The organism is Shewanella glacialipiscicola (assembly GCF_023283485.1).
Taxonomy (GTDB): Bacteria; Pseudomonadota; Gammaproteobacteria; order Enterobacterales; family Shewanellaceae; genus Shewanella; species Shewanella glacialipiscicola.
On the sequence record NZ_JAKILU010000023.1, the window covers coordinates 1 to 57,671 of the forward strand.

50 protein-coding genes and 1 pseudogene (1 of these 51 running past the window's edge) are annotated in these 57,671 nt (G+C 40.9%); 36 read left to right on the forward strand and 15 right to left on the reverse strand.

Annotated elements, in window-relative coordinates; translation table 11 throughout:
- Positions 1-95 precede the first annotated feature (95 nt).
- From L2717_RS14780 to leuD, 8 genes and pseudogenes are all read left to right on the forward strand, one after another.
- Positions 96-1,133: pseudogene (locus tag L2717_RS14780) on the forward strand (acyl-CoA dehydrogenase); the annotation flags it as partial.
- Positions 1,133-1,426: a DUF1330 domain-containing protein gene (locus tag L2717_RS14785; protein WP_220774952.1), complete on the forward strand. Its 294-nt coding sequence runs from the start codon at positions 1,133-1,135 to the stop codon at positions 1,424-1,426. The pseudogene L2717_RS14780 and the gene L2717_RS14785, both read left to right, overlap by 1 nt.
- Before the next feature lie 2 nt (positions 1,427-1,428).
- Positions 1,429-2,508: a nitrilase-related carbon-nitrogen hydrolase gene (locus L2717_RS14790; protein ID WP_220774951.1), complete on the forward strand. Its 1,080-nt coding sequence runs from the start codon at positions 1,429-1,431 to the stop codon at positions 2,506-2,508.
- A gap of 2 nt (positions 2,509-2,510) precedes the next feature.
- Positions 2,511-3,908, forward strand: coding sequence for an aldehyde dehydrogenase family protein (locus tag L2717_RS14795; RefSeq protein ID WP_220774950.1), 1,398 nt, complete (start codon positions 2,511-2,513; stop codon positions 3,906-3,908).
- Positions 3,909-4,640: a GntR family transcriptional regulator gene (locus tag L2717_RS14800; RefSeq protein ID WP_248938080.1), complete on the forward strand. Its 732-nt coding sequence runs from the start codon at positions 3,909-3,911 to the stop codon at positions 4,638-4,640.
- Between the two features lie 188 nt (positions 4,641-4,828).
- Positions 4,829-6,640, forward strand: coding sequence for an FAD-dependent oxidoreductase (locus tag L2717_RS14805; RefSeq protein WP_220775053.1), 1,812 nt, complete (start codon positions 4,829-4,831; stop codon positions 6,638-6,640).
- 1,109 nt (positions 6,641-7,749) lie between these two features.
- Positions 7,750-9,153 (forward strand): 3-isopropylmalate dehydratase large subunit, encoded by a 1,404-nt coding sequence (leuC, locus tag L2717_RS14810; protein ID WP_248938081.1) that lies wholly within the window; start codon positions 7,750-7,752, stop codon positions 9,151-9,153.
- On the forward strand, positions 9,153-9,770 hold the full coding sequence (gene leuD, locus L2717_RS14815; protein WP_220775085.1) for a 3-isopropylmalate dehydratase small subunit: 618 nt from the start codon (positions 9,153-9,155) through the stop codon (positions 9,768-9,770). Before leuC ends, leuD begins: the two co-directional genes overlap by 1 nt.
- An 877-nt stretch (positions 9,771-10,647) precedes the next feature.
- Here the strand turns inward: leuD and L2717_RS14820 are convergent.
- Complete coding sequence (locus L2717_RS14820; protein WP_246611804.1) at positions 10,648-11,955, reverse strand: CaiB/BaiF CoA transferase family protein; 1,308 nt, start codon at positions 11,953-11,955, stop codon at positions 10,648-10,650.
- A 106-nt stretch (positions 11,956-12,061) separates the two neighbouring features.
- Here L2717_RS14820 and L2717_RS14825 point away from each other — a divergent pair, with 106 nt between their 5' ends.
- From L2717_RS14825 to L2717_RS14835, 3 genes are all read left to right on the forward strand, one after another.
- Positions 12,062-12,994, forward strand: a complete 933-nt coding sequence (locus L2717_RS14825; protein ID WP_220774966.1) for a hydroxymethylglutaryl-CoA lyase — start codon at positions 12,062-12,064, stop codon at positions 12,992-12,994.
- A 104-nt stretch (positions 12,995-13,098) separates the two neighbouring features.
- Positions 13,099-13,749, forward strand: a complete 651-nt coding sequence (locus tag L2717_RS14830) for a glutathione S-transferase family protein (RefSeq protein ID WP_220774965.1) — start codon at positions 13,099-13,101, stop codon at positions 13,747-13,749.
- Positions 13,746-14,741 carry an NADP-dependent oxidoreductase gene (locus L2717_RS14835; RefSeq protein WP_220774964.1) on the forward strand — a complete coding sequence of 332 codons (996 nt, stop codon included), beginning with the start codon at positions 13,746-13,748 and terminating at the stop codon, positions 14,739-14,741. The genes L2717_RS14830 and L2717_RS14835 overlap by 4 nt, the downstream gene beginning before the upstream one ends.
- Positions 14,742-14,765: 24 nt before the next feature.
- Here the strand turns inward: L2717_RS14835 and L2717_RS14840 are convergent, their stop codons facing one another.
- Together L2717_RS14840 and L2717_RS14845 are read right to left on the reverse strand one after the other, a co-directional pair.
- Positions 14,766-15,656: a hypothetical protein gene (locus L2717_RS14840; RefSeq protein ID WP_248938082.1), complete on the reverse strand. Its 891-nt coding sequence runs from the start codon at positions 15,654-15,656 to the stop codon at positions 14,766-14,768.
- Between the two features lie 550 nt (positions 15,657-16,206).
- The gene (locus L2717_RS14845; RefSeq protein ID WP_220775051.1) at positions 16,207-17,064 is read right to left on the reverse strand and encodes a cupin domain-containing protein; all 858 of its coding nucleotides are present in this window, start codon (positions 17,062-17,064) and stop codon (positions 16,207-16,209) included.
- Between the two features lie 345 nt (positions 17,065-17,409).
- Between L2717_RS14845 and L2717_RS14850 the strand changes: the two genes are divergently transcribed.
- On the forward strand, positions 17,410-18,102 hold the full coding sequence (locus L2717_RS14850; RefSeq protein ID WP_248938083.1) for a hypothetical protein: 693 nt from the start codon (positions 17,410-17,412) through the stop codon (positions 18,100-18,102).
- 115 nt (positions 18,103-18,217) lie between these two features.
- On the opposite strand, the gene L2717_RS14855 is transcribed toward L2717_RS14850, so the two are convergent.
- Genes L2717_RS14855 through L2717_RS14865 form a run of 3 tightly spaced genes read right to left on the reverse strand, consistent with a single transcriptional unit; the run spans position 18,218 to position 20,780 of the window.
- Positions 18,218-19,159, reverse strand: coding sequence for a polysaccharide deacetylase family protein (locus tag L2717_RS14855; protein WP_246611819.1), 942 nt, complete (start codon positions 19,157-19,159; stop codon positions 18,218-18,220).
- Positions 19,156-20,100: a polysaccharide deacetylase family protein gene (locus L2717_RS14860; RefSeq protein WP_220775097.1), complete on the reverse strand. Its 945-nt coding sequence runs from the start codon at positions 20,098-20,100 to the stop codon at positions 19,156-19,158. Before L2717_RS14860 ends, L2717_RS14855 begins: the two co-directional genes overlap by 4 nt.
- Positions 20,101-20,114: 14 nt before the next feature.
- A complete protein-coding gene (locus L2717_RS14865; protein ID WP_220775099.1) occupies positions 20,115-20,780 on the reverse strand; it encodes an isochorismatase family protein in 666 nt (221 codons plus the stop codon).
- A 371-nt stretch (positions 20,781-21,151) separates the two neighbouring features.
- On the opposite strand from L2717_RS14865, the gene L2717_RS14870 reads away from it, so the two are divergent.
- From L2717_RS14870 to L2717_RS14955, 18 genes are all read left to right on the forward strand, one after another.
- Positions 21,152-21,925, forward strand: a complete 774-nt coding sequence (locus L2717_RS14870; RefSeq protein WP_220775184.1) for an enoyl-CoA hydratase/isomerase family protein — start codon at positions 21,152-21,154, stop codon at positions 21,923-21,925.
- A complete protein-coding gene (locus L2717_RS14875) occupies positions 21,925-22,338 on the forward strand; it encodes a PaaI family thioesterase (protein WP_248938084.1) in 414 nt (137 codons plus the stop codon). The genes L2717_RS14870 and L2717_RS14875 overlap by 1 nt, the downstream gene beginning before the upstream one ends.
- Positions 22,339-22,458: 120 nt before the next feature.
- Entirely contained in the window at positions 22,459-23,394 is a 936-nt protein-coding gene (locus L2717_RS14880) for a DUF1838 family protein (protein WP_246611771.1), read from the forward strand.
- Between the two features lie 185 nt (positions 23,395-23,579).
- Entirely contained in the window at positions 23,580-24,311 is a 732-nt protein-coding gene (locus L2717_RS14885; protein ID WP_220773961.1) for a hypothetical protein, read from the forward strand.
- The gene (locus tag L2717_RS14890; protein ID WP_220773962.1) at positions 24,308-25,510 is read left to right on the forward strand and encodes a class I SAM-dependent methyltransferase; all 1,203 of its coding nucleotides are present in this window, start codon (positions 24,308-24,310) and stop codon (positions 25,508-25,510) included. Before L2717_RS14885 ends, L2717_RS14890 begins: the two co-directional genes overlap by 4 nt.
- A gap of 18 nt (positions 25,511-25,528) precedes the next feature.
- A complete protein-coding gene (locus L2717_RS14895) occupies positions 25,529-25,921 on the forward strand; it encodes a hypothetical protein (protein WP_220773963.1) in 393 nt (130 codons plus the stop codon).
- Positions 25,922-25,927: 6 nt separating this feature from the next.
- Positions 25,928-27,358 (forward strand): MmgE/PrpD family protein, encoded by a 1,431-nt coding sequence (locus L2717_RS14900; protein WP_220773964.1) that lies wholly within the window; start codon positions 25,928-25,930, stop codon positions 27,356-27,358.
- Positions 27,359-27,371: 13 nt separating this feature from the next.
- Complete coding sequence (locus tag L2717_RS14905; protein ID WP_220773965.1) at positions 27,372-28,748, forward strand: MmgE/PrpD family protein; 1,377 nt, start codon at positions 27,372-27,374, stop codon at positions 28,746-28,748.
- Positions 28,745-30,145 (forward strand): phenylacetate--CoA ligase family protein, encoded by a 1,401-nt coding sequence (locus L2717_RS14910; RefSeq protein WP_246611772.1) that lies wholly within the window; start codon positions 28,745-28,747, stop codon positions 30,143-30,145. Before L2717_RS14905 ends, L2717_RS14910 begins: the two co-directional genes overlap by 4 nt.
- A 27-nt stretch (positions 30,146-30,172) precedes the next feature.
- The gene (locus L2717_RS14915) at positions 30,173-31,549 is read left to right on the forward strand and encodes an amidase (RefSeq protein WP_246611773.1); all 1,377 of its coding nucleotides are present in this window, start codon (positions 30,173-30,175) and stop codon (positions 31,547-31,549) included.
- A gap of 248 nt (positions 31,550-31,797) precedes the next feature.
- A complete protein-coding gene (locus tag L2717_RS14920) occupies positions 31,798-32,106 on the forward strand; it encodes a RedY/HapK family protein (protein WP_220773966.1) in 309 nt (102 codons plus the stop codon).
- Positions 32,107-32,115: 9 nt separating this feature from the next.
- Entirely contained in the window at positions 32,116-32,958 is an 843-nt protein-coding gene (locus L2717_RS14925) for an SDR family NAD(P)-dependent oxidoreductase (protein ID WP_220773967.1), read from the forward strand.
- A gap of 27 nt (positions 32,959-32,985) precedes the next feature.
- Entirely contained in the window at positions 32,986-33,867 is an 882-nt protein-coding gene (locus L2717_RS14930) for a polysaccharide deacetylase family protein (protein ID WP_220773968.1), read from the forward strand.
- 23 nt (positions 33,868-33,890) lie between these two features.
- Positions 33,891-34,706, forward strand: a complete 816-nt coding sequence (locus L2717_RS14935) for an HpcH/HpaI aldolase/citrate lyase family protein (protein WP_220773969.1) — start codon at positions 33,891-33,893, stop codon at positions 34,704-34,706.
- 79 nt (positions 34,707-34,785) lie between these two features.
- Positions 34,786-35,304 carry a MaoC family dehydratase gene (locus L2717_RS14940; protein ID WP_220773970.1) on the forward strand — a complete coding sequence of 173 codons (519 nt, stop codon included), beginning with the start codon at positions 34,786-34,788 and terminating at the stop codon, positions 35,302-35,304.
- Between the two features lie 25 nt (positions 35,305-35,329).
- Positions 35,330-36,505 carry an acyl-CoA dehydrogenase family protein gene (locus L2717_RS14945; RefSeq protein ID WP_220773971.1) on the forward strand — a complete coding sequence of 392 codons (1,176 nt, stop codon included), beginning with the start codon at positions 35,330-35,332 and terminating at the stop codon, positions 36,503-36,505.
- Positions 36,506-36,515: 10 nt separating this feature from the next.
- On the forward strand, positions 36,516-37,706 hold the full coding sequence (locus tag L2717_RS14950) for a CaiB/BaiF CoA transferase family protein (protein WP_248938085.1): 1,191 nt from the start codon (positions 36,516-36,518) through the stop codon (positions 37,704-37,706).
- Positions 37,707-37,815: 109 nt separating this feature from the next.
- On the forward strand, positions 37,816-38,940 hold the full coding sequence (locus L2717_RS14955; RefSeq protein ID WP_220773973.1) for a CaiB/BaiF CoA transferase family protein: 1,125 nt from the start codon (positions 37,816-37,818) through the stop codon (positions 38,938-38,940).
- Between the two features lie 73 nt (positions 38,941-39,013).
- Here the strand turns inward: L2717_RS14955 and L2717_RS14960 are convergent, their stop codons facing one another.
- Positions 39,014-39,715, reverse strand: a complete 702-nt coding sequence (locus L2717_RS14960) for a Crp/Fnr family transcriptional regulator (RefSeq protein ID WP_220773974.1) — start codon at positions 39,713-39,715, stop codon at positions 39,014-39,016.
- Between the two features lie 1,126 nt (positions 39,716-40,841).
- Between L2717_RS14960 and L2717_RS14965 the strand changes: the two genes are divergently transcribed.
- The 6 genes from L2717_RS14965 (at position 40,842) to L2717_RS14990 (ending at position 48,414) form a co-directional block, all read left to right on the forward strand.
- On the forward strand, positions 40,842-41,591 hold the full coding sequence (locus L2717_RS14965) for an electron transfer flavoprotein subunit beta/FixA family protein (RefSeq protein WP_220774948.1): 750 nt from the start codon (positions 40,842-40,844) through the stop codon (positions 41,589-41,591).
- Positions 41,591-42,535 (forward strand): electron transfer flavoprotein subunit alpha/FixB family protein, encoded by a 945-nt coding sequence (locus L2717_RS14970; protein ID WP_220774947.1) that lies wholly within the window; start codon positions 41,591-41,593, stop codon positions 42,533-42,535. Before L2717_RS14965 ends, L2717_RS14970 begins: the two co-directional genes overlap by 1 nt.
- Positions 42,536-42,636: 101 nt before the next feature.
- Positions 42,637-43,527, forward strand: coding sequence for a DUF1838 family protein (locus L2717_RS14975; RefSeq protein WP_220774946.1), 891 nt, complete (start codon positions 42,637-42,639; stop codon positions 43,525-43,527).
- Between the two features lie 61 nt (positions 43,528-43,588).
- Positions 43,589-45,094, forward strand: coding sequence for an FAD-dependent oxidoreductase (locus L2717_RS14980; protein WP_220774945.1), 1,506 nt, complete (start codon positions 43,589-43,591; stop codon positions 45,092-45,094).
- A 12-nt stretch (positions 45,095-45,106) separates the two neighbouring features.
- Positions 45,107-45,331, forward strand: coding sequence for a hypothetical protein (locus tag L2717_RS14985; RefSeq protein ID WP_248938086.1), 225 nt, complete (start codon positions 45,107-45,109; stop codon positions 45,329-45,331).
- A gap of 761 nt (positions 45,332-46,092) precedes the next feature.
- On the forward strand, positions 46,093-48,414 hold the full coding sequence (locus L2717_RS14990; RefSeq protein WP_248938087.1) for a TonB-dependent receptor: 2,322 nt from the start codon (positions 46,093-46,095) through the stop codon (positions 48,412-48,414).
- Positions 48,415-48,673: 259 nt separating this feature from the next.
- On the opposite strand, the gene L2717_RS14995 is transcribed toward L2717_RS14990, so the two are convergent.
- The 8 genes from L2717_RS14995 to L2717_RS15030 all read right to left on the reverse strand — a co-directional run.
- Positions 48,674-49,633 carry a LysR family transcriptional regulator gene (locus L2717_RS14995; RefSeq protein WP_220774991.1) on the reverse strand — a complete coding sequence of 320 codons (960 nt, stop codon included), beginning with the start codon at positions 49,631-49,633 and terminating at the stop codon, positions 48,674-48,676.
- A gap of 207 nt (positions 49,634-49,840) precedes the next feature.
- Entirely contained in the window at positions 49,841-51,034 is a 1,194-nt protein-coding gene (locus L2717_RS15000; protein WP_248938088.1) for a hypothetical protein, read from the reverse strand.
- A gap of 24 nt (positions 51,035-51,058) precedes the next feature.
- Complete coding sequence (locus tag L2717_RS15005) at positions 51,059-52,084, reverse strand: FAD:protein FMN transferase (protein ID WP_248938089.1); 1,026 nt, start codon at positions 52,082-52,084, stop codon at positions 51,059-51,061.
- A gap of 789 nt (positions 52,085-52,873) precedes the next feature.
- Entirely contained in the window at positions 52,874-54,220 is a 1,347-nt protein-coding gene (gdhA, locus tag L2717_RS15010) for an NADP-specific glutamate dehydrogenase (protein WP_220775126.1), read from the reverse strand.
- A gap of 718 nt (positions 54,221-54,938) precedes the next feature.
- On the reverse strand, positions 54,939-55,391 hold the full coding sequence (locus tag L2717_RS15015; protein WP_248938090.1) for a hypothetical protein: 453 nt from the start codon (positions 55,389-55,391) through the stop codon (positions 54,939-54,941).
- 15 nt (positions 55,392-55,406) lie between these two features.
- Complete coding sequence (locus L2717_RS15020) at positions 55,407-56,066, reverse strand: TorD/DmsD family molecular chaperone (RefSeq protein ID WP_220775029.1); 660 nt, start codon at positions 56,064-56,066, stop codon at positions 55,407-55,409.
- A gap of 56 nt (positions 56,067-56,122) precedes the next feature.
- On the reverse strand, positions 56,123-56,785 hold the full coding sequence (locus L2717_RS15025) for a DMSO/selenate family reductase complex B subunit (protein ID WP_220775028.1): 663 nt from the start codon (positions 56,783-56,785) through the stop codon (positions 56,123-56,125).
- A 14-nt stretch (positions 56,786-56,799) separates the two neighbouring features.
- Positions 56,800-57,671: the 3' end of a DMSO/selenate family reductase complex A subunit gene (locus tag L2717_RS15030; RefSeq protein WP_248938091.1), read on the reverse strand. 1,645 nt of this gene lie beyond the right edge of the window; only the last 872 of its 2,517 coding nucleotides appear in the window; its start codon lies beyond the right edge, outside the window; the stop codon is at positions 56,800-56,802.

Below are 57,671 nucleotides of genomic sequence, written 5' to 3' on the forward strand. Positions count from 1 at the left end.
GTGAATACCGAGCCATATCGTTCTCTTTTGCCGCACCCTGTCTTTAAACATAATGATTATTTAGGGGTGACAACAATCCTGACACAGGGGGGACGTTTGATCCGCATATTATGCGTAAATTTGGTGAAGTAGGTTTATTAGGCGCCACCATTAAAGATGGCTATGGCTGCTCTGGCGTAGATTATGTGAGTTATGGCTTAGTGGCGCGTGAAGTTGAGCGTGTTGATAGTGCCTATCGCAGTGCGATGAGTGTGCAATCTTCATTAGTTATGCATCCTATTCATCAGTTTGCTAGCGAAGAAATTAAACAGAAGTTTTTACCGGGATTAGCCTCTGGCGAGCTGATTGGTTGCTTTGGTCTTACCGAGCCAGATTCAGGCTCTGATCCAGCCTGTATGACAACCCGAGCGAAAAAAGTTAACGGTGGTTATCGCCTAACGGGTAGCAAAATGTGGATCACTAACTCACCCATTGCTGACGTTTTTGTGGTCTGGGCTAAAAATGAAGCTGAAGATAATCAAATTTGTGGTTTTGTATTAGAAAAAGGCATGGTCGGACTGTCTACTCCAGAAATTGAAGGTAAACTGTCGCTAAAGGCGTCGATTACCGGTGAAATTGTCATGGATAACGTGTTTGTACCTGAAGAAAATATGTTTCCTACGGTACGTGGCCTTAAAGGCCCGTTTAGTTGTTTAAATATGGCGCGTTATGGTATTTCTTGGGGCGTATTAGGTGCCGCAGAATTTTGTTGGCATGCATCACGTCAATATGGCTTAGACCGTATTCAGTTTAATCGCCCACTGGCACAAACTCAGTTATTTCAAACTAAATTAGCGAATATGCAAACCGAAATTACGCTTGGTTTGCAAGCGTCGCTGCGTGTTGGCCAAATCATTGAACAAGGCAACTGGGATCCCACCATGATCTCATTAGTTAAACGAAATAACTGTGGTAAATCACTTGATATCGCGCGTATGAGCCGTGATATGCATGGTGGTAATGGTATCGCTGATGAGTTCCACGTTATTCGCCACATGATTAACCTAGAAACAGTCAATACATACGAAGGAACTTATGATATTCATGGTTTGATTTTAGGTCGTGCACAAACTGGATTACAGGCGTTTTATTAATGGCAGCATATTTACTTATTCAAGCCACCATTAAAGATATGGCAGCATTTAAGCGATATACCGCAGTGGTACCGCAATTGGTGCAAAAATATGGTGGCCAATACGCAGTGATGGAAAATAATCACGTATTACTAGAAGGAAAGCATAAGCCTGGTAGTGTAGTGCTCTCAACTTGGCCTGATGAAGCTGCCGCTCAAAAATTTTGGCTGTCAGATGAGTATGCAGCAGCAAAACAGTTAAGACAGGGCAGCGGACAATTTCATGTCATGTTGCTGCACAGTTTAGGAGCTTAAGTATGGATTTGGCGTATAGCGCATTAGCCCTGCAAGTACAATGCAGATCAGTCAATAGCTTAGATATAGCGGCAGCACGCCAGCAAATTTTTAATAATATTGAGCATGTTGCTAAGCAAGTAAAATCGAGTTTAGGGTTTATTAAAACCTTTTCTGGCGAAGCCGTTCGTTTAGTGGTGTTGCCAGAGTATTTTTTAACGGGCTTTCCGATGGGGGAGTCTATCGCGGAATGGAAAGCCAAAGCCGTGCTAGATATTGACGGTGAGGAATACAACCGATTAGCTAAAATTGCTCAAGATAATAATATTTATTTATCGGGTAATGCGTACGAAGCCGATCCTAATTTTCCTGAGTTGTATTTCCAAACCTGTTTTATATTGTCACCTGCTGGCAATACGGTACTGCGCTATCGCCGACTTATTTCCATGTTTTCGCCTACGCCGCATGATGTGTGGCAACCGTATTTAGATATTTACGGTTATGAAGCTGTATTCCCTGTCGCTAAAACAGAGATAGGCAATTTAGCTGCTATCGCATCAGAAGAAATTTTATACCCTGAAATAGCTCGTTGTTTAGCGATGCGAGGTGCTGAAGTATTTTTGCATAATACCTCAGAAATTGCATCGCCGGGTTTAACGCCAAAAGACATTGCTAAGCGTGCGCGTGCTATTGAAAATATGGCTTATGTGGTGTCTGCGAACTCAGCTGGAATTGCCGATATTAGCTTACCGGTTAACTCGGCCGATGGTATGTCAAAAATTATTGATACCAAAGGGCGAGTGCTAGCGGAATCTACGATTGGCGAAACCATGGTGGCATATGCGGAGCTTAATATCTCTAGCTTACGTGCTTTGCGCTTAAAGCCCGCGATGACTAACTTATTGGCCCGTCAACGCAATGAATTATTTGCACCGACATATCAACAAACAGTTTATCCGGCAAATAATATGCTGGTGCAACTTAATGATCAAACGCCGATAAACCGCCAACACTTTATCGATACACAAGTTAATGTCATTGACGACTTAATGGCTAAAGGCATTTTTCATTCAGATGCTTCTCGTTCAGAGCCGAGGAAATAACCATGCAAATAAGAAACCCAAGAACCGGCAAATACGATTTTGACCTTGTTGAATTTTCGGCTGAACAGGTAAAAAAAATAGCGAGTAATTTACGTCAGCACCAAGCTGCTTGGTGGCAATCTGGGCTTGAGTTGCGCATTGAACAATTACAGTTATTTGCGGCTGAAATAGTTAAAGCAAAACCTGAGTTAGTTAAAGCCGTTGCTGAAGACACTGGGCGCTGGTCTGAATCTGAAATTGAAGTTGATGCGCTAGTACAAACGATAAATCGTTGGTGTAAAGATGCGCCTAAATTGTTAGATGTCGTACCAGCAAGAGCGGCAAGTATTCCGTTTTTAGAAATCCAACAACAGTATTATCCTTTTCAGTTGGTTGGCGTAGTGAGCCCATGGAACTTTCCATTATTATTATCTTTTGTAGATGCTATTCCAGCATTATTAGCGGGTTGTGCAATATTAATTAAACCCAGCGAAGTCACCTCGCGTTTTGTTAAGGTGCTAGCCGATGTTTTAGCAAAAGTGCCACAATTGCAAAATGTATTAGCTGTAGTAACCGGTGGCGGCGAAACTGGCCAAGCGGTTACTAGCAATGTGGATATTTTATGCTTTACCGGTAGCGTTGCCACCGGGCGTCGAGTGGGCGAGCTTTGTGCAAAATTATTTATCCCGGCATTTTTAGAGTTAGGTGGTAAAGATGCCGCTATTGTTTGTGCCGATGCTGACTTAGATATCGCCAGCAGCGCCATTTGCTGGGGGAGTATGGTGAATGCAGGGCAGTCGTGCATGAGTATAGAAAGAGTGTATGTTGATCGCCGTGTCGCTAAAGAATTTAAACAGTTACTAGTTGAAAAGGTGAGTAAGTTACGACACAACCACCCAACGATGACTGAAGGTCAAGTGGGCCCCGTAATTTCGGATAAACAAGTTGCCGTAATAGAGGAGCAATTTTTTGATGCCAAACAAAAAAATGCCCGTTTCTTATGTGGTGGCGAACTCGTTAACTTAGGCGGGGGGGTTTACTGTCAACCCACAGTCATCGATAACATCACGCCAGAGATGTTAATTGCCACTGAAGAAACCTTTGCACCAGTGTTAGTTATTGAAGAATTTACTTCAGAGCAAGAGGCCGTCACGTTAGCCAATAATTCTAAATATGGTCTTTCTGGAGCCGTTTTTTCGCAAAATATAGCCAAGGCGCATGCTATCGCTCACCAGTTAAATGTCGGCGGTGTTAGTATTAATGATGCAGCATTAACAGGCTTTGTGCATGAAGCTGAAAAACAGTCATTTGGCTTATCTGGTCTGGGCGGTTCGAGAATGGGTGCTGAATCTATTCGTCGTTTTATCCGCAAAAAAGCATTATTAACAAATACAGGGGTGAGATCACCTTGGTGGTTCTAATTGGCTAAAACGATAAAACAAGCTAAATATAAAGAATTAGGCGAGAAAATAATTGATGCTATTTTACAGCAGCAATATTTAGTCGGTGATTTACTGCCGACTGAAAAAGAGTTATGTCAAACTCATAACATTAGCCGTTATACCGCACGAGAAGCTTTACGTTATGTACAAACCGCCGGCCTTGTTGATCGCAGACAAGGCTCTGGCTCGCGGGTGTTACGCAATAAGTTACCCAATAAAATTAATCAGTTTATTCACTCGGTCCAAGATTTACTTAATTTTGGTGAACAAACTCGATTTGAAATTGAAAGCTGCGAATTGCAGAACATTACAGCAGAGCAAGCTGAAATCTATGCTATCGCTGCTACAACACCTTTTATTAAATTAGCTGGAGTCAGGTTAGAAAGCCACAATAAAAAACCTATCTGTTATTCGGTTATTAACCAATTTAAGTTCGATCAAAGTATCCTGCCCGATATTAGTAATAAAAAGAAAGTACTATATGCTTTTGTCGACGCAATGAAACAAGTGCCTATAGGCAGAGTGGAGCAAAGCTTTTCCGCAACGATTATCCCTAACGATCTTTGCGATAAACTCGGTGTGCCTATGTATAGTGCTGCAATGCTAATTATTCGTCGTTATATTAGTAAAGATAATACGTTACTTTTAATTGCAGAGAATATTTACCCTGCAAGTCGTTACACCTATTCAAATGTGTTAGAGCAGAGTTAGTTAGAAAGTGGATCTAGTGAAAACCTACACGCAACATGATTTACATTTTCATGACAATTGTCAATTGTCAATGCGGAAATAATCAGTTTGCTTAATTGTAATTAATATATATAAAAAAGTTGGCTGAACACTTTCTGCTTTGATAAAAGTTAACTTGATGATACCAATTATAAAAACGGGATACCCTTATGCTAATTAATTTGACATCATCTTTGCGTTTACGCGTGTACAAGCCTAGTATTTGGCGCTTACCCGCCTTAGTTGCCATGCTTGTTCTTGTAGGCGCCTGCTCCGAAAAAAGCGTTGAAAAACAAGGTGAAACACCGAAAAATACTGAAACCGTAATTATTATAGGTGCCGGTTTATCGGGCTTAAATAGTGCGTTATTGTTAGAAGAACAAGGCTATAAAGTAACCGTTTTAGAGGCCAAAAATCGAGTAGGCGGTAGAATTTATACACTTGATGATGTGCCAGGTCGTCCAGAAGCGGGGGGTAATACCATTAGTACAAATTATGCCCGCATCATAGACCGAGCAAATAAATTAAGCTTGGCCTTAGTACCTGCACCCGATGTAGTTGGCGGCATGCGAACAATGCAGCTGTATATTGACGGACAATTTTTAGCCCCTCAAGCTTGGGCTACTTTCTCTGGAAACACCTTTCCAGCACCTATAAAACGCGTTCCTCCTGGCAGTATGATATTTGCAGCACTGCGTGAAAACCCTTTACAACAGCCAAGTGATTGGCTTCAAGAAGAGTATCAAAAATACGATGTAGCCATCTCGAACATTTTTAACGGTATGGGATTAGATGAGCGCAGTAAGCAACTCGTTAATCAGACCAATAGTTACGGTGATACTTTAGACTCTACATCTTTACTTGCGCTATATAGAACCGCTGCTAGTTACGCCAAAGCTGGCGATATTCAAGGCGGATTAAGTGCTATTGAAGGGGGAAATCAGCGATTACCTGAAGCCATGGCGGCAAAATTAAAAAATCCGGTTTTATTAGAGAAATTTGTTAGCTCCATTGCGCTAAACGATACGGGCGTGGTGGTGACCACGAGTGACGGCAAAAAATATGAGGCTGACTATGTTATATCCTCAATCCCCTTAACGGCCTTGCGTAAAATTAATATCACTCCAGCTTTGCCAGCATTGCAGCAACGTGCCATAAATGAAATTGATTACAGCAAAACCCTCATAGTGCAACTAACTGTAACTGGCGAATACTGGGGCGAGCATACTCCAAGCCTGTGGACCGACACAAAAATTGAGCGCATATTTGCCACCTCACTTGACGGCAGTGGTAATGTCACTAACTTAACTTTTTGGCTAACAGGTGCGAACGCTGAGTACTTTAGCGGCATGCAAACCGAAGCTCGCGATAAGGCTTTGTTAGACACTTTTTACGCTATTTACCCGAAAGCCGAAGGCTTAGTAACATTAGAGAAAGTAGTAGATTGGGGTAGTGATCCGCTCATTCTGGGCACTTGGCCGGCATATAAACCCGGACAAATAAGAGAATTTGGCAATGCTATTGCTCCACCCCATGGTCGTTTGCACTTTGCCGGCGAACACACTGCACTATCTAACACCGGCATGGAAGGTGCGATGGAATCATCAGAGCGAGTGGTAAGTGAAATATTGCGCAATAAAAATAAACATGCCGTTGCAACAGCCGCACTTGATCCAAAATCCTTATTCGTTACCTGTATGGCTTGTCATTCTTTAAACGAAGGCGAACCACATAAGTTAGGGCCTAATTTATATGGTTTTTTTGGTCAATCCGCTGCAATCCAAGAAGGTTTTAATTATTCACCAGCATTAAAGAATGCAGGCATTGTGTGGGATAAATCTATCTTAAGAAAATGGTTAACAGCACCCGACAAACTGGTACCCGGCACGCTCATGACATACCGCGGCACTTTATCAGAGCCAGAACTTGAGCAGTTAATTGACTATCTAATTACGCAGACGAATCCTAAGGTTAATCCTTAGTACGTAAGATAACAAATGTTATGCAATTGTATTTACTGCCTTTTGCATGATTGACATTGAAAGGTGCTAAGCTTATTTAAGGCAGGTTAAATTCTACATTTAAGCCCTCATTTTGAGGGCTTTTTATTGTCAGATATTGATTTTTATACTGGTAATTATACCTACAAACTATGCATTCAAGGGTAATCCAATAAATGGTGCCGTAATGGATTTTGGCTCATATTTATGTGTAACGTATAAGTGCCTTTAACTCGTTTGCGCGCGACTAATCCATCGGAAAAATTCATTTAAAACCCGCTTAGCGGTGATCCTAGAAATATCAAATTTTTTGACAGCTGAAGCTCAGTAGGCAACTGCATATCATTTCCGAACGTACTACTCACAATATTTTGCTGCAGTAGCTTGTAAGACTGATAGTAAAGTAGCGTAAGTGACAACTCGCTAAGCATAATACCTATTAAAAAAGAATACTCCCAAATAACCAATAATATTTATCAATGAGTGGGTATAAAATAAGCATTTTAATGAATAGACTGTCATACGAACTTTATTAATTTTAGTTTTAAATCCGTAGCATTTCATTTCTTACTTAGCGGTTTTGATATTTATCAAAATGCACAGAATAGAAGATGTTAGCGGTTAGTTAATTCGTGACGTTGAAGTCAATTGATATTACATTATGGTCACCCTTTGTTTTATTAACTACACAAATCCGGATGCTATTATACGTGCTCTAGCCGGAACGACATGTTTGGATATTGTTCAAGTATGTAAAAATATAGATGGTGTCTACATACAAATAGGTAAGCCCTATCAATATAAAGAAGATATAAGGTCTAATTTGTATGTGTTGTTAAAGGCGCTTAAAAAGCACTTAACCCTAAAGGCGCGTAAATTCCAACGCCACAGGTTTCGAAAAAATATTTTGAGTCTTTGAGAACATGTTATTCCATATACTAAATTGGGATTGGGCTTACTAAAAAATATATTTGATGTAGATATATCTAAGAGTATTAATGAGCGTTCTTAACACGGGAACTTAAAGTCTATAGAGGCTAACCTTGCTGAGCGACACTGATAAAAAAGAATTTATAATCGTGAGTAAAAAAATGGCTAAAACATTATTTGAAAAAATTTGGCAACAACATGTGGTTACAAATCTAGAAGGTGATACATCGCTGTTGTATATAGATAGAGTTTTTTTGCACGAGCGCACCGGCTCCATTGCTCTTAAAAGCTTAAGTGCAGATGGCCGTAAAGTTGTCAATTCTGATCAAGTATTTTGCACCATGGATCATATTGTTGACACATTTAAAGGGCGTAACGACACCACCTTAATGCCCAGTGGCCAAGATTTTATTGTTGCCACACGAGAAGCATGCGTTGAGGCAAATATTAAATTATTTGATGTTAACGATCCACAGCAAGGCATTGTGCATGTTATTTCACCAGAGTTAGGCATTGTTCAGCCGGGCTGCACCTTGGTTTGTCCTGACAGTCATACCTGTTCACAAGGTGCTTTAGGCGCCCTTGCATGGGGCATAGGATCAAGTGAAGCAGAACACGCCTTAGCGACCAAAACCTTACGTGTTACTAAGCCAAAAACCATGAAAGTCGAGTTTGTCGGAGAGTTAGCGGATGTAGTATCGGCTAAAGATATGATCCTACATTTAATCGGAGAATATGGCGCTGCAGGTGGGGCAGGTTACGTGATTGAGTTTTGTGGTCCTGCCATTGAAAATTTAGGCATAGAGGCAAGATTAACACTGTGTAATATGGCAGTGGAGTTTTCTGCATTTTCGTGCTTAATTGCCCCCGATGCCAAAGCGATAGAATATTTACAAAATAGACCCTATTCCCCCAAAGGTGAACAATGGGAACGTGCGGTAGAGTATTGGAAAACACTTTATTCCGACAGCCAAGCCACATTCGATAACGTCATCACCATTGATTGCGCCAATATCGGCCCTACTATAACGTGGGGAACCAGCCCTGAACATACCTGCTCTGTTAACGGTGTCGTGCCCGAAGTTAAGCTAAATGATAATGGCTTAGAAGACCAATCCTATATTCGTGCCATGGACTATATGCAAGTGACTCCTAATATGCGATTAAGTGACTTAGCCATAGACGCAGCCTTTATTGGCTCGTGCACAAACAGCCGTATAAGCGATTTAAGAGTCGCGGCAAAAATACTCAAAGGGCGCAAAGTGGCATCTGGCGTGAAAGCTATTTGTGTACCAGGTTCAACCTTAGTAAAAAAGCAAGCTGAGCAAGAGGGCATTGATAAAATACTGATTGATGCGGGTTTTGAATGGCGTGAATCTGGTTGTTCGATGTGTTTTTACGCCGGTGGCGAAAACTTTGGTTATCAAAAAAGAGTGGTAACCAGCACTAATCGCAATTTTGAAAGCCGTCAAGGACCTGAAACCCGATCACATTTAGCCAGCCCTGCAACGGTTGCCGCCTCAGCTATTGCTGGGCATTTAGCCGACCCAAGAGATTACCTATAATGGATAAATTTACCCAACACTTAGGCGTAGCCGCCGCTTTATTACAAGCTAATATAGATACCGATGTGATCATTCCTTCGCGCGAAATGAAGCGTGTTTCCAAGCAGGGACTGGGTGACGGTTTATTTGCTAATCGGCGCTATACGCTGCCTGGTAGCCGAGAAATCAACCCTAACTTCGTACTCAATAAACCTGAATATGCTAACACCAGCATTTTACTATCAGGTGCTAATTTTGGCTGTGGCTCATCTAGAGAGCATGCGGTGTGGGCACTTAAAGAATACGGTATAAGAGCGATTATTGCCGAAGGATTTGGTTCAATATTCTATAATAATTGCATACGCAATGGGTTGCTGCCCTTGGTGCTATCAGAAAAAGAAATTGCAGCTTTAACTGACTTTGTTTGGTCCGATCCGCAGTCTAATCGTATTCACATCGATTTAGAAAAACAACAAGTAACAGCAAGCCCTGGGCAAATTTTTGATTTTGCAATTAAACCCGAGCAAAAGGAAATGCTGATACACGGGCTTGATGCCATCGCGTTGACGATGAAATTAAACGCTGAAATAAGTGCGTTTCAGCAACAGTATTTAAAAACGTATACTTGGTTAAATTAAGCTCTAGTGGGAGGTTATTTCGGTAAATTGGTTATTATGTCAAATTCAAATATGACCTTTTGAAACGCCAGTAACTGAACTTGTAAGGGCGAGATTTGTGTAAAATAAACCTAGCCCATTGCCTGATCTATTTAAATGTTAATATCATTAAGGTTAACCACTTGGCCTATGTTTTTAATGCTGACTTAGCTAAAAAACCTAAATTATCTACACTTTGCCCTATGGCAAACGCACTAAATACATCTGAGTCTACTGTGGCAGATTAATACCATGCTCGTGGTTACGTTATAGAAATACCATCGAGTTTATTCTGGAAAATTTGCCGCTATTTTCCCGCTAAGTTTTTACCATCTGGTAAAGCCCTATACAACTCATCAAAAGCAATACACTGCCCAGCAGGCAATAAATTTTTGCTTACTCACTTTCTAGCAAGCGCTGATGAAAAGAAGATGCAAACCAACAAAATAGCCTACTGTAGCGCAAGGCAGCAGCCACATATGCTGTTTGAGCTATAAATCAACACCTACGTAAACGAACATAGACAATTCAATGGCGACTAACATAAACCAGAGTATAAAAAGCATATCGTGTAGCTGATATTTGCTAACGTGATTTACCATAACCGCAATAATGAGCGGTGCACCCACACCAATAGCTGCAGAATCGGCGCTTCATACTCCTTGCTTTTGTATATGATAATGTAAACTAGCCAAGATAGTCATGGTTAACAAATATTGTAAATTATTATGAAGAAATCATAGTGTTAAAATTGACACGCATTAAGTGCTATCAAAAAAGTTTATGTTGCTTCTTCAGTAGAATACCTGCGGCATTTACAGCTGCAGGCTGAGTAGATTTTGGCTTCTAATTGATGAATTTAATCTCTCACCACACCCAACTCAATAAGTTTATCTATTTGAGCTTGATCAAAACCTGCTTTTTGTAATGTAGTAATTGAATTTCCGTGATCACTTGGAATATCTTCTCGTAGAGTAAAGCGCTCATTATCCATTTCCAAGGGGAGTCCGGGGAGTTTAGTTTTTGTTCCACACGGTAATGTGACGTTAATTAGGCCACCAGCGTTTAGTTGAGGATCGTCAAATAAGTCTGAGGGTTTGTTTATAGGCGCAAACGGTAAGCCCGACTTTTCAAGTCTGTCCATTAGTTCGGATTTTTCCATTGTTGAAAACAAGCGAATAATTTCAGGCAATATTTTATCTCTTTGGGTAACTCTGCCATTGTTAGCATCTAAAGATTTATCAGCGGCAAATTCGGCAAATCCAAAGGCCTCACAAAATACTCGCCATTGGGTATCACTTACTACGCCTAAAAATACTTGTTCGTTATTTGCACAATCAAAAATATCATATATTGCCCATGCGGAACGGCGCACTGACATAGGTGGGGGAGCCTCACCTGTGACCATTTGTTGGGCCATGTGTTGACCTACCAGAAAGGCGGTAGTTTCGTATAACGAACTGGTCACCATTTTGCCTCGTCCAGTTTTGTGACGATCTTCAAGCGCCGCCAATACACCAATAGCCCCAAACATACCGCCGGTTATATCAATCACTGATGAGCCTGCGCGCATAGGTTTGCCGGGGAGTCCGGTCATATAAGCTAACCCGCCCATCATTTGGGTAACTTCATCTAACGCTGTACGGTGTGCATATGGACCATTTAAAAAGCCTTTTAATGAACAATATATCAATCGCGGATTTAATGCAGACAAGTCTTTGTATCCTAGGCCTAGCTTATCCATGGCTCCAGGGCGAAAATTCTCTAATACCACATCAGCGCCTTCAATAAGTGACAATGCAAGCTCTAGGCCTTTGTCAGACTTGATATCTAAACATAAACTTTTTTTATTGCGGTTATACATTGAGAAGTAACCCGCCCCCGAGCCTTTTAAGCGCCTTGTATTGTCGCCCGTTAAGGGCTCAATTTTAATAACATCAGCACCTAAGTCAGCCAATATTAAACCCGCTGCAGGACCCATAACCATATGTGTAAATTCAATAACTTTAAGGCCAGCTAAAGGCAACGGTTTTATTGTGCTCATGAATGGATCATTCCTTATTTGTGTAAGACCTGTATACCTGTATAACGCTACTGATATTTTTGCCGATATTGATATTGATGTTTGTATCGCTTTATTAGGTGTAATGATATAACGACGTGTCATTATACTTTGATTTAGCAAGCTTCAATTTGTTAAATGTCAATTTGCAGCCAACATTCACGTGATAATGTTGGTATATAGAAAATACAGAGTTGATAGGCATAAAGTAATGACAAAATTCGATATCGAAATTAGTGAGGTCGGTCCGCGCGATGGCTTGCAGAGTATTTCTGCGATTATGTCAACCGAAGATAAAATAGCGTGGATTGACGCCTTAGTCGCTGCTGGTATTCCTGAAATAGAAGTTGGTTCGTTTGTTCCTGCAACGTTATTACCTCAGTTGGCTGATACGCATCAATTAGTTGAACATGCTAAGCAGTATAAAGGCTTGTCGATTGCCGTTTTAGTGCCTAATCTGCGTGGCGCTCAAAATGCCTTAAAAACCTCTCCGACTAAAATGAGCATCCCTTTGTCGGTAAGTGAAACTCACAGTTTGCGTAACGTGAAACGCACGCACAAACAAATGTTAGAAGAGGTTGCTAATATTGCTCAGTTTATTAAATCTTTACCTGTTGAAAACAGACCTAAGTTTGAAGGTGGCTTAGCAACTGCTTTTGGTTGCACAATTGAAGGCAGCGTCAATGAAGATAGCGTCGTTTCGTTGGCAGTTGCATTAATGGAGGCTGGTTGTGACGAGGTAGGTTTATCAGATACCACAGGTTCAGGAAATCCAGCTCAAGTTAAAAGGTTGATAAAAAAGGTGTGGGCTGCGGTGGGTAAAGAAAACCTAAGTGGCATTCACTTGCATAATACACGGGGTCAAGGCTTAGCGAATGCTCTTGCCGCAATTGAAGTCGGCATAACCACTGTGGACTCTTCAATGGGCGGCATAGGTGGTTGCCCGGCAGCACCGGGTGCGAGTGGCAATATCGTTACCGAAGACTTAGTGTTTATGCTAGAAGCCATGGGCCTACGAACAGGTATTAACTTTGAAAAATTATTTGAAGCGCGTGAAATTTTGGCAAAAGCGCTACCGAATGAACAGCTCTATGGCTTTACGCCAAATGCTGGTTTACCTAAAGGGTTTAAATACGCCCGCTAACTATTTCTAATAAATTAATCGCTTAAATTAAATGTTTGCTAAACAAGCTCAACGATAAAATAGCGCTCGATTAAAGATAAAGTAACGATTATAAGGAAAACATTATGCGCTTTATCAACTTAGACCATTCAGCTTTCGCTGCAAGGGTTAGAATACAAATTCTGCATAAAAAATTACCGATAGAAATAATCGCGCCTTCACATGCCTTGCGCACGCCCGAATTTTTAACCGCTTTTCCATTAGGTAAAATCCCTTTATTGGAGCTAGATAATGGTGATTTTTTACCTGAGTCCACTGCCATTATGGAGTACCTTGAAGATATATATCCACAAACAGCGTGTAGGCCTAAGGATCCGATGGATAAAGCAAAAATGCATGTCGCTATGGCCTACGCTGATACGCATCTTTGGCCAACATTAATGCCTTATTTTAAATCATTGTTAATGCCAGAGTTTGAATTTGATAAAAAAGTACAATTTGAATTACTGAGCCAAACGCTTGGTAAGTTTGAGCGCTGGCTTACTATAAATAGCAGTAATGATAGCGGCTTTCATAAAACCAATATCGACTTAGGCGATATAGCGCTTTTTCCTATCATATGGTACACAAAAACCATTATTCCCATGTTTCATACGCAAAATATATTTGCGGATGTGCCCGTTATAAAGCAATGGCAGGTATGGATGGATGAGAACGCTGCCGTGCTAAGCGTTACACAATCAATGGACACAGCGTTTCGTGCGTTCTTAAAATGATAAAAAATACCCAAGTCATACTTAAATCTACCCCTGAAGGCGAACCAAATGTCAGCAACTTTGCCTTTACGGAGTCAGACATTCCCACATTAAACGACAAACAAGTATTATGTAAAACGCTTTATTTATCACTTGATCCTTACATGCGCAGTCAAATTGCAGGGCGTCATATATCGGGCTCCATAAAGCCAGGTGATGTACTTCATGGAGAAACCGTAAGTGAGGTTATTGAATCACTTGATGAGCACTATAAAGTAGGCGACAAAGTAAGGTGTATGGGAGGATGGCAAAAATATTCGCTGCACAGCGCAAAAGATCTTAACAAGATCAGTGAGCATATTAATCCATCGTCATACGCACTATCTGTGCTAGGCATGCCAGGGCTTACTGCTTACGCTGGTCTTGTTTGGCAAGCTAAACCCAAAGTGGGTGATGTTGTGGTGATCTCCGCAGCCACCGGCGCGGTAGGTTCAACCGCTGGGCAATTAGCAAAAAATTATGGCTGCAAAGTGATTGGCATTGCTGGCAGTGACGAAAAATGTGCCTATGCAAAAGAGCAGCTTGGCTATGATGAATGTATTAATCGGCGCACCGAAGATTTAGCGAGCCGCTTAGATGAGTTATGCCCTAAAGGTGTCGATATTTATTTTGATTTGGTTGGTGGTGAAATACTAAACACGGTATCAGCAAGGCTTGCCATAGGTGCACGCATAATACTGTGTGGCCTAATGGCTGAATATAATCAAAAAGAAAGAATAGGCGGGCCGCCACCGGGTTTTTGGATCCGCTCGCGTGCCAAGATTTACGGCTTAGTGGTATACGATTTTGAGCATCGCAGACAAGAGTTTATTGACGTTTGCTTACCCTTAATCAATAACGGTAGCTTAAAAACGCGTGAAGATATTGCACAAGGCATAGCGGCAGCACCCGAAGCATTCTGCCGCTTAATGAAGGGCGCTAATATAGGGAAAGCGCTTGTTAAAGTGAGTTAGTTTAAACTAAAAAAAGGCGTTAATTTAAGCGCCTACTAGTTCGATTAGCTCGCCTGCTGCACCTCTTAATATAATGATTTTACTGCCTGGATAATAAGCATTATCGGTTTGGGTAATTGTTACCTTAAAGTGTGCTGCGATCTCGTCTATATTTTTAACAATACAGGTCACCATCGCAATTCCCGAGGGTAACGATCCTTCATTATTAATAATAGGTTGCGCCTGCGGCACTTGATCAATTTCAAATAAACACTTGCCATCTAACTGCAACGTAGCCACTTGGTATTGATGCTCAATGTCTTTGTTCCACGCGCTGTTTAAAATGGTAATTTTTGTATCAAACTTCAAACCTGCCGGAGCCTTGTTGATAGACTGATAAAAAGCCAAGCTATCGTCTCGGCTAGGCGTACACAAAACAGGAATAAACAACCCCGAGGTTCTAGCGTTTGTCATAGGTAATTCAAACGGAGGCACCGGACGTTCAATATGCGTTAAATAAGTCACTTCATTGGCGGGGCCTACCACTTGCATTGCTTTAATCGCGTCGCTTACTTGCAGATAAGCCGGTTCGCCAATAATGGTAAATGCGTTTGTATCAATCTCATTTCGTATTACATCTACATCGGCAACGTTGGTCTCAAGTGACATCCAACCGTGTGTTTTAAGGGGTAAATGAGTGTGGCTGTGTATGTCTTCAACCAGTCTTAGCCAAGCTTGACCATCGGATGATGCCAAAATGTGCGTTTTGTTCTGGCGAAGTTTAGGCGTATTCCAACATTGTATTTGCGCCTCATCTAACACGCCTTCGCTTACCAAAGAGTAACCAAGACCGTTTTGATATGCCTCACTTACTTTGTCTATGTTTTGGCATAATAATGTTGCCCCGACAACGGGTCCTAATTGTCTTTGTGTCATATCTATTCTCATTGAAGTGCTGCGCGAGTACTAAACCACAATTTAACCCGCCACTAGTTAGGTGATACATTTCTTATATTACCTATTCATTACTTTATAAGTGCATGATAAATGTCAACCATAGGCCTCACCGATGAAGAAACTAATGCTTATTTAGGATTAAATAGACCAAGAAATACAGTGCACTGCGCCGACATGTTGGATATAAAATTAAACTGTGAGTGTTCATCATTAAATATACGAGTAAAAAAGCATTTAGATTTTTCGCGGACATAAAAATTTATAACGTTATTGACAGAGGCAAAACGCTTATAAAAAACTAACCTATGGGTGTAAACGAGGTAGCAAAAATCAGCTCAGTTATTGTATGCAAATATGATTAAACTAAGCGGCACTCGACGACGGGTAATTTAAAATAGCGGGAGTCATTGTGCAGTGTGCTTAAGTTAATTTGAGATTGTAAAGTGTTAACCTTATTCAGTACGTGTCTGTATGCAATAAAAAACGAGCTATTAACGCTCGATTTTTTATACCTGACAGTCTGGTTTGTTTAATATTCTGCAGGTGGAACCCAAGGCTTATTTTTATACTCATGTAAATAGTCCGGTAGGATAGGCTGGTATGGCGTGTCGTATGAGAAAGGCGCTTCCTCTTTAGTCCATATATTGACATGCTTACCGCCAACAAATCGCATCAGCGATACTCCACCCCAGCGTGAGCCAAACGGTCCATGCGCTATTTGTGGCGGGCGCCAAAAATAGGCACCAGGATACATAGTGCCATGGGGACCCGTTAACGATCCTGAAATTACGTAAGCCTCTTCTACCACTGGATGTTTCTCTTGTGGACCTTTGTTATTGGTGGGCGTTGCCTGAGGGAAAATTAGCGATAAAAAGGTACGTTCTCCGGTATCGGGATCGGTGCGTAGATTTTTGCGTGAAATACCTAAATGTTTAAGATTAGGATCGTTGAGTGATAAGTCCCACGGCATGGCCGCAACATCTAAATGTTGAATTGCTCTATGAGATAATTCGGCAGTACCTTCGCCGTCAGCATCTATCAGATTAGGTTCGCGGTTATAAAATGCGAGTATTACGCAGCCATTTTTTGAGCTCATTTTATGCCGTGTCCAGCCTGCGGGTAGAAAAGCGTAGCAGTCTTCATAGTAAACATGGTCATCCATTTCAATAGAACCGTGCAGTACGTAAAACTCTTCATCAGCAGTAATGTGCTCAGTGCCGCTACGCGACCAACCAGCGGGATATCGCATTAAAATAGAGCATGCACCGTTAGTAGGATCTCGGCTTAGCATTTTGTAATCTACATTAGGACGCGCTAAACCGCCGCCAATAACATGCCATGGCAACTGTTGTGATTGAATAAATTCGATATGGCCGCGTGACAACATAAAGCCCTCTGTTCCAGTTCTAATAAATTAAATATCCAGTTTATATAAGAGTAATAATTGGTCATTGACGATAGTCAATAACATCCGGATACAAAATATTTAGATAAAGGCATTATCTCCAACTAAACGTAGATGTATTACTTAATAGTATGGATTAGTGATAAGTGGTTTCATTATTAAATGTTAATTTTCTATCTAATTATTAATCAATGAACTGATTAATTGATTTTTATCAATGAGCCTAGCTTCTGCCGTTTCTCTAAAGCCACCTTTGACTTCTGTCAATGATGAATCAAGATACCCTGCCTTATTCTGTTAATTAAATAAACCAAATAAGGTCTAATTATGGATTTTCTTGTAATGTATGAATTACCAATATTACGTTGGCTACACATAGTAGCTATGGTGTACTGGCTAGGTGGTGAGTGGGGAGTATTCCAAACATCATATAATGTAATTAACCGTAAGTTGACGATGAGCGAACGTAAGCGGCATATGGAAACCGCATATCGAATCGATATTTTGGCCCGCACAGGTATTTTAATGCTTTTCCCATTAGGGTTCCACATGGGGAACTTGTGGGGTGTGCAGCCTTTTGGTGGCATATGGTTAACTGGGATGTGGATATTCTTCTTTCTATGGATAGCGCTTTGTTGGTCAGCGTTTTTCTATCGCGAGTCAGATACAGGTTTGAGACTAACTAAAGCGGATGAGTCTATTCGTTACTTTGTTATACCGGCTTTAGCTATTGCGGCTATTGCTTCATTAATAGGCGAAGGACCGTTTAATGCTGCAGATGGTCAAAAGTGGTTTTCGATTAAAATACTATTATTTTCTGTTGCTCTTGTTATTGGCTTGTTGTTGCGCTTTATCATGCGTGAGTGGACTGAACTCTTCCGCAAATTAGCACAAGAGGGTGAAAGCCAAGAAGTGGAAGATAAATTAGAACGCAGTATCCATTTTGGTCGCCGTTTAGCGTATTTATATTGGGTGATTATTTTAACTGTTGGTTTCTTTGGTGCGGTTAAACCACTATAATTTTGCTATATAACTGATTCATGAAAGATGAAAAAGCCCCAACTTGAGTTGAGGCTTTTTTGCTTATGAAATTCTTTATAATCTGAAAATTAAGCCGGTACAAAAATAGCTACCACTAAGCCGTGACGGTAGCTTGCTGAACGGCAAAAGCTTGCAAGATATCGCTAGCCGAAGCACTCCAAATGGGTTGCTGGCTTAAACGCGATAATATTTGTTCAAAGTACTGAATACGATGAGGTTGACCGAGCAACCAAGGGTGAATATTTAAGGTTAGTATCCGGCCACCTTGTGCTGCGGCTTCTTGCAGTAAAAAGTCGCAAGCATCATTTATTTGCTCAACGTAAGACGCTTCACTGTGTAGGTTATTACCCAGTATATAAAAGTCTTCTAGCTCAGTAGAAAGTGGCATGGCCCATAAGCCATCTTGCTTAAAACGATAGGGCATATCGTCATTTACCCAGTCGGCACAGTAATGAATGCCATTTTCAGCCAGTAAGACTAGGGTGTTTTGGCTTTGGTTTCGAGCAGGGCTTAACCAACCCGTTATCGCTTGGTCGGTTAAGTCTCTTAATTGATTAACCGAACGCGAAATAAGTTCAGACTCGTCAGCTCGGTCCATCTTGCCGTGATGAAGGCTATCCATATTCCAACCATGACATAACACTTCGTTACCACGGGACTTTAGTAGCTGCACTAAATACGGCGTTCTAAGGGCAAGTTCAGTATTCACAGCAAAAGTTGGCGTAATATCAAACTTATCTAGAGCTTTTAATATTCTAAATAAGCCAACCCGATTACCATAATCACGCAGACTATAATGGCGTAAATCAGGGTAGGGCATAGTCATACCACCAGGGACTTTAAATGGCACACCTTTTTGATTTAGCGGGAAAAACTCTAAATTAATATTTACCCAAACCGCTAAGGGTTTATTGTTAGGCCATTGCACTTTTGCTCTGTTACTTAGCATTGACCAGTTGTATAAATCGTGGTCCATACCATACTGGCGCAAGGGATAGTGTAAGGGGCTATTGGGGTCCATCACTTTATCTGTCATTTATTGGCTCCTAACTTAGCGCTGATATCGGCTAAGGCAGCATCGTAATAATGTTCACGATAATAGTCGGCAATCTCACGTCCTGTTGTCACCCAGACATCAGGATGACTGGTGATATAATCCAACGCTTCTTCAAATGCTTTCATTCTGTGCGGGCAGGCAACTTGGTAATTATGGGTAGGAATACACATAATGGTGCCGGATTCTTCACCCTCTTGGTATAAACGATCAAAATTGTCTTTTAACATTTGACCGTAGCGGCGCGGCTCTACTTTGTTCACCACATAAGCGATGGTGTCGTTCATTTCTAGTGAGTAAGGTATAGACACAAAACGCTTATCACTGCGCAGCTTAATAGGAGTAGGTTGGTCATCATGAAATAAATCGCAAGTATAAAATCCCGCATTATTACCAAACATTTCTGTGCCTACTTCGGCAAATAAATCTAAGGTTAATTCAGAATGTGACAGCGCTGGCGCTAAATAACCGGCGCAATGCTGATTAGTATGACGATAAATGGTTTCCATTGAATCGCGGATCATATCGCGCTCTTGTTGCTCAGATAAACCATAGGTGTAACGGGTATTATAAATACCATGACTGAAAAACTCCCAGTCTCGCTCTTTACACATTTGGATAATTTCTGGATGGTGTTCACATAACGCCGTAGATAAACTAATAGAACCACGCACACCATATTTATCTAAAAGGTCCATTTGGCGTTGATGGCCGACACGGTTGCCATAATCGCGAATACCATAACCTTGTATCGCAGGATAAGGTTGAGGCCAAGCTTTTCTATGCGGGTTTTCTGGCGGGTTTAGCTCGTAGAATTCTATATTAGGGGCAACCCAAAAAGCCAGTTTTTTGCCATCGGGCCAACGTATTTTTGGCCTATCTTGATAGGGCCAGTAATCATAAAAGCCTGGATCTGCTTTCATTGTATTCTCCTGCCTTATTTTTGTTGCTTAAGCCAATCTAGTACTTCAGATACGTCTAATACGTCAGCGTATTTTAATGACATATCTGTAAGGTTGGCGTAATGGTAGCTTTCATGTTTATCAGCCACACATTCCTCTGGCACTATGGTGCGATAACCACGAGATAATGAGTCGACAGCGGTAGCTCGAATACAACCAGACGTAGAGCCCCCGGTAATAATAACGGTATCGGCTTGATGCCAAATTAGTAATGACTGTAATTGAGTTTCAAAAAATGCAGAGGGCATTTTTTTGCAGTAAATAACATCTCGTTCTTTATCGATTTGTACTCGGTCATCAAACTCTGAACGTTCTGAATTAAATTTAATATTTTGTAATGAGTCAGGTGTATCAGTACGCGTGCCCCATATGCCCGCATCTTCGCCTGATTCCATGTAAGCAACGTAAGTCCAAACAACCGGCCAACCTAAACGGCGACATTCAGTCGCTAATTGGTTCATATAATCAATTTGATTAGGATCGGTTTCATAAGCTGTAGCGAACTTATCAACTTCGGTATAGGCTTTTTGTGGATCTACATTGACCAATACGGCTTTTTTACCAAAACCAAAACGTTTTCTGGCAGGATTATTTTTTACTTCTAAATAAATTTCTTTAGCGGTTTTATTTGAGGTTTGCATTTTAGACCTGTTGTAGCAGACATAGGTGCGAAAATACTACGACAATGTTGGTACGGACCAATTGACAAATATCAGCCTCAGCAAAAATCACCTCTATTGAGTGCACGTCAGATAATAAAACTAAATTTTTAAAACCATTTTGCTTTGCTGGCAAGATAAAAGAATGAGTGTTTACTTTTCAACGTTACGGTTAATGGCTATTCCTTTATTTATTTGTTGGTGCTTTTGCTTTCTGGCAAATCAAGCAACATTGAAACGTTGTCAGCAAGGTTTGTGACGTGGTATCACAATAAAAGAATCGATAGTGCTATGGCATCGGCAAAGCACTGAATTGGAATACAAACAAATTTTAACTATGAGAATTTTAATACATGTCAACAATATCGCTGAATGTCACCGGAAAAATTGCCAAAATTACCATTAATAGAGCCGATAAGCGCAATGCGCTAAATAAAGCCATGTGGCAGCAATTAGCCGACTTTTGTGACCAATTAGCCAATGATATTAAGCCACGTGTTGTCGTTTTCCAAGCCCAGGGCGACAAAGCTTTTAGTGCTGGGGCTGATATTGCCGAGCTAACCGAAATGCTAGCGTCGCCTGAGTTATTGCAGCAAAACAACGATATTGTGCAGCAGGCACAATTAAAGCTGCAACGATTACCTTGCGTGACGATAGCAGCTATAAATGGTGCCTGTTTTGGTGGCGGCCTAGGTATAGCCCTGTGTTGTGATTTTAGAATTGCTGCCGCACATGCCACTTTTGCCATCACACCAGCCAAACTAGGCCTACTGTACAGCATCGAAGATACACAGCGCTTAGTACAAACCGTTGGTTTACCCACAGCTAAAGCCATGTTGTATTTAGGTAAAGCACAAACGGCGGAGCAAGCCTTAAAAAATAATCTTATTCATCAAATGGTTGAGTCAAGCGAGTTAGATTCGGCAGTACAAAGTATTATTAATGACATTGTTGCTGCAAGTAGTAGTGCTATACAAGGAATGAAGCAAACCTTAGCTTATTTAATGGAGGATCCAACGTTACCACAAGCAGAAATACGCCTGTTATCTAAGCACGCATTTGACTCGAAAGATTTTAAAAAAGCATCGCAGGCTTTTATTACGAAAACCAGAGTGGAGTTTGATTAATGAGCAAGTTAACAAGCCTAGGTTATATGCAGTGTGAAGACATGCAAGGCTTTAGCGCTATAGCGGGGCCGTATTACGAAAAACTGGAGCTGGGGGTTATAACGCGGGCGCTAGAAATTACCGAACAGCATTTAAATCCACAAGGTGTGGTGCACGGCGGTGTATCGTTAGCGATGATGGATTTTGTGATTTATCGCGCGATAGGCGATGAACTCTCGCATGATAAACAATTTGCTACTATTCAATTAAATACGAACTTTTTAGCTGCTATAAAACTTGGCGATATTGTTTATGGCCGCGGCAGTATTCAGCGCAGCACTCGGTCGGTCATTTTTGCAGAGGGGGAGTTATACACTGCAGATCGTTCCACAATGAAGGGGAGTGGTATATGGAAAGTATTAGGTGGCAAATAAAATTGATGAATAATTGTTTTATTTCATGCGGTTAGTCGTTAACGTTGTAGTTTGACTTTTATCAAGGCTTGTTGCTTCTATTTCAATCTACTCTGATTGTTCTATTAAGGGAGTAAAAACATGCAGAACAGCAAGCATACAAAAGTACGACCGTTACGCACACTGTCATTAGCGGTTGGCTTAACATCACTAATGATTTTTCAGCTCAATGCAGCACCTATTGATTTAAATTCGCCAGATGGTGCAACCATCGCCTCACGAAAAATTCAGTGTTCAACCGTAGATGATAAACCGGTGTTTTACAGCTGGGTAGGTAAGTTGTTTTCTCGACGTATGGGTGAGCCGGATCAACATCTGTTTGATGTTGAAGGTTATAGTGTGCGTGCTTGTAAAACCGTTGATGGTGGCAAGCAAGGCAAAAGCTTTAAGCTAGTCACTCGGGAAATTTTACTTTATAAAGATAAAAAAACCGGCGAGCCCCTTAAAACTTGGCTTAACCCTTGGACTAATGAAGAAGTAAACGTATTCCAAGTATTAAACGATCCAGTTAATCAACCGGTTAGATTTAATCGTGATGAAAACGGTAAGGTTTTACCTTATGCTGCTAAATTTATGGCTAACCAACAAGATGACCGCTGGTGGCTAACTTTACCAGTACCTTTGTTCTATCATAACCCGCTGGCTGGTGACTACCAGAAGCAAGTTGGTGGCATATACCATGCTACAGAGCTATTTAATTTCTTTGGCGATAAAAATAGTTTAGTCGATGAAAAAACCGATACGGCTGATGTACAAGTTGGTTGGGTTAGAATTTCAGATTGGCTGCCGTTTATGATGATGAGTGGTCGCGAAGGCGGTATTTATATTCATGCAGCGGGTCGTAAAATTGACAAGTTTGTTGACGTAAGCGATACCATGAAAGCCTTTATTGCTGCAGAAGCACCAAAGTATAGTGAGCCACCGCCAACGAATGATACAAGACCAAATGATACTAGCTGGACTACCTATAAAAAGGATGTACCAGGCGCACCATTTGTATCATCAAAAAGTCATTAAAAGCTAAAGTCTCCCCTCTGTTAAAAATCAATTATGTTCATAGTGTAATATGTAAGCCCGCGTAATAACGCGGGTTTTTTTATTACTATCTGTCAATTTGTAGTTATTGATAAAGATCAACGCATATTGGCCATCCTCACTCCACTATTAAGTTTATAAGCTATTAGCGGATGATGGAGTATCGAATGAAACACAGAACTATCCAAGGCACCATACTTTATACCAGTAAAAAACCTGAACGTATGGATCAAGAACGTGGCCGAGAGTTCTTTAGTATTACTGCCCAGTCTGATGACGTAAAAGTATTACATGCACACTGTGAGATCGATGACGCCCCTAATGTGGTACGTGACGTTATTTTAGCCATGAACCCAGATGCCAGTCCAATCGATTGCAGTGTGCGTATTAGCGTTGGCGATAAATATGAAGGCTCTGGCTGGATGCGTTTTACCCCACATTATGTTGAATGTGAAACCCATAATCAGCGCGATGGTCGTATTACGCAAAAAGTAGATATTTCTACGCCAGTAAAATGGTTACAAGCACATCCTATCGTGGGTGATGCGTTATTAATGCGTATGTACGATTTAAGCCAAGGCCCGGGTAAAACCTTCTTTCCCGATCTGTTTTTAACCTCTCCCGATCACCGTGGTGCAACTGGCCCATTATTGTTTAAAACCGGTTTTGGTATTCGTTATATTGGTGAAGAAACCGTTACGGTAAAAGCGGGCACTTTTAACGCTCGTCATTTTCAAGTGGTGGATACCGCTGGTAATTTACCTGAAGAGCACCCTCCCTATAATCTGTGGTGTACCGCGGATGATGATTACCTGTTTTTAAAAGCCGGCGTTGAGGGTTATATGCAAACTTTTTATGAGCTAGTTGATTATAAAATTACCGAGAGAGGTCTGTCATGAGTAATGTAAAAACACTGCCGTCATGGCGGGCACTTACCCAGCATGGCGTTATGGCGCAAGCGAATCATGACGAAGTAGCGCGTCTAAATGTATTAACCCATTTAAATCTGCATTTAAGTAGCCGAGTGATACCGGGTTTACGCCAAGTATATGAAAAACATGTTCATCCTGCTTTTGTTAAAGATCACGGGCGTGAACCAGAAACACGACATGAAGTACGCAAAGTGATGATGGAAGATGGCTATTGTCAATTGTGGAGTGCACTTAGACGTAACACCATGGAAATGCGTCATCAGACCGGTAGAGCAATGGTATTACGCCAAGCAGGTGTCTTATCTAACAAAGTAGAACAGTTAAATAAAGGCTGCGATACCTTACAACTTGACCCAAAAATTGAAGTACCCGCCAATATTAATCAAGTTGATATTCACTGCCAACCTGGTTGTTATTACCAAGAGTATTTTGACCAAGATGTCACAGTAGCTGCTAGCTATGACGTCGGTTTATTTGTGACAACAGCTGGTTTATTAGGTGCATTAAGTGACGGTGGTGGTCAAGCCATCGCTAATTGGCTTAAAACTGAACACCCTAATTTTAAACCTAAACGCATCTTAGATTTGGGCTGTACGGTTGGTCACAATGCGGTGCCGCTTGCTCAAGCATTTCCTGATGCTGAGGTGATTGCTATTGACGTTGCTACCCCTTGTTTACGTTATGCCCATGCCCGCGCTAAATCACTGGGTGTTGATAACATTCGTTTTGTGCAAGCTAATGCAGAGTCTTTACCGCAGTATGCAGATGAAAGTTTTGATCTTATTACGTCAGCGATGTTTTGGCATGAAGCCTCACATCAAATGCTGCCTAAAGCGTTAAAGACAGTACAACGCTTACTTAAACCTGAAGGCTTAACCATCCATTTAGAGCAACCGCAATATCACGGTAAAAGTGTTTTTGAACAGTTTATGCGTGATTGGGATACTTATTACAACAACGAACCTTATTGGGGGCCTATGCATGATCTGGATCTTGCCGAACAACTCGACAAGGCCGGTTTTGATGGTTCAGCCATGTTTGAAATTGGTGTGGTCGCTAAAGTTGACGAGAAAATTTTTGGTAAATCTGCAGCAGGCGATTCAGGCGAAGATTATGGTCGCGCTCCAGTCTGGAATGCTTTTGGTATCTGGAAAAATAAGCAGTAAGCGTAGAGGAACAGAATAATGACAAGTACGAATACAAGTACCCACAAGACTAGCGCAGATATAGATATTTTAGATTTAGCTGGCACTAAGGCAAAAGGTCAACGTCCTTATTTTTTAGCCGATAAGCAGGTTGAGCAAGTGCTGTCTATTGCTATGGCTGTAGCAACAGAGTTGGCGGTTACGCGTGAGCGCTTAGCCAGTTTAGAAGCGGTATTAACCGAAAAAGGCATTATAAGTGCAGATGCTATTGAGCAATTTGCTCCTAGCGCTAAGCATACCGCCGCAAGAAGTCTTGATACTCAAGAATACCTTGCCCGCATTTTACGTATAGTGCAGCAAGATAAAGAAGAGATAAGTCAGGATGATAAGTCAATGGAACAGTTACAACGTGAACTGACCCAGACTGATTAATCGCAGATGACAAATTTAAACTCAGAACCTACAACAGGAACCTTAACTGAGCAGTTAGTAGCTAAGCTGCTACATAAGCCTATAACCGCCGCCGATCGTCAGCGCAGTGCTTTGCATGTCATAGACTGGCTAGCCTGTGTTGCCGGTGGTTCAACGGCAGAAGTGGCTAAAGTATTTGCCAGCCAGCTTACTGCTGTTAACAACAGCGCGGCCACCGCCAGCTTACAAGCAACTGCGTTATGGCAAGGTAAAACGGATTGGCAATCAGCGCTGCAATATAATGCGGCGCTGGGTAACGTGCTAGAAATGGATGACGTTCATAGAAGCTCAATATTACATGCCGGTCCTGTCGTTATTCCAGCAGCATTAGCCATGGCAGAGCATTGCCAGGCTAATCTAGCCCAGTTTTTAGATGCGGTTATTTTAGGGTATGAAGTCACTATTCGCGTTGGTCAAGCTATAGGCCGTAGTCATTATCGTTATTACCACAATACGTCTAGCTGTGCCGCTTTTGGCGCCGCCATGGCCGCTGGTTTTTTACTAAAACTAACTGCACAACAGCAAGTGTGGGCTTTGGGTAATACCGGAAGCCGTACCGGTGGTTTATGGCAAATGCGCCATGAAGACGTGATGACTAAACAGTTCCACAATGCAGAAGCTAGCAAAAGTGGTGTTCAAGCTGCGTTACTGGCAAAAGCAGGATTAACCGGACCTGCGGCTATCTTGGAAGGTCCGCAAGGATTATTCGCTGCTACGTCAAATGATGCTGTACCTGAAAGAGTACTGGCTTCGAGCGCTCATTGGTTAATGCATGATTGTACGTTTAAACCCTGGCCTGCATGTCGGCATGCCCATCCAGCAATGGATGTGGTGATGCAAGTATTTGCTAGGAATACTGATTTAGATTTAACTAAAAGCCCAAATAATCAAGAGTTAAGCGCGACTATTCAGTACATTAAAATCGGTTGCTACCAAGATGCTTTAACCTTTTGTGACCGGCCCAACCCGCAAACCGAGTTACAAGCTAAGTTTAGTATTCAGCATGCCGTAGCCTGTTTATTGGTTTTTGGCGAGCCTAAGCTTTGGCATTATCAGGCAGAAGCTAGAGCTGATGAAAGAGTGGTAGCTATGCGGCGCAAGATAACATTATTTTTAGATACTGATATCGAAGCTAATTATCCGAGGCATTATGGTGCGAGTGTTTGTATGCAGCTAACGGCTGAACCGCTTGCTTTTAACCATCAACATCAAGATACCTTAGGCGATCCAGAGCGACCGCTTAGCCAGCAGCAAATAATGGATAAAGCTGACTATTTATTTAAACAAAACAACTTAAGCCAAACCCATCGCCAGCAACTACTCAATTTTGACTGGCATAGGCAAGCTGACTTCTCGGCTTTTACAGACTTATTGCTGCCTATTACTAATACGGCTTGACAGCGAGGGGCACATGACAGCGATTAAAGCATTATTACGCCACATTGAAACAATACGTTATGCCGACTTACCACCACAGACTATAGCGGCAGCAAAAACCTTTATTTTTGATTCTATCGCGGTAGGTATTAGTGGTAGCCGAGTGCCAACGGTTAGCCAAGTTAAGCGAGCAGCGAGTAGCTGGGGCGATGCAAAACAAGCTCAGGTTTGGGCAACCGGAGAGTGGTTACCCGCCGGTAATGCTGCCTTAGTTAATGGTTTTCAAATACATAACCAAGAGTGGGATGCGGTGCATGAAAAAGCCGTGGTTCACCCCATGGCTACTATATTGTCGGCGTTAACCAGTTACGCGCAGCAGCATCATTTAAGTGGTGAGCAATTAATTTTAGGCGTAGTGGTCGCGGTAGATGTTGCTACTTGTATAGGCAGTGCTGTGACCTCGGGGCTGAAGTTTTTTCGCCCCTCTATGTGTGGCGCTTTAGGCGTTACTGCGGGTATCTGCGCGATGCAGCAAATTAAAGGTGAGGTGTTAGCTAATGCTATGGGCATTAGCTATAGCCAGCTTAGTGGCACTATGCAAGCGCATGTTGAGGGCTCCGGCATGTTGGCTATGCAAATAGGCATAAATGCACGCTCGGCTATGCATGCGGTAGATTTAGCACTGGCCGGATTTTCTGGTCCTAAAGATATTTTAGAAGGGCCTTTTGGTTACTTTACATTATTTGAAGAAAGCTATGATATCGACTTATTCTATCAGCGCTTAGGTAAACAGTTTCAAATTGAATGTGTTAGCCATAAACCATTTCCTACCGGTCGTGCCGGTCATGGCTGTATCGATGGTTTGTTAACGTTGCAACAGCAGCATGGTTTTAGTATTGAACAAATTCAACATATTAATGTACTAGCGCCGCCACTCATTATGCGTTTAGTCGGTCGGCCGCTAAAAACGGATATGGACAGCAGTTACGCTAAGTTATGCCAAGGCTATATAGCCGCTATCGCCTTACAAAACGGTAATGTCGGTGTGGAAGACTTTTCAGCACAGTCCTTATCTAATCCGGACACCTTAGCCTTAGCCGCTAAAGTGAGTATGCAGTTAAACGATTGCCAAGATCCTAATGCACTGGCGCCAGTTGGGGTTGAAGTGACCTTGACCGATGGCCGTTTTCTGCACATAGATTTACCGGCGGTATTAGGCCATCCAGATCGACCTTTAAGTAAAGAGCAGCAAGTAAAGAAATTTTGGGCTGCTTGTCGTAGTGCTATTTATCCTTTTTCTGATGATGCTATTAGCAAATTGATAAATGCCATAGACGGATTAGAACAAATCTCAAATATTAATAATCTAGTCCAATTAATGATTTATACCAAAAATAGAGGCATTTTATGAGTTACCCAAATTATTTCCAATCTTTTGACATCAATAAGATGCTTGAGGACTATCCGTTAGGTGATGAATTACTGCAACGTTTTGAAGGCATGTCTAAAGCTGAGCTAAAAAAATTACAAAATGAACGCTTCTTAGACGTTATGGAGAAAGCCTGGACTATCCCATTTTATCAGCGTATTTGGGGGGATGCTGGTGTTAAGCCGCAAGATATTAAGTCATTAGATGACATTACTAAATTACCGTTAATTTCTAAAAGTGACATTATGGAGAGTGTTGAACGCTTTCCACCTTTTGGCGACTTTCATGGTTTAGATAATATCGCACCTGAAAACCGGCCGCCTATTGTATTTCACACCACTAGCGGTACCACAGGCACACCGCAGCCATTATTATTTGGCCCCAAAAGCCGTGAAATTCAATCATTATTAGTCGGTCGTAGCTATCGTTTTATGGGGCTTAAGCCTGCGTCGACAATTCAGTCTTGTTATGGTCACGGTATGATTAATGGTGGCCACTATATTCGTGAAGCGGTCACCCATTATACCAACTCCATTTTCTTATCTGCCGGCACCGGTGTTGAAACGCGTTCAGTGCAACAAGTTAACTTGATGAAAACCTTTGGCGTTAACGTGTTAGTTGGCTTTGTCGATTACATAAAACGTTTATCCGATGTCGCCAAAGAAGAAGGCATAGTACCAGGTAAAGATATCAAAATTGATATGATTATTGGTCACTTAGGTATGGAAGGCCGAGATGCTATTGCACAAGCTTGGGGTGGTGCAGAGCTGTTTGATTGGTATGGCGTAGGTGATACCGGCACTATTGCGGCTGAAGGCCCAGATCACGACGGTATGCATGTTTGGGAAGATGCTCACTATTTAGAAATTCTAGATACCGAAACGAATGAAGTCGTTGCTCCAGGTACGGTAGGTAATATGGTGGTTACCTGTTTATATAAAGACGATGTTTATCCTATTATTCGTTTTAATACCCATGATATTACTGAAGAATTATTAACTGAAAATAAAATTGGCTTCCCGTTCAAACGTATTCGCGGCTTTATGGGACGTTCTGACAACATGGTTAAATTGCGGGGTATCAATATTTATCCACAAGGCGTTGGCCCTATGCTGGAAGAACGCAAAGAGTTTTTAGGTGAGTTTATCTGTAAAGCCATACGTGATGAAAATGGTCGTGATGAGTTTATTGTTTATGTTGAAGTTGACGTAAAGCCTGAAGACCGAGCCAGTTTATTGCCAGAATATAAAACCTTGCTAAAACAAAAAATTGGTATTGAGGTTGGCATTGAACTAGTTGGTGAAGGTGAGTTGACGGCATTAACCCAAGTTGATGTGCGGCAAAAACCGATACGCTTACTCGACGAGCGTGTAATGTGATTTTGGCTATCAAGTGGATCTTTATGTATGTCGGTAAATGATATGAAGAACATTGACTTAAGTTTACTTAGCCTTGATTTTACCGCCTTAAGTCAGCTAATCAGCCAGAGGCAGATTTCTGCCACTGAGCTGTTGACGCAGCATCAACGCGCAGCAGCTAAGCTAAATCCTGCTTTAAATGCGTTTATCACTATTAATACATCTGAAAATAGCGAAGGCACCAACCAAGCTGGTGCTTTGCATGGCTTAGCGCTGGGTGTTAAAGATAATATTGATGTTTGTCACCTGCCAACAACAGCAGGACTGGAAATTCGTCGTCATTTTTTGCCTGATAACGATGCTTTTGTTATTAGGCAATTAAAGCAAGCGGGTAGTGCAGTTGTGGGCAAACTGAATATGCATGAAGGTGCCTTAGGTGCCAGTAATCATAATGCCCATTTTGGCCATTGTTATAATCCGCATAAACAGGGCTATACGCCGGGTGGATCTTCAGGTGGTTCGGGCGCCGCTGTAGCAGCATGCATTGTGCCAATTGCGCTGGGTACAGACACTATGGGGTCTGTACGAATACCAGCATCTTACTGTGGCGTCTTTGGTTTAAAGCCCAGTCGTGGTGCCGTCAGCAATAGAGGCAGTGTACCTTGCGGTAAAGTATTAGACTCAATAGGGCCTCTGGCCCGTTCGGTGCGAGATTTACAACTTATTTATCCCTATATGGTAGCGTATGACGCTGCCAGTATTAGTTCAGAGCGGCTTTTTTTTACACCTAATGCCCCTAAAAAACCGGTGTTGTTGGTGCCCAATGATTTGCAGGCATTTAATGTTGACGCTTCTATTATGAGTGACTTCAACGCTAATTTAGTTGCTTGGCAAGATCTTGGCTGTGAAATTCGTTATTTTCAGTTAGCCGATTTTGACCCCACTAAAGCACGTCGTGCGGGCTTATTACTCTGTGAAGCAGATATGCGTATTGAGTACGCAACTGAGTGGCAAAATAAACGTGAGTTGTTTTCTGATTACCTTTCAGCATTGCTCAGCTTTATTGATACAAAGTCTGCATTAGATTTAACTAAAGCACATGATGTTGTCACATTAGCTAAATTACAAGCGCGTAGCTGGTTAGAACAAGGTGACTATTTATTATTACCGACTACCTTACAGCGGGCATTTAGTATGCAAGAGGCTATTCCCGCTAATCAGGCTGACTTTACCAGTATTGCCAACTTTGCAGGTTTACCTGCGTTATCAATACCCATGCTTTCTTCTGCTAAGTTGCCAGCAGGTATGCAGTTAGTGGGTAAAATAGGCAGTGATTTTGAATTGCTAGATTTAGCCGCTAAGTGGCAACAATTAACGGCTTATAACTACACCGTTAGTCGTGCGATTAGCTTTTTATATAAATAGGAGTCGCCATACTGAGCAGGCGCTGACCAGCATCGCAGGTACCACAGATTAAACTGCACTAAGTAAAATACGCTCATACGCGCTCAGAAAATATCCGTTAAAGCACAGTAATCACTGTGCTTTTTTGTTTGTCACTTCCTCTCTAATTGCCAAATGTCAAACCTAGTCTTATTAGGCCGTGATTTGATAGACAAACAACCACAAGTTGATTAAATTTGTACGGACAAATAATTTTAACGGAGCTGAAGATGACGACCCTTGTTGTGTTATTCAATTTGAAATCAGACACCGACCACGCCGCTTATGAGCAATGGGCTAAAACCACCGATATTCCCACCGCTGGTGGATTAGCGTCTGTAGATAGATTTGAGGTGCTAAAAGCACAAGGTCTATTAATGAGTGATTCTCCCAGCCCGTATCAATACGTTGAACTCATTGAAGTCAATGATATGCAGCAGTTTGGCCAGGATGTAGAAAGCGATGTTATGCAAAAAGTGGCAGCGCAGTTCCAACGCTTTGCTGATAATCCACTTTTTATTCTTACTCAAGCGCTGTAGGGAGTCGACATGGCATTGTATCCAGACTTAGCTGGGAAAGTCGCTGTTATCACTGGCGCAGGTCGGTTGCTTGGGCTTGGTGAAGCAATGGCAAAACGCTTAGCCGCTGAGGGCTGTAAAGTGGTGATCACTGATGTTGGTCAATCAGAAGATAAACACTTACCTACATCTGAGATTGGTTCCAGCGCTGAAATGCAGCAAATTGTTAATGACATCAAGCAACAAGGCGGTGAAGCCAGTGCCTTTGCTTGTAACGTGCTAAAACCGGCAGATGTTGAAGCCGCGGTTGAGTTCGCTGTTAGCCAATATGGCAAAGTTGATATTTGGATTAATAACGCCGGTATTGGTTATTTAATGAAGCCTATTTTAGATATGGATATCGACGAGTGGGATGCGGTGTTAAACGTTAATCTTCGTGGCAGCTTTTTAGGTATTAAATATGCCGCTAAGCAAATGGTTAAGCAAGGCCATGGCGGAAAAATCATCAATATTGGCTCGCAAGCATCAAAATCGGCTTTTCCAGAAGCGTCTGCCTATACCACTTCTAAACATGGCATGACGGGATTAACCCGAGTCGCCTCATTAGAACTGGGTAAATACGCTATTAACGTTAATCAAATCTGCCCTAATCATATCACCACAGGTTTAGGGGCTTGGCAAAATGCACACTTTTCTGAAGTGACAGGCAAAGGCCATGACAAATATATGCAAGACATGAAAGATCGTATTCCGTTAGGCCGTCCAGGTTTGCAAGACGATATTGCCAAAGCTTGTGCGTTTTTATGCTCTGAGCAATCTATATATATCACCGGCGAAGCGATGAACGTGTCTGGTGGTGAAGAGTACCACTAGGTAATGATTAAATAATTTGGAACCGTTATGAGTCAACAATATGCATGGCCAAAACAAGCAAAATTAGCACTTTCTATCGTTGTTAATGTGGAAGAGGGCTCTGAGTACAGCGTAAAAGATGGTGATCTAGGAATGGAGCCTGTCGACGAGTTACAGGTGCATTTAAGAAAGCCAATCCGTAACTATGGTAACGAATCTAACTATCAGTACGGTATTAAAGAAGGTGGCCCGCGAATTATCAGTTTACTCGATAAATATAATATTCCAGTTACTTGGACGGCTGCTGCAGTTTGCCTTGAACGTGCTCCGTATTTAGCCGAAGCCATTAAAAGACGCGGTGATGAAACCTGCTCGCACGGTTATCGCTGGATCCACCAATTTAGAATGAATGAAACAGAAGAGCGTGAATTTATTCAAAAAGCCGTAACCAGTATTGAAAGCACGACCGGTAAAAGACCGTTAGGGTGGTTATCGCGTTATTTATTAACACCGAATACTCGCCGGTTATTACAAGAAGAAGGCTTTCTGTATCACATGGATGACTATAGTGCCGACGAACCCTTTTGGGATGATGTAGAAGGCAGTGATAAGCAAATGATTATTGTGCCTTATGCGCTTGATTCTAATGATATGAAAATGTGGGTAGCGCCATCTTATACGCCAGAAGCTTGGCTTAAGTACGCCAAAGATACCTTTGATACCTTATATGCCGAAGGGGCTGAGCAAACTCGCATGATGAGTTTAGGTTTGCACTTACGCATTATCGGTCGACCCGGTCGCATTTGGGCTTTAGAAGAGTTTTTACGCTATGTCAGCCGTAAAACGGATGTTTGGTTTGCCACTCGACAGCAAATTGCTGAGTACTTTTATAACCAAACAGCTAAGTCCGAGGCAGCAACCAAAGCATAGTCATTATTAGAAGGATGTGAGTAATGAGCGTAATTCGTTCTTTATTGTTTGTACCCGGCTCACGTAGCGATAGGTTTGATAAAGCCTTAGCCGCGGGTGCAGATTTAATCTGTATTGATTTAGAAGATGCCGTATTACCCGAGCAAAAAGACAGCGCTCGGGCGGCAGTTGTCGATTATATCGCTAAAGGCAACAACCAAATTTGTGTGCGAATTAACCCGGTAAATACCGACGTAGGTCAGCAAGATTTAGCGGCTTTAAGTCAAAGTGATGTGGCGTATGTGATGTTAGCAAAATGCAGCTCAGCGGCAGAGGTTAAAGCTGCAGAAACAGCCTTTGCTACCAATAATATCCAGCTTATCGCCTTAATCGAAAGCCTAGACGGTTTAACTAATGCTGTAGAGATAGCCAAATCTTCAACAAGACTGTCAGCCTTGATGTTTGGTGGTGCAGACATGTCAGCCGAGTTGCGTTGTAACTTTAGTTACGAGCCATTGCTTTTCGCCCGCAGCCAATTAGTTTTTGCCGCAGCGCAAGCTAACTTGCAGCTGATTGATGTGCCTTATATCGATATAAAAGATGAGGCCGGTTTAGTGGATGAGACTCAACGCGTTAAAGCCTTAGGTTACACGGCAAAAGCGGCTATTCATCCAATACAAATTGCCTCGATTCATCAAGTGCTAACACCAACCGTCGAGCAAGTGATTTATGCCCAAAAAGTGATTGATGCCTCAAAGGCTGCCGGTGGTGGTGTACTGGTCGTCGATGGCCGCATGATTGACCGGCCAATCGTTTTAGCATCGCAACGCATATTACACGTTGCAGCTTTGGCACATTAAATACCTATTACCAAAACGCTAATACCCTAATTGATGAATCTATTAATACAGTCATCACTTCAAAAGAGAGAATAGAACCATGGTCCAGAACGTAAAAAAAATCAGTGAAAATCGTTATCGTGAAACCTTTGGTCGTTATTACGAAGACTTCGTCGTTGGTGATATTTATGAGCACCGTCCAGGTCGTACTATCACTAAAACCGATAATACCTGGTTTACCTTATTAACCATGAACACCCACCCAATGCATTTTGATGATGAATATGCAAAAGGCAGTGAGTTTGGTAAATGTATCGTGTGTTCGCCGTTAACGGTTGCCTTAATGGTGGGTATGAGTGTGACGGATGTGAGTCAAAAAGCCATTGCTAACCTTGGTTGGGATGAGATCAAAATGACTTATCCATTATTTGAAGACGATACGTTAACGGCGGAATCTGAAATATTAGAAAAACGCGAGTCTAAGTCACGTCCAGGTGCTGGCATCGTGGTGACCAGAAGTACCGGCTATAACCAAGATGGCAAAGTAGTCTGTACTTTTAAGCGCACCATACTCATTGCTAAGCGTGGTCATTCAGTTGAAGACAAAGTTAATTACTAATAATTACTGACTAACGAGGTGAGCCATGGCTGATATTTGGACCAAAGAAGACGAAAATTCAATCTTAGATATGATTGCAAAATGGGTTGATAATGAAGTTCGACCTATCGCTCAAGAATACGATCAACAGGATAAGTATCCTGCAGATTTAGTTGAACAAATGAAAGAGCTAGGTTTGTTTGGTGCCACTATCAGCCAAGACTATGGTGGTATGGGTTTACCAGTATCAATATATGCAAAAATCGTTATGAAAGTATCGTCAGCTTGGATGGCGCCCGGTGGTATTTTTAACTCGCACTTAATCCAAGCTTCCGCTATTGAACGTAGTGGAACGGAGGCCCAGAAAGAGCAGTTTCTTGCAAGAATGGCCTCTGGCGAGTTGCGTGGTGGTGTCGCTTTGACAGAACCCAATGCGGGTACGGATTTGCAGGCTATTCGTTCTACAGCAGTACGGGATGGTGATGATTATATTATCAATGGCAGTAAAACTTGGATCACCAACTCCCTAAACGGTAATTCATTAGCTGTCTTAGTTAAAACCGATCTGCATGCTAAGCCTGCCCATAAAGGAACGAGCCTATTTATCGTTGAAACCAAAGATGAACAGGGTAACTTTAAAGCGGGTATAACGGTCTCAAAAATGAAAAAAATGGGGTATCGCGCTATTGATACCTGTGAAGTGACCTTTGAAGATTTTAGAGTACCCGCTGCAAATTTAATTGGTGGGGTGGAAGGTAAAGGTTTTTTACAAGCCATTGGTGGTTTAGAGCTAGGCCGGATTAACGTAGCGGCACGCGGAGCCGGTATTGCACAAGGTGCGATGGAATTAGCGGTGCGTTATGCCCAAGAGCGAGAAACTTTTGGCAAACCAATTTGTCAGCATCAAGCCATTCAATTAAAGCTGGGAGAAATGGCCACTAAGGTTGAAGCGTCAAGATTACTAATAGAACAAGCCGCTGCTAAGTATGACGCCGGTGAGCGCTGTGATATGGAAGCGGGTATGGCCAAATATGCCGGTTCAGAAGCAGGGGTATTTTGCGCCAATGAAGCTATGCGAATTTTTGGTGGGTTTAGCTACTCAGTGGAATATGAAATTGAGCGATTTTACCGTGATGCCATGCTGATGTGTATCGGCGAAGGTACCAATGAAATGCAACGCATTATCATTGCTAAACAATTAGTTGAACGCTACAAAATTTAATAGGTGAATCATGAAAACACTTCCACTTGAGGGAATTCGGATTATTGCCGTAGAGCAATACGGTGCAGGGCCCTATGGATCAATGTTTTTAGCGGATCTAGGTGCAGAAGTTATTAAAATTGAAAATCCTAAAATTGGTGGCGATGTATCTCGGCAAACGGGGCCATTCTTTTTAGGTGAAAATGACAGCTATTTTTTTCAAACTTTTAACTTAAATAAAAAAAGTTTAACTTTAGATCTTAAAAGTGAGTCTGGTCGGGCTATTTTTGACAAACTGGTTAAAACAGCTGATGCCGTGACCAATAATTTACGCGGAGATCAACCAGACAAACTCGGTATTACTTACGATAAATTAAAACATATTAACCCTAAAATTGTCTGTGGTCATTTATCCGCCTATGGCCGCGATAATGACCGCGCTAGTTGGCCTGGCTACGATTACTTAATGCAAGCCGAAGCCGGTTTAATGTCATTAACCGGTGAACCCGATCAACCACCCGCACGCTTTGGTGTGTCGATGATTGATTTTATGACGGGTGCTGTGGCGTCATTAGGCTTAACGTCAGCGTTACTGGGTGCCCATCGTACTGGCCAAGGCCGAGATGTTGACGTATCGTTATTCGATGTTGCATTACATCAGTTGTCTTACCCTGCAACATGGTACTTTAACCAAGACCATGTCACAGAGCGCTTAGCCCGTTCAGCCCATCCTGCAACAGTACCTTGTCAACTATATAAAACCGCCGATGGTTATATATTCTTAATGGCGATGACTGATAAGTTTTGGCTTGTATTGATCGACTTACTAGATGATGCGACGTTACAGCAAGAACGTTTTGCGACTGTGGCTCAGCGCCGTGACAATAGAGATTTACTCACTACCGAGATTGACCGCGTGCTTAGCACGCATAATACCGATTATTGGTTAGCGCATCTCAAAGGGCAGATCCCCTGTGCGCCAGTGTTAGATTTACCGCAAGCGTTACAAAATCCGTATATCCATAATATTGGTATGGTGCGCACCATTAATCATCCTGAAAAACAGGATATGCAAGTATTAGGTTGCCCGATTAAAATCGATGGCCAACGTATGGCAGGTAAAGCCGCTGGTCCTATGGGGTGCGACACGAACGATTTGCTAGGTTCGTTAGGCTATAGTGCTGCTAATATTGCAAAATTAAAAGCTGAGGGTGCTATTTAATTAGTCTATAAAAGTGAGAAAAAGGCAGCAATTTAGCTGCCTTTTTTAACGGCGACAGAGCGCTTATTTAGTATTTATACTGCATTAACTAGATGATTTAGGAAATAATATGAAGCTACAAGGGATCCGAGTTCTCGATTTATCACTGTTTTTACCGGGGCCACACTTTAGTATGATGATGGCTGATCATGGGGCAGATGTTGTGGCATTAGAGCCTCCTTATGCCGAGCCTGTGCGAGCCGTTGGGCTGAAGCAAAACGGTCATTCAGTATGGTTCCGTAACGTATACCGTGGTAAAAAAAGTATTAATTTGGATCTAAAATCCGCAACGGGTAAAGCCGATTTTCTAAAGTTGTGTGAGACAGCTGATGTGGTAATTGAAGCGTTTCGCCCCGGCGTTATGCAGCGCTTGGGTTTAGATTACGATGTGGTTAAAGCGGTTAACCCTGGTATTGTATATTGTTCTATTTCTGCCTATGGCCAAACGGGTAGCAAGGCCTTAAAACCAGCACATGATCTTAGTATTCAAGCGGATTCTGGAGCCATATTTATTAATGAGGGGCAAGATGGTAAACCGGCAATGCCCGGCATGCCAGTTGCTGATATGGCAGGCAGTTTAATGGCGTTTGCGGGTGTGTTAATGGCGCTGCTCAAGAAACAACAAACCGGTATCGGTGATTATCTCGATATTTCGATGCAAGACTCTTTAATCGCTTGGTACCCTAATATTATGGGCCCCCCCTTCGTAGAAGATCGCTCACCCGTTGTTAAACAAGAACGAAGTTGGGGCGGGGCTGCATTTTATCAAATTTATGCAACGGCTGATCAACAACATTTAACCCTAGGCGGTAGTGAGGTTAAATTTGCGGAAAATCTGCTTAGGGCACTTGAACGCTCCGATCTAATAGACTTATGTAAGCAAAACCCAGGAGAAGTGCAACAACCAGTTAAAGACTTCTTAGCCATGACCTTCGCTGCAAAACCAATGGTTTATTGGCAAGCGTTTTTAGCTAAAGTAGACGTGTGTTGGTCCCCCGTGCGCTCACTTAATGAGGCTGTTCGTGATCCACATTTAAAACAAAGAGACATGTTATTGCAAGATGAGCAGGGCAGTTATCATCTTGGTATTCCGATAAAATACCGCAACGAACCAGGCCAAGTGAATTTTACCTTACCTGAGTTTGGTCAGCATACCCACGAAGTGCTGCAACAATGGAGTACTGACAAAGGGTAACGCTGTAAGATATTAATGAGCTAAATGTCATTACTGCTATAGTGAACTTAACAGTAATGACGACAAGTAAACATTAATTATCTGTATACTCGGTTAACGATTTAGGGTCTAAAATCGTAATACTATAATTACTTTCAATGGAGATTAACTCTTTATTTTTAAGGCTAGTAAAGCCTCTACTCGTAGTCTCAAGCGACATACCTAAATAGTCTGCTATATCTTGTCGGCTCATCGGCAGAAAGAATTTTTGCGTGCCATGGCCAATTCTTTTGGCCATATCTAATAAAAATAAAGCCAATCGTTGATGAGCCGTTTTTTGGCCCATGATAAAAAGCTGATCTAAAATATAATTTAATACGATATTAGTATATTCATGAAAACGCTTGGCAATTTGCGGGTGACGCTCAAATACATTTTTAATCAAGCTTTTATTAATTTTTACCATAGTGGAGTTAGATAATGATTTAGCACTAAAAGTATAAAATGAAAACTCGGACAAACCAATTAAGTTGCCGGTAAATAAAAATGCGAAAACATGACGAGAACCTCTAGCGGTAGAGCGCTCAAGCATAATCACGCCAGAGATAGGAATATATACAAAGTTGCTTTGTTCATCCTCTTTAAAAATGTAAGTGTTTTCGTCAACAGTAATTTCTTGGGCCAAAGAGGCCAATTCTTCTAAAAAATCTTGGCTACCTTTTAGGTCTTGAAAGTTAGTACCGAAACAGGATGCCAATGAAGTTTTAATAGAAACTTTTGATGTATCTAACGTCATAATACTCTTATTTGTTATAGTTTTAGTAACAGCTTATTAAGAAGCCAGTGTGCACTTTTTGCTAAAACGCATTGCAATAACGCTTATGTAGCCTAACAAACCTACTATGTACTTTAGAATAAGTAAAATCAACTTTTGACTTATCTTATAGAAGATTTTAAATTAATGCCGTACCTGTAATTTTGCAACCTACAAGGTTACGACGAGGCAAGTGTATAACATTATGTTTTAGAACGGATTAAGTGGGTTTTATTATTATTTTTAGCACCATAGCACTTTGAAAATAAGTAAATAAATAACACTTTTAAATTATTCTTCCATTATTGACGCTTACCTTTGTCTAAGGTAAGAATATGAAAGTTCACTTGCCAAATATAACCATTTAAAAGTAATCAGGATTACGGTAAGCCTTTATTTTTTGATCTTACTCCTTTCGTAAATGTTGTTTATAATTGAAGTCAATTCATCGCAACATACCTCATTCCTGCAATAAGTTCCGGAGCACCAGCACGACTGAAACGTGATCATATCGATAATGCTTATAGCCCTCACAATCGTGTCATGCTTAGGAATAACATTTCTAAAAAACAAAACTTATGTAGGCAAGCGAGATGGTCGTGTCCAAAGTTCCTATCCTTGGAAGCAAGAAATAAATACTCTTAGCAGAATATTAATCAGTTTATGTGTAATTTTCCCCCGTTGTCGAGGGCATTCATGTTTGAAAAGTATTTGAGTCATTAAAATTACAACATCGGCAAACTCATTCAACTATTAAATCAATAAATATCAGCAAGTTAGTTATTTTCAGGTCTTATTATCTTGTCCTAATTTTTCGCCTAAAGTATTACTCTCGCTCATCCCTACTCAGTGATCACTTCAATGAGATTGACCAATGTCAAAAACACTCTGATCTAACAAGTATTTTCATTTTTGTTCAATTAACAGTTTGCTAGACTAAGATTTGTCAGGACAAATGTATGTGTTGATACTGGGCTGGATTGTTACTTGTATGTTTGTGCACCATAAAAATGATTGATTACACTCAGTTTGACCAACATTTTTAATCTTCTTCACTTACAAAATGAAGTCGAAAAATTGGTTAATGTCTTTAAATCAAGGGAATGTTATGAAAATACTGGTTCCGGTTAAACGGGTGGTAGATTACAACGTAAAAGTTCGGGTTAAAACAGACCAGAGTGATGTGGATCTTAATAACGTTAAAATGGCCTTAAACCCATTTTGTGAAATTGCGGTGGAAGAAGCAGTAAGATTAAAAGAAGCCGGTATTGCCACTGAAGTAATTGTTGTGTCCATTGGTTCTATTCTAGTACAAGAACAGATCCGTACCGCGCTTGCATTAGGTGCAGATAGAGGCATTCACATCAATACAGAACAAAAATTAGACTCTATTCATGTTGCTCGATTATTGAGCAAGATTATCGAGGCTGAGCAGCCAACGTTAACGATATTAGGTAAGCAATCTATTGATGCTGATAATAATCAGACAGCACAAATGCTAGCTGCCATAACTCATTACAGTCAAGGTACCTTTGCTTCTAAAGTTACTATTGAAGCAGATAAAGTATTAGTCATTCGTGAGATTGATGCAGGGCTTCAAACTATCGCACTCACTCTACCTGCCATTATTTCAGCTGATCTTCGATTAAATGAACCTCGTTATGCGTCTTTACCTAACATAATGAAGGCAAAAAGAAAGTCGATTGAAATGCTTGAAGCTAGTAGTTTAGATGTGGATTTGGCCCCAACCTTCGAACTGTTATCTGTCAGTGCGCCTGTACAAAGAAAGGGGGGCGTTAAATTAAGCTCTGTAGCAGAGCTAGTTGATAAACTAAAAAATGAAGCGAAGGTGATCTAATGAGTATTCTAGTAATAGCTGAATACAATGCAGAAATGGATTTAACTAGTTTACGTAAATCAGTTAAAGCAGCTCAACTTATTGGTTCTAACATCGATATTTTATTAGCAGGTAATGACACCAGCGCCTTTGCTACAGCAGCTAGCCATATTAGCGGTATACATCAGGTTGTTGTGGTAGAAGATAGTATTCTTAGCCAACCGTTAGCAGAAAACCATACGTTAGTTATTGCTAAATTTAGTGCTGATTATGAGCACTTTATTTTTGCCGCAACCAGTTGGGGTAAAAATGTCGCTCCACGGGTAGCTGGTACTTTAAATGTCGCCCAGTTCTCAGATGTCATTGATATTGAAAGCGCTGATGTGTTTGTAAGACCAATCTATGCTGGCAACGTCATTGCAAAAGTTAAAGCCTGTTGTGCGAAAAAAGTATTAACTATTAGAGGTACTGCCTTTTCTGAGGCCGAGTTAGGTGATAGCGCTGCAGAAATTAAAAAGGTTAGTTTAAGTGATACTAATTATAGTTTTGATGCTGGTTTATCCCATTTTATTAGCGAAGAATTATCAAAATCAGAACGACCTTCAATTACTGCTGCCAGTATTATTATTTCCGGTGGTCGCGGTATGCAAAATGGAGCTAACTTTAGCATTCTAGAACGTGTCGCTGATAAATTAGGTGCAGCTATTGGCGCGTCTAGAGCTGCTGTTGATGCGGGTTTTGTGTCAAACGATATGCAAATTGGCCAAACCGGTAAAGTAGTCGCGCCCAATTTGTATATTGCTGTTGGTATATCGGGGGCTATTCAACATCTGGCTGGAATGAAAGATTCAAAAATCATTGTGGCTATTAACAAAGATGAAGAAGCACCTATTTTCCAAATTGCAGATTATGGCTTAGTGGGTGACTTATTCGATATAATGCCAGAGTTAGAAGCTGCGCTTTAATTCTCTAGTTTTATTAAAATTTTTAACTTGTAAATCACACCTCATAAAAGTCTATTTTTTAATTTAAGCATTTTTAATTATAATAATTTAAAGGAAAAATCATGCAGTTTAAGAAATTAGTGTTTATAGTTGCATTGTCAACTTTATCTTCATATTCACAAGCAGAACAGTCTAAAAAATTAGACCTATCTGACTCTGTTGATTCGTATAAAGCCATGCTAAGAGTTGTGGGCAATTTAGATGGTTCAGCAGTATTTAAAGACTGGGATGCGACTATTATGATGGTGTTGCCTGGTGAGAAGCCTAAGCCTATTTTACGTACTATTGGTTACAACGCAGGGCGAATGATTGCCAAAGAAGATGGTAGTTATGAGTGGGTAACTCGTGAAGTTTCATACTATGTCGATTTGAAAACAGGTGAAATTATTAATCAATGGCATAACCCTATTTCAAACAAAACAGTTTGTATTCTAGATGTAGTCAATGACCCCGTCAGTAATGCTTTCCCTTCGCCTGGTAGCAAGAACAATCACTTTGCCGCTTTTAGCCAATTTGATGTGATGGGTAATGTTGCAGCCTTACGTTGGGATGTACCGTTAAAATACCCTAATGCGTTGCAACCCAAAGATCATCCTGCTGAATCTACCGGTGAAAACTATGTCGCTTCTGAGCATTTTATATTTTTTGCTAATACAGAAGATTTAGAACAGCCAAAAAGTACTTCAACGAATACACATTATTCATGGGCTAGAACAGGTCCTTGGTTACCTTGGATGGAACTAGGCCAAACAGAAGGTTATTTAATCTATAGCGGTCATGGTAATAAATACCATTCATTTGATGAACTTTCTAGTCAGTTAAAAGATTATACCTTAAAGCATTATCCGACATTCACTGATGCACCGACTAGCTTTTACCAGCCTAACGAAACTAGCTGGACTTACTACTTAAAGCAAAAGAAAGCCGGTAAGTTAAAAACTAACTGTAACTAAGCTGTTCAGTATTTTAGTTATGTAAGCTATTTAAGTTATTAGCACGTCTAGGAGTGTCTAAATGGCAAGTTTATTATCTGTAAAACAATGGGATATTGAAACTGATGTTTTAATCTTAGGATTTGGCTTAGCAGGCGCTAGCGCGGCAATTGAGGCACTGGACGCCGATCCAAATGTAAAAGTCACTATTTGCGAAAAAAATCCGGAAAAGTATGCTGGCGGTAACTCTCGTGCTGCAGGGCAATCATTGTTAATTGCAAAAAATCCAACGGCACTTAAGGCCTATCAAAAGGCAATGAGTACATCGAATCCTATTCCTGAAGAAATGTTAGATGAATGGGCAATTCGCATGTCAGAACTTGAACCTTGGATCAAAGCCCGTGCAGAAGAAGTGGGATCGCAATATATACGCGGAACCGGCTTTACCGATCGCGACGCTGTTTTAGAGTTTCCAGAACTGGGTGCGGAAGATGCGGTTACTTACACGGCAACCATTTTGCCTATTCCAGCAGGTGTTTGGTTAGCGTTTAAAAAGAACGTAGATAAACGGGCTGTTAACGTTTTATATAACTCTCCAGTAAAAGACTTAATTCAAGACCCAGATACGCTTGAGGTGTTTGGTGCCGTCATCGAACAAGATGGGGTATTAAAAAATATTAAAGCTAAGCGTGGCGTCATAATGGCTGTTGGCGGTTTCGAAGCTAACTTAGATATGCAGCGCAATTATTGTGGTTATGAAGAGATTTTTCCCTTAGGTAACCCAGCTAATACTGGCGATGGTATTCATATTTTACAAAAGGCCGGTGCCGATATGTGGCACATGCGTAACAAAGGGCAGTCTGGCGGTATTTGGCCAGGACTTCAGATTCCAGGTTATAAAACCGTTTTTTTACGTAATTTGTTTTGGCAAAGCTACAGTTGGATTGAAATTGCCGCTGATAACAAGCGTTTTTACAATGAAACAGCTGAATTACAGTTAACGCATTATAAAGAAAAGAAACATAAGCATTGGGTAGATACACCGCATATTAATGCTGGCCCAATTCACATGATTTTTGATGAAACCACGCGTGAATATAACTGTTTAGCGTTAAAAGCCTTTACCTGGAATATTGCAGCAGAAAATCTTGACTGGAGCGATGATAACTTAGTTGAAATTGAGCAAGGTTTAATTGCGAAAGCCGATACAATTGAAGAATTGGCAGTAAAAATTGGTCGCGACCCCACTGAAGTAAGTGCTGAAATACAAAAGTATAATGGTGCCTGTGCCGCAGGAGAAGACAAAGAGTTCTCACGTATTCCTATTACGTTACAACCAATTATTAAAGCGCCATTTTATGGTGTGAAAATTGTGCCTGCAGTGGTGTGCACAGGTGGTGGTGGACGGCGAAATATTGAGTCAGAAGTATTAAGTCCCGTCGGTAAACCTATTCCGCGCTTATATGAAGCAGGTGAGTTAGGCTCTATGTTCTCTAACTTGTATCAAAACGGTAGTTATCTGACAGAAGCGATGATTTCAGGCCGTGCAGCAGGTAAAAATGCTGCAAATCAAAACAGTTGGGATTAAAGGAACTATTTTATGTTAGTTAAAACTGTCGCGATGAAAATGGGTGTACGCATAGAAAAAGCTGAAGCTGTCGATGAGTCGATAGTGCTACATGGCTTTGCCGGCACTATGCCCTGTGAAACCATTATCACTTCAGCGGAAGCATTAGTCATTTTCAAAATGTGCTTTAAATGGAGCATTATAAATATACTTTTAAAATCTTTGTTTTCAAAGAAAAGTAAGCAAGCCATGAATTAACATTAATACTTTCTTATGATAAATAAGTAGTTTAAAAATTATTTTATTTAAATAATAGTCAACTGGAGTGGGGTTTAAAACCCTACCTAGCTTCAAAAGCTAAACAATTAACTCTATATTATTTAATTTATTCATACCTTTGATTAAAAATATTTAAACCAGCTTGATATGACGAATTTAGCCATCGATGTTGATAGTGACCGACTAGAGCGAGATTAACAGAGGAGATATAATATTTTATGTGTGACTTAGTTAGAGCCCATTGGCGCGCTCTGTTTAAAATTTATTTACCTACAGATATTTTGTCGCGAAATAACGAGTAAAACTATCGTATCAAACTCATACCTGAAATATATTTAAAGATGAAGAATAGCCAATCGGCTACACATCTCAATATGTGATAGCCATTTCTACTGTGTTATACGAAATAAATCCTATAATTTCTCCTTCAGCAAGAAAATTTATGCTTGTTTACTCAAAGTAAGCTTTGCTTTATTTAAACATTCGCACTTGTTCGTGATGAAAACATAAGGGCGATAAGCCATAGTGACGTTACATGTTATTTTATATACATATCTTCTGTAAATATACCGCTAGGTTTTTTCATATTTGTTTTAGAAAAAAATAGAATACATTCCGATTGATAAAAGTCAAAACACCGACATTATATAAATTTAAAAAATAATAATTGTGTGTACTGTAGGTAGACTAATAAATGCGCATTTGATTTTAAATGTGAATAAACAAGAGGGATCTATGCTATGAATAAAAAATTTACCCCAAAAATACTTAGCTGCGCAGTAAAAGCAGCATTATTAGTAACTATGTCGCATGCAGTTGCTAATGACGATCAGCAACAAGTGACTGAAGCCACTGAAGTAGCACAAGTGGAACAAGACGAGCACGCACGTATAGAGCACATACAAGTTACATCGCGTAATCAAAGTGAATCAATTGATAAGATCCCTGTTTCAGTTATCTCGTTAAGCTCTGATGAGATGAAAAAAGCTAATATGCAAAATATTAATGATGTCGCTGAAGGTACTATTGGTTTCTCAATGGAAAAAACTTTTGGTCGACAATCTGATATTCCGGTTATTCGAGGAGTGTCTTGGATCCCTGGTTACGGTACACAAAAAGCATCGTATTTTATTGATGGTATTTATTACGATGGTTCTTTACAAAGCTTACCGATGGACTTAGTCGAGCGTATTGAAATTATAAAAGGGCCACAAAGTGCTTTATATGGCCGTCGTACTTTCTCTGGTGCAATCAATATAGTTACAGCAAAGCCGACTGAACAATTATCCGGCTATGTTAGCGGTACTATTGGCTCGTATGGTAATGAAAAATTAGGCGCTGGTGTGTCTCTGCCAGTTAATGATTGGTTTGCCTTAAGGGCCTCAGTAGCGGCAGATAATTATGATGGTAACTGGGAAAACTCCAAACAAGGCGGCCCTGATATTGGTGGCGAAAAATCTAACTCGCAAATGTTGGGTTTGTATTTTAAACCATCAGCCAATACCAATCTCGATATTAACGTTATTCGCAATGAAACAGATGATGAACATGCTCCTTTTATGCGATTGGCAAATGATGCTAATCCAAAAACAGATTTGAACTGCTACTTAGATACTTCGCCATATTTCTGCGGTAAAGTTCCGACCGACTTACCTATAAATATAGGTGGAGTATTAAATAATAGTGAATATGGCCTACGTGGTGAGAGAACACACTTTAGTCTTAATCTTAACCATGCCTTTGATTTTGGCACGCTTACTTATATGGCCGGTTACAATAAATACGATATCGAAAGTGGTATTGATCAAACTTATACAGGTGCTGAGCAAGTATTTGACTTTGGTTTCTTCACCGGTGGCCCTATGTTCGGACCTGCAACAGAATGGCATAGTTTGTCTGAAGATAATAATCAAGAATATAACCATGAAGTTCGTTTCAAATCATCAGCATTAGATTACAGATTAACTTGGTCTTTGGGCGCATATCTGTGGCATTCAGAAAAAAACACCACCGATCGTAATAAAGCCGATATCATAGAAGACAACTTTGCTTTAATGGGAATGATATCTTACGATTTTACGGATGATTTTAAACTATCACTTGAAGTGAGAAACTCGACCGACAAAATTGAATCAGATGTTTATAACCAGTTAGTTCAAACCCCTGAGTATGCCGATCTTGATAATAAGTTTAATAGCACCACCACCCGTTTAATTGCTGAATATGAATTAAGCTCAGATACAATGGTTTATATCACACGCTCAGAAGGTAATAGTCCAGCTGGTTTTAATGGCGCTTTAGGATTGCCGGCTGAATTAGTTGTTATTGAAGAAGAAGAGATGTTGATGTATGAAGCGGGTATTAAATCCACCTTGCTTGATAATCAGCTTTACGTTTCTGCCGCTATTTACAATATGGACTGGAATAACCAACAATTAACAGATACCTATCTGGTTCCAGGGGGGGCAACACCAATCTCCTATACTGCTAATGCGGGTAAAACCGAGATTAACGGCTTGGAAGTTGAGCTTAAGTATCTATTTAATGATTACTTTGATGTTGATGTAGGTTATGCCCTAACCAAAGCTAAGTTTGTTGAATTATTCGATTCGAACCAATGTAAATTAATTTTGGGCCCAGGCACTGCACCGAATAGAAACTGTGTGACGCCTGAAGAAATTAGAGAGTTTGGTAGCGTAAAAGGAAATACTCCACCACAAGTACCAGAGCATGAGGCCACATTAGGATTAAACTTCAAAGCGCCACTGACTAAAACGTTTGAGTTATATGCTCGTGCAGATATGAATTACGATTCAACGCGTTATGCTCATGTCCATAACTTAGCAGAAACAGGAAGTCGTACTTTAGTTAACTTAAATATAGGTGTATCTGACGGTATGTGGAACGTATCAGCTTGGATGAAGAACGTGTTAGATGATGACACGCCAACGTATATCTTCCGCTATATCGACACTCAAAGTGTAGGCTTCAGCGAACGCGCATTCCCAATTGCACCAAGTCGTGGCAGAGAAATGGGTATAACAGCTTCCTATAGTTTTTAATTAACCGGAGTACTGAATAAGCGATAGTTAAAGTAACGTTTTCTAGGTCAGTTAAATTAAGGTGTGGCTTATTGTCTTTTAAGTAATAAGCCACCAACCCTGAACTCGATTCAATATAAAGTTATTCATACTGCTTGTTTTTAGTTTACTGTGGATGTTATGGATGCTAGGATTCCACTTTTTATGCCAAAGGTCGGATACAAACTCGGGCAAGGGGAGGCTACTTTGAACCTCAACACCCATATGGTCGTTAACCATATTAATAGTTAAGGCTAGTCATTTTTTTCCTTAATAGTGCTTCAAGGTTTTTTGTAAATAATACTGGACTCGTCTCTGCTGCTTGTAGATACAAACTGAATGTAGGCCTTCTTTTTTCCTGTGTTTTTAGTTTAAGTGAATTTTTACTAAATATATCAGTCACATCAAACGCTTTGAGTGTTTTTCTTGAGGCAATAGGTTGCTTAATTAACATTGAGGCTAAATAACTTACGCTATCTGAATTTTCCAGATGGTCGAAGAGTTGATTCAAATCCATTGTTTTAAGTCGCACATTAATAGGGATATTAAATTTTTCTGCTAACGTTTCTATTCGATGCTGTTTCTTTTCGATTATGCAGTAATTTAATAGAGCAAGTGGTGAGCTAAATGCATTTTTAACGGATAAGGGTTCTGCAAAAACAGGGTGCTCTCTATGCGCGACTAAAAAAAACTTTTTAATATGGCCAACTAAATATTTATGTATTTTATCTGAATCAGGTGGGTTTGCCGTCAGGCTATAATCCATTTGTGATAGGCTTAGTAAGCGCTGTACCTGTTCGGTCCAAGGATAAATATTAAAGGTCAAGTCTAATGATAATTCCTTGGCCGTTTCTTGCAGGCAATCTAACATAAATTGCCCCATATGACTTTGTACCGCCACGTTTATTTCTTTCTTTTGACATAATTGGTAGTTAACTACATCTGATAATAATCGATAGCTTTCAACAAGTGATTTCATCGGTTCATAAAGACTTTCAGCTAATTTAGTCGGCCGCATTAAGTTTTGCTCTCGGGTGAGCAACTCATCACCGAAAGAATCTCGCAACATTGTGAGGGTTCGACTAATTTTAGGCTGGGTGACGTTTAATTTCAGTGCAACTGTAGTAACACTCTGTTGCTCAATCAGCTCAATCAATACTCTGAGTGAAAAATAGTCTAATTTACTTATTCTCTGTAGCATCAATATTAAGCCGTCTGTTAACTCATTTGTACGGATTATATAATGGTAGAAAACGCTTTAACCTAACTAGAATCACACATTGTGAATGTTTAGCGTTAAAGAGCTGAAGTTACTTTATGCTTTAATGATGAGTCTATGTTGCCGCGGTGGTATATTTTTTAAAAAGCCAGCTTTATAGAAAGCTGGCTTTTGATGGGCAATTACCTTTTAGCCTAATGGAATAATGTTTTCTATTTTCAGCATTAAATTACATGCGCCAACATCTTCCCATTTAACGTCTTCTGGCTTAAAGGTTTCTCCTACGCCTAACCCAGGTACGGCGGTGGCCCAGTCGGCACTTAATAATCCCGTACGTTCATAGTCAGTTTTAGCGATAATACGTGCACCTCTGTTTCTACTCGGTATTGCTAGGCCAGTTTTTTCAACTTGAGCGGGATCGTATTCATAGTAAGAGAGTCGTGCCTCACCGTTCATGATTATATTATGGCAAGTGTTACCTTTTCCAATATTCATAGTGACAAAATATGCACCATCAATTTCTTTTAACCCATAGCCGAAGGTGGCAATATTGGGTGTTTCTACCGCCTTGCCATCTTCTTGAAACTTATTGACAGTAGCAATTGATTTTGCACCTATCGCATTGTTTTTATGCTCTATCTCGTATGCTTTACCATCATTGGGGAACATGTCCACCATATGTTGACGTTGAGCTAGCTGGCACGCTTCTTCTAGTTTAATCACCCCACCGGTAGAGACTTCTTTCCAGCGATAAATATGGAATTGTGCATTTAACTGGCGGTATAACCACTGGGCATTAAGGTAAGAGCCTGGAGTATAAAAAGTACTACCTGAGGCTCCAGTCTTACCGTCAATTACACCTGGGAGGAAAGCCGGTTGTGCGAAGGTAGGTAAAGTAGGTCCTCCGGTTGGAAGCTCTGGCTCTGGGGCATCGGCATGTCCTTCATGGCAGTTTTTACAATCACCATAATCGGCATGTGGCGGAGGATTAGAGGCTCCATGGCATGATTTACAGTCAGTGGATACTGCTAATGTTTGTATTGCAGCAGTATTAACTTCATTTACATCAGCATTTGGGTTAACAAAATCAAAATCAGTCCCTATTATTTTACACTGAGAAATAAAATCATGGGCTTGTATTGTCGGGCTATTTTTTAAATCATTAACTTCAGTAGTTAAACGCTGATTATTTTCTAACAACTGGCTATTTGTGGTCGTCAATTGAGAGTTTCGAGTTGTTAGCGCGCCATTTTCATCGGTTAACTTTTGTAGTTTACTTTCAATATTAGGATCTGGCTTATAAATAGTCTCATCATCGTTACAGCCTGTCATTGCGATCATGGATGCGCAAAGCAATGTCATAGTAAATTTTCTTTTCATCATTATTAATTACCTTATCATTAAGATTTATTGAGTGATAAACTTTTTAAATTCTTTACTTTGGTGGATTTTTAATTCGCCAAAGTTATCTTCAATTAACATTACTGCTAAATCTTGTTCATCAGCGAGTTGCATTATCGCTTTGGTTCCCATAACCATTGACGCAGTTGCTAACGCATCAGCGGTTGCACATTTAGGCGCGATAACCGTGGCTGATATAATATTTGTTTGAATAGATCTACCTGTTTTAGGATTAATAACATGGGAGAACTTGCCGCCTTCTGCCTCAAAATAGTTTCGATAGTCACCTGATGTAGCAATCGCTTTGCCGTTAATGCTCAGTGTTGTAATAATATGAGTTGAATTTTTTTTAGGTTCTTCGATACCAATGATCCAGTTTTCTTTATTTGGCCTGTATCCCTTGGCAAATACTTCACCACCGATATCAACAAAGTAATGATGAATACCCTTTGAATCTAATGTGTCGGCTAAAATGTCAACCGCATGTCCCTTCGCGATCCCTGATAGGTCAAGTTGTAGTCGGCTATCTTTTTTAGTGTAATTATTACCCATTAAACTAAAGTTTGATGATCCCGTGTAAGATTTAACTTGATTGATACTGTCTACACTCGGTATAGCTGTTGGAATACCGTCAGGTCCAAACCCCCATAATTTAACCAGTGGGCCGACAGTAATATCAAACGCACCAGAAGTTATTTTCTCAACCTTCTTAGATGCTAATATAATTATTTTTAGTTCGTTGGAAATATAAATAGGTTTATCTGCTGGCCAAGCATTTATCTTTGAAATTTCTGAATCTTTACGCCAAGTAGACATCGTTTTGTTGACTATTTCCAACTTGAGTTCAATGTCTTCACGCAACAAATAAAGTTGTTGCGGCGTCATGCTATTGGCAACTAATGAGACTTTATAGTTATTCCCCATTGTTTTTCCGTTGATATGATAAATTTTGTCGGCACTATCCGCCCATGTCGTTTGAGTTAACAAAATACTGGATATAAGTAATGAAGTTAAATGTTTTATATTGAACATATATTTGTGCCATTTACATTTTATGTAGATATTTTAACGTTATTAATACGCCATTCAACATATGTACTTTGTGTTTAATTTTTTTTTAGATTTATTTATCTATGTTTGCTGTTAAAACAATGCCATGCAATAAGTGCATAGTGGATATCGCATCTAAAAACATGATGTATTTCACAATGATTTTTTCTTTATTAATTACGTAAAACTTTTGTTGTAGATCATAGTGATATGGGTTGTAGTTGTAGCTTTAGCATCAGGGCAGGGGGGGATTACACTTTTGATAAGTTTCGAAAACTGAAGTCATCACTACAGAGACGTCGCATGCTCTTGCCTGCTTATCTGCTTGATAAAGACTTCTTTGCTGACATAAAAACATATATGGACCCATCAGGTTTGCAAGACATTCGATATCAATTTTGAGAAGAGTTCATTGCCCCCATATATTCGGCCTGTTATTGAAGGATTCCTCTAGCCCTGATGGATATTTGCTTCTACTGTCCTTATCATCCCTGCGGCTTCATCAGAGCCTATGTTTTCGTAAGGTTTTTAGGTGAAGGCTTGAAGACATAGTGGTGCTCTGTCGAAAGCCTTAAACGCGGTGTAAAGCGCTTTGCCATGCAGTTAAATCAGCCGCCCTTTGGGAGCCTCACAGGCATCACACTCCCGTGTTGCATTGACGTAAAAGGGAATAACCATTTCTGCGTCAATGCGCCTCGGATTGAAATACCTGTGAGGCTCTAAACTGATTAGATATTTAATGTGATTGGAATTACTCATCAAGCTGTCGGATTAGTAAACGCCCTGTGCCAACATGGCATCAGCCACTTTAACAAAACCGGCAATATTGGCTCCATCCTCATAGTTCACATGGCCTTCTTCGTCCATGCCGTAATTCACACAGGTTGCGTGAATACTTTGCATTATCTTCTTGAGGCGAGTGTCAACTTTTTCTCGACTCCAAGAGAGACGCTGAGCATTCTGACTCATTTCTAACCCAGAAGTTGCTACTCCACCGGCATTGGCGGCTTTACCTGGCGCAAATAACACCTTGGCTGCGTGGAAGGCTTTTATTGCTTCGGCGCTGCTAGGCATATTTGCCCCTTCGGCTACCATTAGTACGCCATTGGCAATGAGCGCGACGGCATCTTCTTCCAATAATTCGTTTTGCGTGGCACAAGGCAACGCGACTTGAGTAGGCAGATGCCAAGGCGTGCGATCGCTAAAGTATTCAAGTCCCATCTCGAAGGCGTAATCAGCTACACGCTTACGCTGCTCATTTTTTAACTCCATGAGCCTGGCGAGTTTCTCAGGGGTAAAGCCTGACGGGTCGTAGACAGTGCCATCGGAGTCTGAGGCAGTGATGACACAAGCCCCCAATTCCATCGCCTTTTCAATAGCGTATTGTGCCACGTTACCGGATCCCGATACTGAGACCGTCATGCCAGCCAGTGACTGAGCCTGATTAGCTAACATGGCCTCGACAAAATAAAGTAGGCCATAACCCGTGGCTTCCGGACGTACCAAGCTGCCGCCAAAGGAAAGTCCCTTACCAGTGAATACACATTCGGCGCTGTTGGTAAGCTTTTTCATCATACCGGCCATGTAGCCCACTTCGCGCCCACCAACGCCGATATCGCCAGCGGGTACATCAGTGTTGGCGCCTAAATGACGATAGAGTTCCAACATCAGTGCTTGGCAGAAGCGCATCACTTCACCCTCGCTTTTGCCTTTGGGATTGAAATCGCTGCCACCTTTGCCTCCGCCCATGGGCAGGGTCGTTAGGGCATTCTTCAAGGTCTGCTCGAAGGCAAGAAATTTGAGCACAGAGAGATCTACCGAAGGGTGAAAGCGCATACCACCTTTGATTGGGCCAATGGCCGAACTATGTTGGATGCGATAACCGCGATTCACTTGTACCTGACCTAGGTCATTGACCCAACTCACTCTAAACTGGACCAGTCGCTCAGGCTCAACCAAACGCTCTAGCAGCCCATGCTGCAGGTAACCCGGATTTTGTGCCAAAAATGGCCAGATAGAGGCAATAACCTCATTTACGGCTTGAATGAACTCTGGCTGGTTAGGGTTGCGCTGGGCCACTTGGGCGATAAAACTCTCTTTAGAAAGGGAATGACTCATCGATAACTCCTACTAGTAAATTACATCGGCTTTATGCCAGATAATGGCCATGCCCTATATCAACCTAAGTGCTACATGTTTGGTTTGCCTGACAGTCGGCTTACGAAAGAAGCCGTCTCATTTGTACCGTGGCACCAATCCATTAAACGCCTAAAAGCGTCTTTTTATGCACTTAATTAACATAAATAGCAACAGTTAGTTTTATGTTAACTTTTATGACTAATCATTAACGCCATATATTTTAAAAAAATAAGCATTAAAATATAATGAGTTAACCATAGAGCAGGAGGGATAGGATGATGAAAAATAAATACTCAAGCAGCGTGTTTAAAGATGTAGTTATATGCAACATAAAAATGTAGTGCTTTTAGATATTGAACCTAATCAGGAAGGGCAGGCAGAACGCTTAAATAACAAGGTACACTTAAGTAGATATTGTGGCTTATCAAACCCAATGCGTTTTGAGTGTTAGCGAAATCATCAACTTAGAAAAATTGTTCGCATTAAGCAACGTCAAATACTCAAATTTTCTGACTTTAAGCGCAAAGCAGGTAAAAAGGTCATCATCGGAGAGCAAAATAAAATTTCGTTTTTGATTAATATTTTTATAATTAAAAGTGTCATGATTATCTATGGTTTACAGGCTTGAACAGAGTCATTATGACTAGCCACAAAGTTCAGCTGAAAGCCGATATTACGAGCTAGACAAGAGACTGATTTAATTACGCCCCATATTTTGGCGTGATGTACGGTTTTTTTTACGTATGCTCTCAAGTCGAGACATAGCTGTAATGATATAAGAGCTCTTTTGAATATGAGTTATATCACTACAACTTTTTTGCTTATTTATCTTGTTAGCAAAGTAAACCGCAATAGATAAAATCAATTGCTCTGCTTGGGTCAATGTGTGATGTTCTATTTCTTTTATAAAAAGTAAATAGAAGCATTGAAAAAAATAATCAAATACTTGATTTTGATCTATTTTAAAGTCTTTATTATTTATCTCTGCAGGTAATTCAACCATAGCGGCAATGAGAGTACAGAGAGTGGTTCTATTTGTTACTCCCACAAAAAAATCATTAATGGCGCTATCTTGACTTAAGTATATCTCTAATTTATGAGCAAACTCTGCTTTGTTCCATTGTGCAGCCACTGACCGAATCACACTCATATAACATACCTTATTTTAACGAAATAGACGCATCGGCATAGGTACTACATTCGTAGTGTGGGCAAGGACTGATTCAAAATCTTGGGCAAGAAGAGCAATCGCCCTATAAAAATCCGTTTGTGCATGTTTAATAGCGAGTTCATGACAGCGTCCAGACCATGGCAACATATGTTGTTGTAGCAAAATGACGAGTGTATCTTTCGCTAATGTATTATTAGGCTCATCTAATAACTGTTGCAATAGTAAATCAATAGCGGAATAAAACAATGCTATATGGTCTAATGGCTGGTTATATTTCAACTCAAATTTAATGCCTACTTTTTTATAGAAGTTAATGAGCTGAATAGTCGATTGGTCATTTAAAATTTGTTGTTCACCCAAATATACCGAGCCCCAAGGCATAGCACTGGGTTCGCCGGGTCCAAAATACAACTGACCGTAATCGAGCTTAATGTCGTTAATTTGTTCAGCTTGCCATGTTGATAGAAATTTATTTAATAGGATCTTACCTTGTGTATTATGTTCTGAACTTATCAATATTGGCCAACTTTGATCCAGCTGGTTGTCATTGAAATACTGTATAGATTCTACGGTGGGATAATCTAAAAAAACATTATGTAATAAACGTGCGATAGCATGTAGTTCAAGATATATATCAGTCGTTTTATTGGTCATTATGGTTTCCTGTATTTAAATAGATGCCCAGAAGGGCATCTATTTAATGAGTCGTGTTAAACTTCAGAATAATTCAACACTTCACCTTGGCGGCCACCATTCTTGTTCGCTTTAATGATCAAGTTTGGTGAGGTAATACTTTCTGGTGGTAGTGGTGCCATATGTCCATCGCCATTACCATATTTAGCACGTAAGTTTACCATCGTATCAAAGTCCAGTGCACGTAATGGGCATGAACCGACACAAATAGGTTGCTTTCCTTCTGCTAATCGATCGTAGCAACCATCACATTTCGTCATCACTTTTCGCTGTGGATCTAATTGTGGTGCGTCGTACGGGCAAGCTTCAGCACAGCTATTACAACCAATACATAAATCCGTGTGGACAAGGACTAATCCATCTTCACGGCGTTTATGCATCGCGCCAGTGGGGCAAGCTTTAACGCATACTGGTTCGTTACAATGGTTGCAACCAATAGAGGTGTAGTAGGCGAAAATATTTTGCTCGAAACTACCATCCGCATTTGTTGACCAGCTACCACCTCCATATTCATAAACTCGACGCCAGTTAATACCTTCTAATGCAGGAACCCCTTGTTCGATAGGGTTAGTTTTGCGGATAATATCACCTTGTCTGTCTTTACAAGAGATATGACACGCTTTACAGCCAGTGCACTTGGTGGTATCTAAATAAAAACCATATTGAGTTTGTTCTGTCATTTTTAATTACTCCATCAAGCGCTAGCAATTTGTACACGGTTTGTGTGTTGTGGGTTACCTTTGGCAAAAGGACTTGGCTGGTAACGAGTTAGAGTATTGATACATCCACCAATGTCGATGATATGACCTGACGGACCGACTCTTCCTGAAGGGTCGGGTGTATACCAAGCTCCTTGGCCAAGGGCAAGCACACCGGGTGCTACACGTGGGGTGACCCTGACTGGTAACTCTATGGTGCCGCGTTTACTCCAGATAAGGACTTTTGATCCTTGAGTAAACCCTTTTTTGTAGGCATCGCCAGGATTCATCCATACAGCATCCTCAACAGCTTCACGTAACCAAGGGACGTTGTGATAACTTGAGTGTGTACGGCCTTTAGTGTGATATCCCATTAATTGGAATGGATAATCTTCAGATGTTTCATCATCCTCATAACCTTCCCAAGTCGCTTGGTACATCGGAATACTAGAGATGTAATCGCCTTTGACTTCATCGTTAAATTCCCATTCGGCGCCTTTTTGCGCCATTTGTAATGAGAAAATTTCGATTTTTCCTGATGGAGTATTTACCTTACCAGCCCCATTAATGTAGCTCTCTAATGCTACTGTCGCTTTACCATCAAATGCGCGGAATACCCCTTGTTTTTGCGCTTCTTCGTATGTGCTAGGAAGCGGTGGGATTGCGTTAGCATTGTTACTATTTGTGCGCGTTTTTTCGTAAAGCTCAGCTAGCCATCCCGCTTCATCTTTACCTTCAGTGTACTCTCCAAGCTTACCCATTTTGTCTGCAATTAATGCACACATATCGTACATTGATTTACATTCCCAAAGCGGGTCAATAGCGGCTTTCATTGCCACTAAATAGCCCATAATACCCGAGGCATAGC

Coding starts and splice junctions, on each gene's coding strand:
- L2717_RS14785 (WP_220774952.1), top strand. CDS start 1,133: ATGGCAGCATATTTACTTATTCAAGCCACCATTAAAGATATGGCAGCA.
- L2717_RS14790 (WP_220774951.1), top strand. CDS start 1,429: ATGGATTTGGCGTATAGCGCATTAGCCCTGCAAGTACAATGCAGATCA.
- L2717_RS14795 (WP_220774950.1), top strand. CDS start 2,511: ATGCAAATAAGAAACCCAAGAACCGGCAAATACGATTTTGACCTTGTT.
- L2717_RS14805 (WP_220775053.1), top strand. CDS start 4,829: ATGCTAATTAATTTGACATCATCTTTGCGTTTACGCGTGTACAAGCCT.
- leuC (WP_248938081.1), top strand. CDS start 7,750: ATGGCTAAAACATTATTTGAAAAAATTTGGCAACAACATGTGGTTACA.
- leuD (WP_220775085.1), top strand. CDS start 9,153: ATGGATAAATTTACCCAACACTTAGGCGTAGCCGCCGCTTTATTACAA.
- L2717_RS14820 (WP_246611804.1), bottom strand. CDS start 11,955: ATGACACGTCGTTATATCATTACACCTAATAAAGCGATACAAACATCA.
- L2717_RS14825 (WP_220774966.1), top strand. CDS start 12,062: ATGACAAAATTCGATATCGAAATTAGTGAGGTCGGTCCGCGCGATGGC.
- L2717_RS14830 (WP_220774965.1), top strand. CDS start 13,099: ATGCGCTTTATCAACTTAGACCATTCAGCTTTCGCTGCAAGGGTTAGA.
- L2717_RS14835 (WP_220774964.1), top strand. CDS start 13,746: ATGATAAAAAATACCCAAGTCATACTTAAATCTACCCCTGAAGGCGAA.
- L2717_RS14840 (WP_248938082.1), bottom strand. CDS start 15,656: ATGACACAAAGACAATTAGGACCCGTTGTCGGGGCAACATTATTATGC.
- L2717_RS14845 (WP_220775051.1), bottom strand. CDS start 17,064: ATGTTGTCACGCGGCCATATCGAATTTATTCAATCACAACAGTTGCCA.
- L2717_RS14850 (WP_248938083.1), top strand. CDS start 17,410: ATGGATTTTCTTGTAATGTATGAATTACCAATATTACGTTGGCTACAC.
- L2717_RS14855 (WP_246611819.1), bottom strand. CDS start 19,159: ATGACAGATAAAGTGATGGACCCCAATAGCCCCTTACACTATCCCTTG.
- L2717_RS14860 (WP_220775097.1), bottom strand. CDS start 20,100: ATGAAAGCAGATCCAGGCTTTTATGATTACTGGCCCTATCAAGATAGG.
- L2717_RS14865 (WP_220775099.1), bottom strand. CDS start 20,780: ATGCAAACCTCAAATAAAACCGCTAAAGAAATTTATTTAGAAGTAAAA.
- L2717_RS14870 (WP_220775184.1), top strand. CDS start 21,152: ATGTCAACAATATCGCTGAATGTCACCGGAAAAATTGCCAAAATTACC.
- L2717_RS14875 (WP_248938084.1), top strand. CDS start 21,925: ATGAGCAAGTTAACAAGCCTAGGTTATATGCAGTGTGAAGACATGCAA.
- L2717_RS14880 (WP_246611771.1), top strand. CDS start 22,459: ATGCAGAACAGCAAGCATACAAAAGTACGACCGTTACGCACACTGTCA.
- L2717_RS14885 (WP_220773961.1), top strand. CDS start 23,580: ATGAAACACAGAACTATCCAAGGCACCATACTTTATACCAGTAAAAAA.
- L2717_RS14890 (WP_220773962.1), top strand. CDS start 24,308: ATGAGTAATGTAAAAACACTGCCGTCATGGCGGGCACTTACCCAGCAT.
- L2717_RS14895 (WP_220773963.1), top strand. CDS start 25,529: ATGACAAGTACGAATACAAGTACCCACAAGACTAGCGCAGATATAGAT.
- L2717_RS14900 (WP_220773964.1), top strand. CDS start 25,928: ATGACAAATTTAAACTCAGAACCTACAACAGGAACCTTAACTGAGCAG.
- L2717_RS14905 (WP_220773965.1), top strand. CDS start 27,372: ATGACAGCGATTAAAGCATTATTACGCCACATTGAAACAATACGTTAT.
- L2717_RS14910 (WP_246611772.1), top strand. CDS start 28,745: ATGAGTTACCCAAATTATTTCCAATCTTTTGACATCAATAAGATGCTT.
- L2717_RS14915 (WP_246611773.1), top strand. CDS start 30,173: ATGTCGGTAAATGATATGAAGAACATTGACTTAAGTTTACTTAGCCTT.
- L2717_RS14920 (WP_220773966.1), top strand. CDS start 31,798: ATGACGACCCTTGTTGTGTTATTCAATTTGAAATCAGACACCGACCAC.
- L2717_RS14925 (WP_220773967.1), top strand. CDS start 32,116: ATGGCATTGTATCCAGACTTAGCTGGGAAAGTCGCTGTTATCACTGGC.
- L2717_RS14930 (WP_220773968.1), top strand. CDS start 32,986: ATGAGTCAACAATATGCATGGCCAAAACAAGCAAAATTAGCACTTTCT.
- L2717_RS14935 (WP_220773969.1), top strand. CDS start 33,891: ATGAGCGTAATTCGTTCTTTATTGTTTGTACCCGGCTCACGTAGCGAT.
- L2717_RS14940 (WP_220773970.1), top strand. CDS start 34,786: ATGGTCCAGAACGTAAAAAAAATCAGTGAAAATCGTTATCGTGAAACC.
- L2717_RS14945 (WP_220773971.1), top strand. CDS start 35,330: ATGGCTGATATTTGGACCAAAGAAGACGAAAATTCAATCTTAGATATG.
- L2717_RS14950 (WP_248938085.1), top strand. CDS start 36,516: ATGAAAACACTTCCACTTGAGGGAATTCGGATTATTGCCGTAGAGCAA.
- L2717_RS14955 (WP_220773973.1), top strand. CDS start 37,816: ATGAAGCTACAAGGGATCCGAGTTCTCGATTTATCACTGTTTTTACCG.
- L2717_RS14960 (WP_220773974.1), bottom strand. CDS start 39,715: ATGACGTTAGATACATCAAAAGTTTCTATTAAAACTTCATTGGCATCC.
- L2717_RS14965 (WP_220774948.1), top strand. CDS start 40,842: ATGAAAATACTGGTTCCGGTTAAACGGGTGGTAGATTACAACGTAAAA.
- L2717_RS14970 (WP_220774947.1), top strand. CDS start 41,591: ATGAGTATTCTAGTAATAGCTGAATACAATGCAGAAATGGATTTAACT.
- L2717_RS14975 (WP_220774946.1), top strand. CDS start 42,637: ATGCAGTTTAAGAAATTAGTGTTTATAGTTGCATTGTCAACTTTATCT.
- L2717_RS14980 (WP_220774945.1), top strand. CDS start 43,589: ATGGCAAGTTTATTATCTGTAAAACAATGGGATATTGAAACTGATGTT.
- L2717_RS14985 (WP_248938086.1), top strand. CDS start 45,107: ATGTTAGTTAAAACTGTCGCGATGAAAATGGGTGTACGCATAGAAAAA.
- L2717_RS14990 (WP_248938087.1), top strand. CDS start 46,093: ATGAATAAAAAATTTACCCCAAAAATACTTAGCTGCGCAGTAAAAGCA.
- L2717_RS14995 (WP_220774991.1), bottom strand. CDS start 49,633: ATGCTACAGAGAATAAGTAAATTAGACTATTTTTCACTCAGAGTATTG.
- L2717_RS15000 (WP_248938088.1), bottom strand. CDS start 51,034: ATGATGAAAAGAAAATTTACTATGACATTGCTTTGCGCATCCATGATC.
- L2717_RS15005 (WP_248938089.1), bottom strand. CDS start 52,084: ATGTTCAATATAAAACATTTAACTTCATTACTTATATCCAGTATTTTG.
- gdhA (WP_220775126.1), bottom strand. CDS start 54,220: ATGAGTCATTCCCTTTCTAAAGAGAGTTTTATCGCCCAAGTGGCCCAG.
- L2717_RS15015 (WP_248938090.1), bottom strand. CDS start 55,391: ATGAGTGTGATTCGGTCAGTGGCTGCACAATGGAACAAAGCAGAGTTT.
- L2717_RS15020 (WP_220775029.1), bottom strand. CDS start 56,066: ATGACCAATAAAACGACTGATATATATCTTGAACTACATGCTATCGCA.
- L2717_RS15025 (WP_220775028.1), bottom strand. CDS start 56,785: ATGACAGAACAAACTCAATATGGTTTTTATTTAGATACCACCAAGTGC.